The 57,671-nt window shown below is 33.0% G+C and carries 39 protein-coding genes (2 of these 39 running past the window's edge); 17 read left to right on the top strand and 22 right to left on the bottom strand.

What is annotated here, in order from left to right:
• The 4 genes in view from AC3IPI_RS17410 to AC3IPI_RS17395 are tightly spaced (at most 31 nt apart) and all read left to right on the top strand, a layout consistent with a single transcriptional unit that may run on beyond the window.
• Positions 1-1,361: the 3' portion of an IucA/IucC family protein gene (locus AC3IPI_RS17410; RefSeq protein ID WP_489154466.1), read on the top strand. 481 nt of this gene lie to the left of the window's left edge; only the last 1,361 of its 1,842 coding nucleotides appear in the window; its start codon lies off the left edge, out of view; its stop codon occupies positions 1,359-1,361.
• 31 nt (positions 1,362-1,392) lie between these two features.
• The gene (locus AC3IPI_RS17405; protein ID WP_489154464.1) at positions 1,393-3,201 is read left to right on the top strand and encodes an IucA/IucC family protein; all 1,809 of its coding nucleotides are present in this window, start codon (positions 1,393-1,395) and stop codon (positions 3,199-3,201) included.
• Between the two features lie 14 nt (positions 3,202-3,215).
• Complete coding sequence (locus tag AC3IPI_RS17400) at positions 3,216-5,609, top strand: TonB-dependent siderophore receptor (RefSeq protein ID WP_489154462.1); 2,394 nt, start codon at positions 3,216-3,218, stop codon at positions 5,607-5,609.
• A gap of 4 nt (positions 5,610-5,613) precedes the next feature.
• Positions 5,614-6,768, top strand: a complete 1,155-nt coding sequence (locus tag AC3IPI_RS17395) for an acetyltransferase domain-containing protein (protein ID WP_489154461.1) — start codon at positions 5,614-5,616, stop codon at positions 6,766-6,768.
• 355 nt (positions 6,769-7,123) lie between these two features.
• On the opposite strand, the gene AC3IPI_RS17390 is transcribed toward AC3IPI_RS17395, so the two are convergent.
• The 5 genes from AC3IPI_RS17390 to AC3IPI_RS17370 all read right to left on the bottom strand — a co-directional run bounded on the left by AC3IPI_RS17390 (position 7,124) and on the right by AC3IPI_RS17370 (position 14,594).
• Positions 7,124-7,723: a GNAT family N-acetyltransferase gene (locus tag AC3IPI_RS17390; RefSeq protein WP_489154460.1), complete on the bottom strand. Its 600-nt coding sequence runs from the start codon at positions 7,721-7,723 to the stop codon at positions 7,124-7,126.
• A 153-nt stretch (positions 7,724-7,876) separates the two neighbouring features.
• A complete protein-coding gene (locus AC3IPI_RS17385) occupies positions 7,877-9,208 on the bottom strand; it encodes a lysine N(6)-hydroxylase/L-ornithine N(5)-oxygenase family protein (protein WP_489154458.1) in 1,332 nt (443 codons plus the stop codon).
• A gap of 8 nt (positions 9,209-9,216) precedes the next feature.
• A complete protein-coding gene (locus AC3IPI_RS17380; RefSeq protein ID WP_489154456.1) occupies positions 9,217-10,635 on the bottom strand; it encodes a pyridoxal phosphate-dependent decarboxylase family protein in 1,419 nt (472 codons plus the stop codon).
• Positions 10,636-10,923: 288 nt separating this feature from the next.
• A complete protein-coding gene (locus AC3IPI_RS17375) occupies positions 10,924-11,550 on the bottom strand; it encodes a LuxR C-terminal-related transcriptional regulator (protein WP_489154454.1) in 627 nt (208 codons plus the stop codon).
• A 647-nt stretch (positions 11,551-12,197) separates the two neighbouring features.
• Positions 12,198-14,594 carry a TonB-dependent receptor gene (locus AC3IPI_RS17370; protein ID WP_489154452.1) on the bottom strand — a complete coding sequence of 799 codons (2,397 nt, stop codon included), beginning with the start codon at positions 14,592-14,594 and terminating at the stop codon, positions 12,198-12,200.
• A 357-nt stretch (positions 14,595-14,951) separates the two neighbouring features.
• Here AC3IPI_RS17370 and AC3IPI_RS17365 point away from each other — a divergent pair, with 357 nt between their 5' ends.
• Positions 14,952-15,374 (top strand): hypothetical protein, encoded by a 423-nt coding sequence (locus AC3IPI_RS17365; protein ID WP_039114680.1) that lies wholly within the window; start codon positions 14,952-14,954, stop codon positions 15,372-15,374.
• A 4-nt stretch (positions 15,375-15,378) separates the two neighbouring features.
• On the opposite strand, the gene AC3IPI_RS17360 is transcribed toward AC3IPI_RS17365, so the two are convergent.
• The 3 genes from AC3IPI_RS17360 to AC3IPI_RS17350 all read right to left on the bottom strand — a co-directional run bounded on the left by AC3IPI_RS17360 (position 15,379) and on the right by AC3IPI_RS17350 (position 17,866).
• The gene (locus tag AC3IPI_RS17360; protein WP_039118854.1) at positions 15,379-15,732 is read right to left on the bottom strand and encodes a DUF1622 domain-containing protein; all 354 of its coding nucleotides are present in this window, start codon (positions 15,730-15,732) and stop codon (positions 15,379-15,381) included.
• Positions 15,733-15,808: 76 nt separating this feature from the next.
• Positions 15,809-16,339, bottom strand: coding sequence for a hypothetical protein (locus tag AC3IPI_RS17355; RefSeq protein ID WP_489154449.1), 531 nt, complete (start codon positions 16,337-16,339; stop codon positions 15,809-15,811).
• 663 nt (positions 16,340-17,002) lie between these two features.
• The gene (locus AC3IPI_RS17350; protein WP_489154447.1) at positions 17,003-17,866 is read right to left on the bottom strand and encodes a helix-turn-helix domain-containing protein; all 864 of its coding nucleotides are present in this window, start codon (positions 17,864-17,866) and stop codon (positions 17,003-17,005) included.
• A 109-nt stretch (positions 17,867-17,975) separates the two neighbouring features.
• On the opposite strand from AC3IPI_RS17350, the gene AC3IPI_RS17345 reads away from it, so the two are divergent.
• Positions 17,976-19,001, top strand: a complete 1,026-nt coding sequence (locus AC3IPI_RS17345) for an LLM class flavin-dependent oxidoreductase (protein WP_489159242.1) — start codon at positions 17,976-17,978, stop codon at positions 18,999-19,001.
• Positions 19,002-19,352: 351 nt separating this feature from the next.
• Here the strand turns inward: AC3IPI_RS17345 and AC3IPI_RS17340 are convergent, their stop codons facing one another.
• From AC3IPI_RS17340 to AC3IPI_RS17330, 3 genes are all read right to left on the bottom strand, one after another.
• Positions 19,353-20,483, bottom strand: a complete 1,131-nt coding sequence (locus AC3IPI_RS17340) for an efflux RND transporter periplasmic adaptor subunit (RefSeq protein ID WP_489154445.1) — start codon at positions 20,481-20,483, stop codon at positions 19,353-19,355.
• Between the two features lie 4 nt (positions 20,484-20,487).
• Positions 20,488-24,867: a CusA/CzcA family heavy metal efflux RND transporter gene (locus AC3IPI_RS17335; RefSeq protein ID WP_489154443.1), complete on the bottom strand. Its 4,380-nt coding sequence runs from the start codon at positions 24,865-24,867 to the stop codon at positions 20,488-20,490.
• An 85-nt stretch (positions 24,868-24,952) separates the two neighbouring features.
• On the bottom strand, positions 24,953-25,330 hold the full coding sequence (locus AC3IPI_RS17330) for a hypothetical protein (protein ID WP_489154441.1): 378 nt from the start codon (positions 25,328-25,330) through the stop codon (positions 24,953-24,955).
• A 420-nt stretch (positions 25,331-25,750) separates the two neighbouring features.
• Between AC3IPI_RS17330 and AC3IPI_RS17325 the strand changes: the two genes are divergently transcribed.
• The 5 genes from AC3IPI_RS17325 (at position 25,751) to AC3IPI_RS17305 (ending at position 30,270) form a co-directional block, all read left to right on the top strand.
• Entirely contained in the window at positions 25,751-26,206 is a 456-nt protein-coding gene (locus AC3IPI_RS17325) for a hypothetical protein (protein WP_039114692.1), read from the top strand.
• A complete protein-coding gene (locus tag AC3IPI_RS17320; protein WP_489154439.1) occupies positions 26,196-28,082 on the top strand; it encodes a GMC family oxidoreductase in 1,887 nt (628 codons plus the stop codon). The genes AC3IPI_RS17325 and AC3IPI_RS17320 overlap by 11 nt, the downstream gene beginning before the upstream one ends.
• Before the next feature lie 7 nt (positions 28,083-28,089).
• Positions 28,090-29,319, top strand: coding sequence for a ferritin-like domain-containing protein (locus AC3IPI_RS17315; protein WP_489154437.1), 1,230 nt, complete (start codon positions 28,090-28,092; stop codon positions 29,317-29,319).
• A gap of 51 nt (positions 29,320-29,370) precedes the next feature.
• Positions 29,371-29,727, top strand: coding sequence for a putative quinol monooxygenase (locus AC3IPI_RS17310; protein WP_039114696.1), 357 nt, complete (start codon positions 29,371-29,373; stop codon positions 29,725-29,727).
• A 366-nt stretch (positions 29,728-30,093) separates the two neighbouring features.
• Positions 30,094-30,270 (top strand): histone H1, encoded by a 177-nt coding sequence (locus AC3IPI_RS17305; RefSeq protein WP_035625350.1) that lies wholly within the window; start codon positions 30,094-30,096, stop codon positions 30,268-30,270.
• Positions 30,271-30,360: 90 nt separating this feature from the next.
• On the opposite strand, the gene AC3IPI_RS17300 is transcribed toward AC3IPI_RS17305, so the two are convergent.
• The 6 genes from AC3IPI_RS17300 to AC3IPI_RS17275 all read right to left on the bottom strand — a co-directional run bounded on the left by AC3IPI_RS17300 (position 30,361) and on the right by AC3IPI_RS17275 (position 36,684).
• Positions 30,361-31,344, bottom strand: a complete 984-nt coding sequence (locus AC3IPI_RS17300) for an LLM class oxidoreductase (RefSeq protein ID WP_489154434.1) — start codon at positions 31,342-31,344, stop codon at positions 30,361-30,363.
• Between the two features lie 171 nt (positions 31,345-31,515).
• Entirely contained in the window at positions 31,516-31,815 is a 300-nt protein-coding gene (locus AC3IPI_RS17295) for an ArsR/SmtB family transcription factor (protein WP_489154432.1), read from the bottom strand.
• Between the two features lie 250 nt (positions 31,816-32,065).
• Entirely contained in the window at positions 32,066-32,437 is a 372-nt protein-coding gene (locus AC3IPI_RS17290; RefSeq protein WP_323490353.1) for a YegP family protein, read from the bottom strand.
• A 36-nt stretch (positions 32,438-32,473) separates the two neighbouring features.
• Positions 32,474-33,697, bottom strand: coding sequence for a sensor histidine kinase (locus AC3IPI_RS17285; protein ID WP_052259504.1), 1,224 nt, complete (start codon positions 33,695-33,697; stop codon positions 32,474-32,476).
• 529 nt (positions 33,698-34,226) lie between these two features.
• On the bottom strand, positions 34,227-34,874 hold the full coding sequence (locus AC3IPI_RS17280) for a response regulator (protein WP_039114701.1): 648 nt from the start codon (positions 34,872-34,874) through the stop codon (positions 34,227-34,229).
• A gap of 73 nt (positions 34,875-34,947) precedes the next feature.
• The gene (locus AC3IPI_RS17275) at positions 34,948-36,684 is read right to left on the bottom strand and encodes a sensor histidine kinase (RefSeq protein ID WP_489154429.1); all 1,737 of its coding nucleotides are present in this window, start codon (positions 36,682-36,684) and stop codon (positions 34,948-34,950) included.
• 719 nt (positions 36,685-37,403) lie between these two features.
• On the opposite strand from AC3IPI_RS17275, the gene AC3IPI_RS17270 reads away from it, so the two are divergent.
• The 6 genes from AC3IPI_RS17270 (at position 37,404) to AC3IPI_RS17245 (ending at position 47,886) form a co-directional block, all read left to right on the top strand.
• A complete protein-coding gene (locus AC3IPI_RS17270; protein WP_039114705.1) occupies positions 37,404-37,961 on the top strand; it encodes a GNAT family N-acetyltransferase in 558 nt (185 codons plus the stop codon).
• Between the two features lie 146 nt (positions 37,962-38,107).
• On the top strand, positions 38,108-39,670 hold the full coding sequence (locus AC3IPI_RS17265; RefSeq protein ID WP_489154427.1) for a sensor histidine kinase: 1,563 nt from the start codon (positions 38,108-38,110) through the stop codon (positions 39,668-39,670).
• A gap of 104 nt (positions 39,671-39,774) precedes the next feature.
• Positions 39,775-42,372, top strand: a complete 2,598-nt coding sequence (locus tag AC3IPI_RS17260; RefSeq protein WP_489154424.1) for a zinc-dependent metalloprotease — start codon at positions 39,775-39,777, stop codon at positions 42,370-42,372.
• Positions 42,373-42,399: 27 nt separating this feature from the next.
• Positions 42,400-45,738, top strand: a complete 3,339-nt coding sequence (locus AC3IPI_RS17255; protein ID WP_489154422.1) for a SusC/RagA family TonB-linked outer membrane protein — start codon at positions 42,400-42,402, stop codon at positions 45,736-45,738.
• 10 nt (positions 45,739-45,748) lie between these two features.
• Positions 45,749-47,068: a RagB/SusD family nutrient uptake outer membrane protein gene (locus AC3IPI_RS17250; protein ID WP_489154421.1), complete on the top strand. Its 1,320-nt coding sequence runs from the start codon at positions 45,749-45,751 to the stop codon at positions 47,066-47,068.
• A gap of 59 nt (positions 47,069-47,127) precedes the next feature.
• Positions 47,128-47,886 (top strand): LytR/AlgR family response regulator transcription factor, encoded by a 759-nt coding sequence (locus AC3IPI_RS17245; protein WP_039120466.1) that lies wholly within the window; start codon positions 47,128-47,130, stop codon positions 47,884-47,886.
• Between the two features lie 313 nt (positions 47,887-48,199).
• Here AC3IPI_RS17245 and AC3IPI_RS17240 read toward each other — a convergent pair whose 3' ends face one another.
• The 5 genes from AC3IPI_RS17240 to AC3IPI_RS17220 form a co-directional block, all read right to left on the bottom strand.
• The gene (locus AC3IPI_RS17240; RefSeq protein ID WP_489154418.1) at positions 48,200-50,599 is read right to left on the bottom strand and encodes a TonB-dependent receptor; all 2,400 of its coding nucleotides are present in this window, start codon (positions 50,597-50,599) and stop codon (positions 48,200-48,202) included.
• Positions 50,600-50,989: 390 nt separating this feature from the next.
• Positions 50,990-52,051 (bottom strand): helix-turn-helix domain-containing protein, encoded by a 1,062-nt coding sequence (locus AC3IPI_RS17235; protein ID WP_489154416.1) that lies wholly within the window; start codon positions 52,049-52,051, stop codon positions 50,990-50,992.
• A gap of 270 nt (positions 52,052-52,321) precedes the next feature.
• Positions 52,322-53,344 carry an NAD(P)-dependent alcohol dehydrogenase gene (locus tag AC3IPI_RS17230; RefSeq protein ID WP_489154414.1) on the bottom strand — a complete coding sequence of 341 codons (1,023 nt, stop codon included), beginning with the start codon at positions 53,342-53,344 and terminating at the stop codon, positions 52,322-52,324.
• A gap of 247 nt (positions 53,345-53,591) precedes the next feature.
• On the bottom strand, positions 53,592-54,530 hold the full coding sequence (locus AC3IPI_RS17225; protein WP_489154412.1) for a PorP/SprF family type IX secretion system membrane protein: 939 nt from the start codon (positions 54,528-54,530) through the stop codon (positions 53,592-53,594).
• 21 nt (positions 54,531-54,551) lie between these two features.
• Positions 54,552-57,671 carry the 3' portion of a T9SS type B sorting domain-containing protein gene (locus tag AC3IPI_RS17220; RefSeq protein ID WP_489154410.1) on the bottom strand. It continues 1,728 nt past the right edge of the window, so 3,120 of the gene's 4,848 nt are visible here — the last part of the coding sequence; its start codon lies off the right edge, out of view — the gene reads right to left on this strand; it ends in the stop codon at positions 54,552-54,554.

Raw genomic sequence — 57,671 nt, 5'->3', positions numbered from 1 at the left:
TAGAACATGCCATGACTGCAGGGCATCCTTGTTTTGTAGCTAACAGTGCCAGAATAGGCTTTGATGCAGTAGATTATCAGAATTACAGCCCTGAAGCAGCAACACCACTTTCATTGGTTTGGGTAGCAGGTCATAAAAATTACACCGAATTTACGAGTATTCCTCCTCTTAGTTACCAACAAGTAATGGAACAGGAATTAGATGCAGACTTAAAAGCTTCATTTGATTCGATTCTTACAGAAAAAGAACTTCAGCCAGAAGATTATATTTATTTCCCTATTCATCCATGGCAATGGCACAATAAGCTGATTTATTTATTTGCTCCGGATATTGCTGCATCAAAATTGGTTTGTTTAGGTGATAGTAAAGATTTATATATGCCCCAACAATCGGTACGCACATTTTTTAACGTAAGTGATGTTAAAAGATTTTATGTTAAATCGGCTCTTTCTATTCTTAATATGGGCTTTATGAGAGGGCTTTCGCCTTATTATATGCGAACAAACCCACCGATTAGCGAATGGGTTGCGAACCTTGTAGAAAATGATCCCTATCTTCAGAAAAAGGGTTTTACCACCTTAAAAGAAATCGCTACAGTTGGTTACACCAATGCGTACATCGAAGAAGCTATAAAAGTAGATTCTCCTTATAAAAAAATGTTGTCTACGTTATGGAGAGAAAGTCCGATGGACAAAATAGCAAATGGTGAACGTCTTATGACTATGGCGGCACTGCTTCACATAGATACAAATGGGAACTCATTGCTGGCGGAATTAATTAAATCTTCCCCTTTGGATGCAAAAGAATGGCTTCAAAGCTATTTGCAATCTTACCTTAGCCCGCTTTTACATTGTTTTTATTACCATGATATGCGTTTTATGCCACACGGCGAAAATTTAATTCTGGTATTCCGTGACAATGTTCCGGTTAGGGCAATTATGAAAGACATTGGTGAAGAAGTAGCTATTGTAAATCAGGAAAAAAAATTACCAGAAACAATCAAACGAATCATTATCAATGTTCCTGAAGATCTTAAGATCTTATCTATTTTTACTCAGATATTTGATTCTTTCTTCCGATACCTAAATCATGTACTGGTAGAACATGTAAATCTGCCTGAAGAAGATTTTTGGAGTCTTGTAGCAGAATGCGTGACAGAATATCAATCAGAATATCCTGAACTGGAGGATAAATTCAGAAAGTATGATTTATTTGATTCAGAGATCATTAAAACGTGTTCAAATAGATTGCAAATGCAAAACAGCACAAAAATGCTTGACGCCACCAATCCTTTCAAGAATCAACAATTTGCTGGTACTCTGAAAAATCCACTTTTCATTTATCAGACAAAATTAATCTAGCCCTTCTTTAAAACTATAATACGCTAAAACCATGAATATAGATACGCAAATCTCCCCAATACAAGCATCCAGCCATTTAGAAAAAACAGTTTGGGACAAAGTAACTCGTTTGCACCTTAGAAAAATACTTGCCGAATTTTCTCATGAACGACTAGTTATTCCAAAGCTAATCGGAAATAAAGACGGCTGGGAAATCTATCAACTGACGAGTGCAGACGGAAAGAACGTCTATCAGTTTAATGCTAAGATTCTAGCTTTAAACCATTGGTATATTGATACTCCATCCATTGAAAAATTTACTGAAGGCGAAACTGCTACATTAGATGCACTAAGTTTTATCATTGAATTTAAGGCTGAACTTGGAATTCCTGAGGAGTCATTACCTGTTTATCTGGAAGAGGTATGCAGCACGTTGGCTGGAAGTGCTTACCTTAATTATTATGGCAAACCCAATTCAAAAGAACTATTGGATGCTGGTTATCAGCAAACCGAATCTACCATGACAGGTCACCCTCGATTCATTGCTAATAATGGAAGAATTGGTTTTACTTCTAGCGATCACAGAGAATATGCTCCAGAAGCGGCTGCACCGTTTTCTTTGGTATGGCTTGCCGGTCATCGCTCGACTGCTGTGTTTACTGCCGTCCTGCCTTTAGATTATGAAAAAGTAATGCTACAGGAACTTGGTGAAGAAACGTTAAAAAACTTTAACGATCAGCTTCTTGAAAAAGGGTTAAATCCTAATGATTATTTTTATATGCCGGTACATCCATGGCAATGGTTTAATAAATTATCCAATATATTTTCAGCCGATATCGCAACTAACAGACTGGTTTGTATGGGATACAATGCCGATAAATACCAGCCGCAACAATCGATACGAACATTCTATAATATTACCCATCCTGAAAAATTCTATGTTAAAACGGCTTTATCTGTACTCAACATGGGTTATGTACGTGGGTTATCTCCTAAATTTATGTTGTCTAACCCACCAATCAATGAGTGGATTTACAATCTGGTAAAGGATGATAATTACTTACAATCGAAGGGATTTATCATTCTGAGAGAAATCGCCAGTTTGAGTTTTGCTCATCAATATTATGAAACAGCAGTTCCAGGTGATACCCCTTACAAGAAAATGTTCGCCTGTTTATGGAGAGAAAGTCCAGCCGATAAAGTTTCTGAAAATCAGCGTTTAATTACAATGGCAGCATTACTTCATATTGATAATGAAGGCAAAGCTTACCTTCCTGAATTAATACAGGCATCTGGTTTAACAACTTCAAATTGGTTAAGACAGTACTTTAGCTGTTATTTGAGTCCTTTACTTCATTGCTTTTACAAATGGGATATGGTTTTTATGCCTCATGGCGAAAACTTAATCCTGATTCTGGAAGATCATAAGGTTGTTAATGCCATTATGAAAGATATTGGTGAAGAGGTTTCATTACTTAACTGTAGTTTAGAGATTCCTGAAGAAGCTTTGAGACTCGCTGTTGACGTTCCTGACGATCGCAAAACGTTGCCTTTATTTACACAGGTATTCGATTCTATATTCCGATTTATTGCTGCAATACTTGTAGAACATGCTGATTTTCCTGAAGACGAGTTTTGGAAGCTTGTAGCAGAGTGCATCTTAGATTATCAATCTGCACACCCTGAATTCAGCGAATCTTTCCAAAAATTTGACCTGTTTGTTGATGAGTTCAGCCCTGATGCTCTAAACAAATTACAACTGAATAATAACAGACAGTTGAGAAATCGTGCCAATCCATTTCAAAACCTTCCTTATATCGGTATTGTAAAAAATCCGGTAACACCATTTTACATTAATTAATAAATAATAATTTCGTGAATTATTTTACATCATTAAACAAGTACATACCCTCGCTGCTTATTACTGCTGCATTCTTATTATTGTCTTTACAAACTCAGGCACAACAAACCCAATCGGGTGTCATCAAAGGTCAGGTTATGACAGAAGATGGAAAGAAGGTACTGTACGGCACTGTTAACCTAAATGGAAAATACAGTGTAAAAATAGACAAGGATGGTTGGTATATGTTTGATAAACTTACATCAAAAAATAATACGCTTACTGTCAATATCATGGGGTTAGCCCCACAGACAAAAACAGTTACCGTAGAAACAGGGGAGGAAATTTTATTGGATTTTAACCTTACCGCTAATGCCGAAATTCTTAATGAGGTTTTTATTGTAGGAAACAAATATAAAATTACTTCAAAAAAGAAAAGTGAGTATGTGTCGAGACTTCCAATTTCAAACCTTGAAAATTCACAAGTTTATAGTGTAGTTGACAAAGAACTAATCAAAGAGCAGATGGCTTTAACAGTCGAAGAATCTTTTAGAAATGTTCCGGGAGCTGCACCTGCAAAAACGGGGGCTGGAATGCCCTCTTTTTTCTCGAGAGGTTTTCAAACCAGTGAAAATTTCCGTAACGGAATGGCAACTTATCTGCGCACAGGTGTAGATCTTGCTGCTGTAGAACGTGTTGAGACGTATAAAGGTCCAAGTTCTACACTTTTCGGAGCGCAGATGACCTCATTTGGAGGAATTGTTAATTACATTACCAAAAAACCATACGATCATTTTGGAGGCGAAATAGGCTATACCATGGGAAGTTGGGATCTGAACCGTATGACATTAGACATTAATACCCCGGTTAAGGATGCCGATGGTTTACTGGTTCGGTTAAACGTGGCTCGTCAGACCGAAAATACCTTTCAGGATCAAGGTAACTCTACTACTTTACTTATTGCACCAAGTATTACTTATCAAGTATCAGACCGCTTGAAATTTACGCTGAATGCTGATTTTCAAAGTGTACAAGGAATTGCTCCGGGCGGATGGATTACTTCTCCTACGTTGGGTCTAAGTAGTTTTAAAGATCTTAATCTGGACTACCGCATATCACTTAACGACAACTCTCTCGTAAGTAAACAGGCTTCTACCAATGTATTGCTTGATGCTGAATACAAAATTTCTGACCAATGGACCTCTCAGTCCAGATATGCATACGGTGGTGGTACTTACGATGATCTTTATATTTTTGATTTCATCTGGCAAAATAAATCATCTGTTGATCGCGTATTAAGAGCATTTACGGATGAAAAAACAGTGCGAAAAAACTTCCAGCAAAATTTTACCGGAGATTTTAAAATCGGGAACCTCAGAAACAGACTTGTTGTAGGTTTTGATTATTTATCCAGTTACAGATCAACCCGATATGACGGATTAGGATATGGGGGTAAAGTATTTGAACCGGCAAACCTCGATAATCTAGGTGCAACACCAGTGATTCGAATAGAGGACGTTGAATCGGTTTTAGCAAAAAGAAACACGGGACAAAACCAGACAAAAGAATCTACCTATAGTGTTTATGCCTCAGATGTTCTAAATATAACAGATCAACTTTTAGTTATGGCCAGTTTACGTGTAGATCGTTATATTGGTGATGGTACAACAAATACAAAATCCCGCACAACTGTAGGTGACTACAATCAAACCGCACTCTCTCCTAAATTTGGTCTTGTATATCAAATTATTGAAGATAAAGTAGCGGTTTTCGGTAATTATATGAATGGATTTAAAAACATAGGCAGCAAACTTCAGCCAAATGGAGAAGTTTCTGTTTTTAAACCTCAGGAGGCTGCACAACTAGAAGGTGGTATTAAACTTGATTTATCAGACAAAATCAATGCAACTGTAAGCTATTACCAGATTGATGTAACAAACAGTTTAAGAAATGATGTGACAACTCAGGGAACCTTCGTTGTTCAAGACGGAACACAAAAAAGTAAAGGGCTTGAAATAGAAATTATCGGAAGACCTTTTTCAGGTTTCAACTATGTAGCCAGTTATGGATATAATGATAACGAGTTTACCAAGTCAGCCGAAAATGTAATGGGCAAAAGAGCCGCTGGTACTCCAAAAAATGTGGTTAATCTTTGGGCAAGTTACACTATTGTTAATGGTAAAGCTCAGGGATTGGGACTGGGAATTGGAAATTCTTATGTTTCTGATGCTTTTATTGACAATACAAATACGTTTACTCTTTCCTCTTATAATCTTCTTGATGCAACCCTGTTTTACAACCGTCCGAAATATCGAATTGGTATTAAAGCCAATAACATTCTGGACAAACAATATTGGGTGAGCGATGGTTATTATGCACGTCCACAAAAGCCAAGTAATTTTATGATCAACTTTACTTATAAATTTTAATTAGATGGAGCATATCGATCAGCGCGCTTTCAAATCTCAAAGAATACTATTGGGAGTAGTAATGACTTTTGCGATTCTGGATCATACCCGACTGTTTTTTCATTACTGGAACACCAATCCGGCAGATTTAGATCATACCACTTTCACTTTGTTCTTTACCCGATTTATATCACATTATTTTGCTCCCGCAGTTTTCTTTATAGCTGGTATTGAATTATTTCACTGGATGGGTAAGAGAACCAAAAACCAAAATGTATGGCAGTTATTCAAACTTGGCAGTGCACTGATCCTTATTGAAATTTTTGTAAACAATTTTTTGTATACGTTTGATCCCTATTATCGTACGATTGGTGTCTTTATCATTGGTTCATTAGGTTTATGCCTGTACTGTATGGCGGGGTTACAATACTTCAACAGAAAATTGATCTTATCGATCGCTTTAACTATTATAATAGCTCATCATTTACTGGATTCTTTGCAAATGAAAGGGGATTCTATAAATGCTATCTTCTGGTATTTGTTACATCAACAAAAATTTATACCTCATGGACAGAGTTTGTATATCGTAAATTATACACTACTCCCCTGGTTAGGTGTTCTTTTACTGGGTCATTTTTTTGGATTCTTTTGTAGGTCAGAAAGTTCACCAGTAATTCGAAAAAAAGTACTGCTGTACAGTGGTTTTACTCTTATTGGATTATTTTTCTTATTACGTGGCCTAAATGGTTACGGAGAATCTATCCCGTGGAAAGCAGGAAATTCAAACCTAATCAGCCTACTGTCGTTTTTCAATCTCACTAAATATCCAGCTTCATTGGATTTTCTGGCGATCACATTAGGTCCGATTTTCTTGTTCTTAGCTTATGCAGAAAACTGGAAAGGCAGAGTTGTCAGTTTCTTTTTTACTTTAGGACAGATTCCTTTGTTTACCTATCTGTTCAGTACTCTCATCATTCACTTAGCAGCTATGATTTGGTTATGCTTTAATGGAAAACCATTACAAACGATGGTAATAACGACTGCTTCTTATGGTAAAGATAGCCCATTACTTAATTATGGCTACTCTTTAGCAACGGTCTATATTTTGTGGATTGTATTCGTTCTGATCTGTTATTTCATGATAAAAAAAATAAAACCGATGCAACAAGATTTACTATAAAAATTGTTAATAGTACATTCCAGGAAATAAAAAATGCAGAGAACATATTGACTATGATCTCTGCATTTTTTTATTCTGGTTAAATTTACCAAGTCATAAAAAACAAAAACAAAGTACAATTTTTGACTCCTTGGTTTTATTAAGTATCTAAAATAAGGTACTAAAAGTATATTTAAGAGATTGTGCACTGAACAAATACGAATAAGAAACTTTCATTCTTAACTACAAAAAAATAAGCGGATCCACCCCTGAACCCGCTTATCATTCTATTTAACAAAAAAAAATATTTACTTTCACCTTAATCACTTTAAATTAAAGCTACAGTACTTTTTATTGGATAATTCCAATATTATATCTAAACCGATTGCAAAGCTTTATAATAATCCTCACGTGTACAAAACTCAAGATGTGCTTTTTTATGAGGCAAATCAATTTCGGTCTGGAATACAAATCCGGCTTTTCTATTCAATGCATGAATTTTATGATTGCGTGCATCAGGTTCAACAACAACACGTTGATTTTTGGCGTCACAAAAAATAAAATCCAGTATTACGGTAAAAATTGTCCAGGTAAACTTATTTACGGGTATTTCTAAGGGCGCTACTAAAATATGCATCCCTTTATCCCCTTTTTCTACCTCATAATACGCTCCAATACTATCTGTTTCGGGATTATAACATTCTAATAAAAAGGAAATGTCACCGTTAAAAATTCCCATGTAAACATCAGTTTTCTCCAGAATTTCGCGGTATGAATCGTACACTTCCTGCAAAGAAAATCCATTCATTCCCCAATAAACCGCGTAATCACGATTCACCCAGTCATGAAGCAAAGGCGTGTCAGTTTCTAAGTCTATTGGACGCAATTCAAAAACGCCCATGCCAGGAATTGTTTTGACAAAAACAATATCAGAAACGGCTTTATCTTCTATATCAATTATTTTATTATTCATCATCTCTTATCAAGTTAAGCTTATTATTATTTTAATGGGTGTGACATAATCTTATCTTACACTTTTCTTCAAAATGGTAAAACAACAACCAAGATTATCTCAGCCAATTACGGTCTTGTTATTGAATACCTTCTAGCCGTTGAACCGGAGCAGTGTTTACAGAATCTCTTCAAAAACATTTGATTCTACAACTTCAGCTACAGCAACTCCAAATTCCTGAAAAGCAATTTTTGTTTCAACTGCATAATGCTCAACACCCGTAATTTCTTTGATAATATAAGAATTTCGGTAACAAACCATTCCTAAGTCAGGCGTAACGAATCCGTGCGTGTGTAATTCTGCATTCTGAACAAAAACTTCTCCTCCATTTTTGTCAATACTGTAATTTCGATTGGCAGCAAAACGTCCTTTATCATCCCATTGGATTCTGTCCGTAATTCCTTCGAGGAAAGGCGGCAATTTATAACCGTAACCTGTTGCCAGGACTAATGCGTCGGTTACATGACGGTATTTTTTATCTTGTTCGACCTGATGTAATTCCAATTCAAAAGATTGTTTACTTTCGTCAAAATCTGCTTTTACACAAGCGGAATTTGTTCTTAAATTCACATCAATTTCACCAATCACTTTTTTGGCATAAATAGTGTCAAAAATAGTTTCAATCAGGTCTTTATTAATTCCTTTGTAAAGCAATTTCTGCTCTTTTAACAGATAATCTCTCTTCTCAGCGGGAAGACTGTAAAAGTAATCCACATATTCAGGAGAGGTCATTTCTAAAGTAAGTTTGCTGTAATCCATTGGAAAGAAACGGGACGAACGTGTAATCCAGTTTAACTGATATCCGTACACATCAATTTCCTGCAATAAATCATTAAAAACTTCGGCAGCACTTTGTCCGCTTCCCAAAACTGTAATCGCCTTTTGTTTTTGTAATGCTGCTTTATTCTGCACGTAGGCAGACGAATGAATTGCTTTACCTTTAAGAGTTTGACAGGATTTAGGGATATGTGGTGCAGTTCCCGTACCTAAAATGATCTTTTTAGTCTTATAAAAAGTAACTTTGCTTGTTTTGGTGCAAACTGTACTCACAATATAAACAGACTCATTATCATCATATTCAATCATCGAAACTTCTGTATTAAAAAATACATTTGGGAGTTTCTTGATTGCCCATTGACAGTATTGGTTATATTCGTTTCTTAACAATAAAAAGTTTTCACGAATGTAGAACGAGTACATTTTGCCCTGCTCTTTTATATAATTCAAAAAACTAAACGGGCTAGTTGGATCTGCAAGTGTTACTAAATCAGCCAAAAAAGGAATCTGAAGAGTGGTGTCCTGTAATAACATTCCGGGATGCCAGTTAAAAGATTCATTTTTATCAAAGAACAAACCATCCAGATTTTCAATTGGCGCAGTAAGACATGCCAGACTCAAATTAAAAGGTCCAACACCAACAGCTATAAAGTCGTATATTTTATTTTCCATAAGGGGTATTAATTTATCAATGTATATTCCTGACCGTGAAAAACGATTAAATTTATAATTTCTTCAATATCGGCCTGAGTTGTCAGAGGGTTAAGTAGTGTGAATTTCAGAAATACTTCATTATAGACTTTTGTACTCGTTATAATGGCTTTTCCTTCATTAAAAATGGCTTTACGGATGTAACTATTTAAGCTGCAAAAAGATCCTTCATCTGTTTTCCAGGGTTTATAGCGGAACACAATTGTGCTTATTTCAGGATTATGAATTACTTCAAAGTCATCTCTCCTTCTTAAGAAATCTGCGGTAAAGAGAGCATTATCAATCGCTTTGTCCATGTAGGTGCTTAGTCCCTTTGTTCCAATTATCCTTAGGGTAAACCATAATTTTAAGGCATCAAATCTGCGGGTGGTCTGTATTGATTTCTTCACCATGTTTGGAATCCCCTCGTCTTCCTGCTCTTTTGAGTTCAGGTAATCTGCATGGTATTTTATATAATCAACATACGATTTGTCTCTCATAAAAAAACCACTTGAACTTACCGGCTGATAAAAGGTTTTGTGATAATCTATAGTAACAGAATCTGAAAGTCCAATGCCTTCCAATTTACTGTTATGCTTCTCACTGATCAATAATCCACCGCCATAAGCCGCATCAACGTGAAACCATAATTTATTCTCTTTTGCTATTGCAGCAATTTGGGTTAAGGGATCAATTGAACCAAAATCTGTAGTCCCGGCTGTACCCACAATTGCTATTGGAATATTTCCTAAATCTTTCTGTTGCTGAATTACTTTTTTCAAAGCCTGAACATTCATTTTAAAATCAGTATCAACAGCCACAGGAACAACTGCATTTTGGCCTAATCCTAATAAACTTAAATTCTTCTTTAAGCTAAAATGACTTACTTCAGAACATAAAACTCTAAATTTTGATGCATCCGCAGGAAGCCCATCCATTTTAGGGTCCATATTGTAATTCTTTTTCACAAAATGATCTCGCGCTAAAAGTAATCCCATCAAATTCGACTGTGTTCCTCCGCTTGTAAAAATTCCATCTGCTCGTTCCGGATAACCCAATTTTTCAATCGTCCAGTCTATCAGCTTCAATTCGATAAAAGTGCCTCCAGTACTTTGATCCCAGGTATCCATTGACGAGTTTAAAGAAGAGATAAACGCTTCTGCAACAAGTGTAGGTATCAAAATTGGGCAGTTTAAATGAGCTATGTACTTTGGGTCATGAAAATGAATACAATCATTCAGGTAAATGTCTTTAAGCTCGTCTAAAACATATTCTAAACTGTTTCCCTGATTCTTTTCTTCAAGTACTATTGCATCAATTTTTTCTTTAATCGAAGAAATACTTGCGCCTGTAAAAAGAGTATCTCTGCTTTCTAAATGATTTGCAATTAGTTTAATTGTTTTTTTCATACTCTTCTTGTAAAGAGAAATGGCTTTTTTATTATTAGAAAAAATGTGCTTGACATGTTTTTTTTCTAAAACCTCTTTTAATTCAATTGTGCTTATCTGTTCACGTGCTTCCATTGACTTATTTTATTTAGATTCATTCTAAAGAATAGTTTTTAACAAAAGTATATCCCATAAAAACTAAAGTCAATACTACACGAATAGTAAATAAAATTATACAAAAGAGGTACAAGCAATACTACATATGTAGTATAAAATAGACAAAAAAAATACTATTTACCTTGTCTCGAATTATATTATTTTTCTGTCAATTGCATATAAAATAAGCTCTGGGGTGGTATGTCTGCCAGTTTTTTTCATAATATTTTTCCGATGAGTTCTAAATGTATGAATACTTATAAAAAGGTCAGAAGCAATGCTTTTCCCATCATTACCTTTAGCAATCTGCTTTAAAATTTCTGACTCTCTAAAAGTTAGTTTCTCTTTTAAATCAGATGCCGGTGAAATAAGCACATCTACAAGAAGATTTAGTATTTTCGGACACAAGTAACGTTCACCGTTTTCGATTTTATACAAAGCATCAAAAATAGTTTGCTCCTGACAGTCCTTTGAAATAAATCCGTCAATATTTTCTTTCAGAAAACTGCTGATCGTTTGTTTATTCTTAAAGTATGATAAAATGATAATTTTACAATTTGGAGAATTCAGCCGTAGCTGCTTAAAGTCATCATCATAAAATAAAAAAATATTATTCGGATCGATAATTAAATACTCAACTATATTTTTCTCCATATGAGTAATCAACTCATCTTTAGAACCTACCACGGTTAAATTTGATTTCTTCACAAACTTTTTCAGGGTCTGTTTCAATCCTATTATATGCAAGTTTTCAGAATCTGCAATCAGGAAATTTTTCATTATTTAGGTTGTTTAGATTTGGTCTAAACAAAAATAACAAATAAATCTCACATTATTGTATTAATTTTTCGCACTTATGCAAATACAAAGAAAGAAACTAAGTACAAAAAAAGAAACCTTAATGACAAGTTTGAGGAATTGTACGCGGATGACGCGGATTCGCTAAAGCGAAAACACAATCTCGAAGCGTCGGGATTGATTTCAGATGTGTTATAGTACGCGGATAAAACGGATTCGCTAGAGCGAAAACACTGATAAAACGGATTTCTCGATATTGCTTTTAAAAATCTGCTTTTATCTGTGTCTTTACTTTTGTAAATCCGTGTCATCGGCGTTCTATTTGTAGCCAATTCTAGAACAGACGAATTAAATTCTATCTAACTCTTTGTGTATAGTACGCAGATAAAACAGATTCGCTAAAGCGAAAACACGATCCCGAAGCGTCGGGACGGATTTCTCAATATTGCTTTTAAAAATCAGCTTTTATCTGCGTCTTTACTTTTGTAAATCCGCGTCATCTGCGTTCCCTTTTAGACAATTTTTGTGAAGTTTCTTAGAGCCTTAGAACCTTTGTCGCTCAGAATCTTAAAAAAAAAGTTCCTGATAAAAATACCAGGAACCTTTTTTAAATTACTTAATAGATTGTCTTAGAAACTGTAACCAACAGCTAGATTAAATCTTGATCCATTTCCTCTTGTATAATTGGCATTTGTACCGTAAAATTGAGAAGTTGTAGTATAATAATCTGTATTAAGTAGGTTTTCAATACCTAATTTCACTCTAATTTGATCGGTTACTTTATAAGCTGTAGCCAGATTCCATAAGTTGAATGAATGAATCGGACCTTCACCAATTGCATAAGCTCCTTTTGCATTTGGTTTAAAATAATCACGATCTCCAACATACATCCAATATATTTCTACGTTTAATCTTTCGTTTCCAAATTTTGCGTAACCAGTCATTTTAACTGGAGGTATTCTGTTTGATTTTAAATAAATATCATTCTCTCCATAAAAATGACCATCACCATCTTTATCGCCTCTACCTTGTACATAGGCGTAATTTCCTCCTACAGTAAGTTGTTTTAATACTTGATAATCTGCCTGAATCTCATAACCCCATACACGCTCTGGTAAACGTTCTGCAAGTAAGAAACCATCAACTTGGATTAAGTTTGTTCCTAGTTTAGAAGTACTGTAATAATAAGCTGCACTAAGATTAAACTTCCCTAATTGGCTGCTAAAACCACCTTCATAATTATTTACGATAATTGGTTCAGTTTCTAATTTTGAAATAGCATCTTGTTTTGCAGCAGTAAGAACTCTACCTAAATCAAATACAGAGAAAGCTTGAGAGAAACTGATAAAAGGGTTGAAAAACTTAAACTTAGAATATCTTATACCTGTATTAAAAACAAATGCATCATAATTAAGTTCTCCACCTTTTACGGCAACACTTCCCGCACCATTTGCTCCTGTAGCAAGAGTGTTATAATCATCAATATTTATTTTGATATTTTCGATACGTAAACCAGCTTTTACTGTCCAATCCTCAAATAATTGAGTCGATAATTGTGCGTAAGGAGCCAGATTAACCATATCAATGTTTGGAACCCATACTCTACCGTCGACTAATTTTTGATTTGTTTTATCGTTTAGTAAATCAAAACCATAAGTAACATCTCCCGTAAAGTCTGACGAAACTGTAAATGGTGTGTTCAAATAAACTCTTAATCCTTTTTTAGTAGATGCTGTTTGTGATTGTCCAGATCCGTAGAAAAAGGCAGAATTAGAGAAAATAGTCAAGAAATCCTGAAAATATAAATTAGCCGTTAAACTAGTATTACCAAAAATCTCTTTGTTTGAATATTGAAGATTTGCATTGTGATTGTAACGTGTACCTTCATCAGCACCAGGTCTGTTTCCTAATACACCAATTGCAGGGCTAACACCATAAACTCCATTTTTAAGTACAAAATCAGAATCTTGATTAGAACTAAAGTAATTGTACATTAATTCAATTCTTTGTTTTTCTGTAAGATCATATCCTAATTTGGTAAACACATTATATGTTTTGGTTTCACCTAATCCATATTCTGGAGATATAACTTCTCCTTCTCCATCACGAAAAACACCAGTCTTTTCATATACACCACCTATGATATAATTGAAATTTTTAATTTTTCCATAAAACTGTTGTAAAAGTCTATATCCTACAACGCTATCCCCTTTAATGTTTCCAGTAGTACCAGCTTCACTATATCCTGCAAATTTCTTTTGTGTCTTGCCCGATTTTGTAATATAGTTAATCAAACCTCCATCGGCTCCATTACCATAAATAGCTGTTGCTCCTTTTATAACTTCAATACGCTCGATTACCGAAGGATCAATAGAGCGTAATTCTCTACCAGCCGATTTTAATGGTGTCGATTGCGGAATCCCATCGATAAGAACCAAAGGATTTCTTCCTCTAAGAGTTTGTCCGTAATTCCCAGTATTATTAGTCGCAGAACCTAAACCTGGAACTGCAAAAGCAAGAACATTAGCAATATTTGGACTTACAATTGATAAGTTTTCGATACTCTTAGCATTAATTACCGTTACAGATGATGGCGTTTTAGATAAAGTTTCTACTTTTCTGCTAGCCGAAACAATTATTTCATCCAGCTCTGATCCATTATCTCCAAAATTTGCACCTAATGCCTGATCTTTATTTGATACTTTTAATATTAAATTAAGTGTTGTGGTTTGATTTTTAGAGACACTAATCTCTTGTTCTATTGTTTCGTAACCTTTTAAGGATGCCTGTAAAGTATAGATATTGGCGATTATTTTGTCAAATTTAAAGCTACCATCACTACCCGTCGAAGTGCTATATTTTGATGCTTTAAGAATAATACTTACTCCTGTTAAAGGTTTGCCATTTGAAGTTGTTATTTGTCCTTTAATTTTTCCTGGGCTTTGTTGCGCGAAAGATGTTAAGACCGAAAATAAAAAACAAATTATAAATATAAACCGTGATATTCTTAAGTTGAGATACTTCATTAATTTTAAATTTGATTGGTTATCTGTTTTTAATAGTTCTAAATAAAAACAGCGCAAATGTAAATATTAATAATCCTTTAACAAAAATTATTTAGATTAATTCTACATAATTTTTGTTAAAAAATCACCTCAATTAGCTTCAATATCAAATGCCTAAATATTTATAGAATGCATTAGAAATATTAATATTTAGAAAGAATAGAAATCCTGGTACCACTCACCTATCACAGTCATTAATATCAATTTGGTTTTAAATATTCATTTTTGTAATTTCATTTTTTATAACTTTAAATATGCATCTACAAGTATTGTATTTCTTTTTAGAAGAGAACAAAATTTGTTATCGGAATTAATTAAATGAAAACACCTTATCAAATTTCAGATTTTATAGAACAAGCAGACGAAAATGGTTACGTAGCACTTAAAGTTTTTTGTAATAAAGTTTTTAGACTAAATGACGATGCGATTTCTGGATTTTTTGATTCAGAATATAGATTTTATGACTCCCCTAGATCTCAGGCGGCTCGAAAAGATATTCGAAATAACATCTCTTTTATCGAGATTATTAAGAAAAGAAGAGCTACTGGAGAAACTTATACCGTAAGAAAAGTTAATGGTGGAATATATAAAGACGATTTGGAATATTTTATTGCACAAGCCAAAATTGCAATACTGGAAAATGATCAACTATTTGACAAGGTCTACGAGCAATATGCTTTACAAAGAAATGAAAAAGTAAGAATAAATCTGGAAAAATACGGATCTCAAAAAGAGGAATGATTCATTACTCCTCTATCTCTTTGCTTTTCTGCCATGGAAATTTCCCTTCGATTTCTACCTCGAGTGATAAACTCAAAAAAGTTCTAATCAATACGATAACTCCTAACGAAAGGACACGATCCATCGTTGGTTCGGTTACAACTGTGCCGATAATATCTCCTGCAACAAGGATTTCTAGACCTAACAAGATTCCTTTGCCAAGTTCTTGTCTTAATATTTTGTAGGAACGTGGAGTTGTTCCCTGAAGTGAAAAAATGAACTTACCCATCGCTAGCACAATCCCTATAATTATGGTGATAATACCAGTTATTTCAATTCCTTTCGCTACATATTCTATGTATATTTTCACTACTTCCATTTTATCTTATTTTCAATAAATTAGCATAGACTAATGTAAGTAAATTAACCCACATTAATCTATATTAATATATCTTTTATAAAATAGGATTGGAATGAACTAGCATTGCTTTTCTAAAATAAACTTGCTCTTGAATACTATTTTTACTGTCATCTTTTTCATAATCGAATACTTGATATTCAAGAGATTCCAATAATTCAATCAAAATAACATCATCTTTAAAAGCTTTAATCCATATTAAATCATATTTTCTTTGATTAGCAACTTCTTCAGCACGCTTGAGTAATACCATTAAATCATCTTTTCCAAAATAAACAATATGGTCAATACCAACAGGTTTATTCGCTCCAAGATTTTGATTAGAAAGTCTGGATGAATTAAGCTTCATAAAACCTAAAGGTGTTTCGTTATCATAAACCATCATCATTTCGACCGAAAAATCATTTTGTATTTTAAAGAGTTTAGGAATAGAAAGATTTTCTTCTACATATTTCTCTCCTAATACTTGCGATTGATCAAATAAATTGGAATAGAATTTAATTGCCTGATTTTCTATCCATCCCGCATTATCATTTATTATAACTACAAATTTTGCAACTTTTGACATAATTTATTTTTTATTTACACATTGTCAGTAAAATTATCATGGTACAAAGTTGCGTTGATTTGTTTCATCAATAAAGAGCCAAATGTCCTATATGTTGGTCGTAAAGTCGTATCAAGAAAACTTAACCGTAAAGAAATTAACCGCAAAGAACGCAAGGGAAAATCGCAAAGTTCACAAAGGTTTATAATCTGTAGATTAAAAAAGATTAACCATTAAGACATTAAGATTCATTAAGGATTTAGCTTAATTTTTCTTTTTTTCTTAATGGTAAAAATTATTTTTAATGGTTGTGGTTAGTTTAACTACAGAGAACACAAAGTTTTATAATCCGTAGGTTAAAAAAGTTTAACCATTAAGACATTAAGATTCATTAAGGATTTAGCTTAATTTTTCTTTTTTTCTTAATGGTAAAAAATATTTTTAATGGTTGTGATAAGTTTAACTGCACAGAACACAAAGTTTTTAATCTGTAGGTTAAAAAAGTTTAACCATTAAGACATTAAGATTCATTAAGGATTTAGCTTAATTTTTCTTTTTTTCTTAATGGTGAAAAATATTTTTAATGGTTGTGGTTAGTTTAACTGCAGAGTACGCAGGGTGTTATTGATTAAGCTTTGCGAACTTTGCGTAAATCTTTGTGTTCTCTGCGGTTAAATCAACAAGTTATTGTCCATTATTTTTACGATACTCCAAAGGAGAGAAACCAGTATAATTCTTAAAAAATTTTCCGAAAACAGACTGATTGGAAAAGTTCAGCATTTCGCTTATCTGATTAATGGTTAGTGCTTTGTTTTGCAGTAATACTTTAGCTTCAAGCACTATAAAATCATCAATCCAATCTCCTGCAGTTTTCCCACTATTCTTTTTAATGACTTCAGATAAATACTTGCGTGTAACATTTAAACTATCTGCATAATACCCTACAGAACGTTCTCTTAAAAATTCTTTAGCAAGGATTTCTTTGAATTTTTCAAATAATGGATTTTGATCGTAGTTATCGGTAATAGTTTGTTTTATAGCATCAAGTTCGAACACTAATATATAGAGATAATTTCTTAAAATTGAAGATTGATTGTTGTTATTGCTATTAAGTGTATCACTAATTAAATCAAATATTTTTCCGAATTTAATCTTAGCATCTTTCTCAAGGCTAAATACATGCATCTGACTATTATCGAAAAAATCATATTGATTCAGGAAGAAAACATTTGCCTGATTTTTAAGGAAGAATTGCGGTTTAAAAAAGATGATATCCATTAAAATCTCATCGCTGTTTTTGGTAAAACTTCTTATTACCGAAGGGCCTAATGTGATTATTGCTGGTGCGTGAATTACAATTTTTGTAAGCCTTGTTTGCATTATAATACTTCCTTTTTTAAGAAATTCTATCGCATAACTTTCTGCTCGATAAGGTTCGTCGATGTAAGGATGATCATTTATTTGTACATAAAAATAATCGTTTTTGTTTTCCTCAGTTGTAAACAAGCTCGTATGATGCTCAAGTGAGTATGTTATAATTTTGTTCATTAATGAGAAATTGGAAGCTAATTTATAGCCAAATATAATTAATGCTGGACGAATACTTAAATGTAGCTACAATAAAAAGAAAACAAAATTTATTATCTTTACTACTATGATGGAAATAGGTATAGATAGTTTTGCCTCTGCAATGTACGGGAACAATAATACGCTTAGTAGCGTAGATGCAATGGAGCAATTATTACAAAGAATTGAACTAGCTGATCAGGTAGGTCTTGACATATTTGGTATTGGCGAGCATCACAAAAAAGAATTCTTAGATTCTGCTACAGCAGTAATTTTGGCAGCAGCTGCTGCAAAAACAAGCAATATTCGGTTATCAAGTGCCGTGAGTGTTTTAAGTGCTGCTGATCCTGTGCGTGTATATCAAAGTTTTGCTACTTTGGATTTAATCTCCAAAGGACGAGCAGAAATTGTCGTTGGGCGTGGATCATCAATAGAAGCTTATCCCTTATTTGGGTTTAATCTTAATGATTATGACCAACTTTTTAAAGAGAAACTAGAACTTTTGCTGCAAATACGAGATAATGAATTTGTTACTTGGTCAGGAAAATTTCGTCCTGCTCTAAATAACCTTCCTGTTTATCCACGTGCATTACAAGAAAAATTACCTATTTGGCTAGGCGTTGGCGGAACTCCAGAATCTTTTGTAAGAGCAGGAACTCTGGGATTACCATTAATGGTTGCTGTTATTGGAGGCCAAACACATCGTTTTCGTCCGTTAATTGATTTATATAGAGAAGCTGGTAAAGCAGCAGGATTTACTGCCAAAGAATTAAAAGTAGGCTTGCATTCGCCAGGTTATGTAGGTAGTACAAATGAAAAAGCAATTGCCGATTATTATCCGGGTTATGCCGAACTTTGGACTAAACTAGGAAAAGAACGTGGCTGGCCACCTGTTACAAAAGCACAGTTTGATAGTCTTATCGACGAAAAAGGGGTTTTGGTTGTAGGTAATCCCGAACAAGTAGCTGAGAAGATTTTAAGACATAGTGAATCTCTTGGCGGTGTTTCAAGATTTACATTCCAAATGGATAATGCAGGACTTACACATTCCCAATTAATGAATGCAATAGAATTAATTGGAACAAAAGTTATCCCATTAATTAGAAAGTCTGAGTAAATTTTATTTTGTATCTGAATAAAATTAATACATAGAAAAATAAATTTTTTTAGTTACCAATAAAGCGTTTCACTTAGTTAAAACACACATAGTTAGCTATGTGAAAAGTTATGATTTTCTATGAGATGCTTTAGATATTCATTTTAAATCTATGTTTCTATGTGTTAAAAATCATTTTGCGATATATATTGGGTTAGACGCACTGGGGTGCGTCTCTACCTAGATATTGTTGAATATCGTTTTGCGATATGTATTGTGTTAGACGCACTGCGGTGCGTCTCTACCTAGATACATTAAACAGGAAAGGTAGCCTAGTGACTACCTTTTTCTGTTTAACAAATGTTTGGGCTTTTACTCTCCACTATTCATAAACGTCATTAAAAGTGTGTACGCATTCTTAGTCACAACTTTGGATGATGCATTTATTAGAGAAGATTTAATTTGGCGAAAGCCTTCATTGGTCGTTCCTGGTTCTACCGGAATCATTTTATAATTATTATTTCCTGTAGAAGAAAAAACAAAGAATTTGCCTTGCCATCTTACAACAGCATCTTCTGGAACGGTAAGTGCTTTTTCGTTTTCAAATTCTGCTTCAGCATTAATAAAAAGACCAGGAAGTAATGAGCTATCGTATTTATTTACTTTACAGATTACTTCGGCTGCACGATCTCCGTTAAGACTTTGGTTTATGTAAGCGATTTTAGCCGTATATTTCTTTGAAGGATTACTATTGGTAAAAGCTGTAACCGATTGTCCTACAGAAAGTAAGTGTACATCTTTCTCAAAAGCATTCATAACAAGAACGATATCACTGGTTTCCATTAATTCAAACAACATATCCGTTGGAGATATATATTTACCCACGTTTACATTAACCTTAGTTACCAGACCATTTATAGGCGAAACAATAGATACCGTTTTACTGATATTTGAGGCTGTAAGTGTTCTTACATTAATCCCCAATAAAGTTAGTTTCTGTGCCAATGATGCCATATTTATACGCTGGGTTTGCATTTCGGTAGCAGTTTGTTCGTATAATTTATCGCTACTTGCTTTCTTGGCATTAAGTTCTTTTTGTCTGTTATATTCGCTTTGCGATAATTGAAACTTTTCTTTTGCAGTAAGATAATCCTGTTGCAGTTGTATGTATTGCATATCTTCTACTACTGCTAATAATTGCCCTTTTTTAACGTGCATTCCAGACATTAAACCTGTTTGTTTAATATATCCTCCTAACGGAATACTGATGCTTACAACACTTTTAGGCGGTACAGTAACTGTTCCCTGAAGCGTTAATATTTCTTTTACATTTTTTTCTTGTGGACTCCCTACAATCAATCCAGCATTTTTTACCTGATCATTAGTTAATTGAATGCTGTTTTCTTGCTTATTGACTTCGGCATTATTTTGTTCTTCTTTTTTGTCGCTTTTGCAGGATACTATAAGCAACATGCCTAAAATTGCGGTTATATATGTTCTCATTATATTATAAATTATTAATGGTTTGCAGATTAATTATGGCTTTATTATAATCATTAATCCTGTCTAGATATTCACTTTTTATTGTAATTGCTTGGTTTACCACCAATACCCATTGTAGATAATCAATATCTCCATTTTCTAACTGACTATTGGCAGCATCAATTATAGTCGATGCATTTTTAAGCCCATCATTCTCATAATAATTAAGACTTTCTTTATACTTCTCTACCTCACTTATAGCATTCGAAATATCCGTTTTCACTTCAATTTTTGCTGCTTCTGCCATTGTTTTATACGTTTCGTATTCTGTTTTAGCAGCTTTATTTCGTGCTGATTGACTTGTATAAAACAACGGAATAGATAATCCCAGATTTACATAACTAAATCTATGACTGCTATCATAATATACTTCTTGCCCAGCATCATTGGTTTGAGCACCTATTATACTCAAATTATTATATCCCAATGTAATATCTGGTAGCATCTTAGCTTGTTCTGTTTTCCATTTCCATTTTGCAGTTTCGGCAATATGATTGGCCAGTTTTATTTGTGGCAACTCTGCCGAATTTGATTTTTCGTTTAACGAAACATTAAATTCATTCTTGATATTAGTTGCTGTTGGAACATGAATTATACTATCCTGAAGAACAGCATTAAAAGATCGTATTGTTATATCTATATCTCTGTTTACCATTGTAAGCTGGTTGGTATAGAATTGTCTTGCCGATTGAGATGCGCTTTTTTCAAGCACATTTGTTTCTCCGGCTCTATAACGCAAATCCGATTTTTGCTCCATTAATCTGTAAATAGAATCGGCGTAAGCCAATAGTTCTTTTTTACTATTTAGCCAGATATAAGAATAAAAGAGATTCCTCACATTCGATTTTATTTGTTGTGCCGTTAACTGAGATTCAGCCTTGGCAGCATTATACCCTTCTTTTAAAGCCTTTTTCTGATTGCTATAAACGGTTGGGAAAGCAAATGTTTGGCTAATGCCGAAACGAGTGTCGTTAAGACCACTGTTAAACTGCCCATAATCTGCATCCAAAGCTGTTTTCGGGATATCAAAAGCCGATTTTTGGAGTTGTTCTTTTGATTTTTCGTTCAGTTGTGCCGATTTCACTCTTTTGTTATTCTGAATCGCAATAGACAATGATTCATCAAGAGATATCGGTCGTTGTTGTGCCTGAACCGAAGCTGTAATTAATAAAGCAACAAGTAATAATGTCAATTTATCGATTTTATGTTTCTTCATTTTTTTGGTAAATACTTTGGTATGATATGTCATTAAATAAATAGACGGAAGCACGAACAACGTAAGTAAAGTTGCCGTTATTAATCCTCCTATAACTACTGTTGCAAGTGGACGTTGAACCTCTGCACCTGCACCATTACTTAAAGCCATTGGCAAGAAGCCTAAAGATGCTACAGCGGCTGTCATTAATACGGGACGCAACCTGTTTTTTGTTCCTGTAATGATAATTTGAAACGGATCAGTGATTTCGCCTAGCTTCTGTATTCGGTTAAACTCCGATATTAAAACAATTCCGTTAAGTACGGCTACTCCAAATAATGCAATGAAACCAACTCCTGCAGATATACTAAAAGGCATATCACGCAATGCAAGTCCAAATACTCCACCAATTGCCGATAAAGGAATTGCTGTAAAAATTATAATTCCTTCTTTAAGAGATCTAAATGCAAAATATAGCAATGCCAGAATCATAAATAATGCAGCTGGTACAGCTACACCAAGGCGAGATTTTGCTTGTTGTAAGTTTTCAAATGTTCCTCCGTAAGTAATGTAATACCCTGGATCAAATTTTATTTGCGCATTTACCTTTTTCTGTAATTCTTCTACAATCGATTCTACATCCCGACCTCTAACATTAAAACCAACAATGATTCTTCTTTTAGCGTCTTCTCGTTGTATTTGGTTTGGACCTTCAACTTCTTTCACCGATGCAACTTGATAAAGCGGAATTTGCATTCCTGATGGTGTTGCGATTAAAAGATTACGTACATCAGATATATCTTTTCGTCCGCTAGCTTCTACCCTAACAACCATATCAAATCGTTTTTCACCTTCATAAATACTACCAGCTACTGCACCTGCAAAAGCTGCATTTACGGTTTGGTTAATGTCAGAAACATAGATTCCGTATTTAGCCATTTCAGCCCAATCATAATCTATAACGATTTGTGGCATTCCTGTCACTTTCTCAACATATAGATCTGTCGCCCCTTCTACAGTTTTACCAATATTGCCTAATTTCTCGGCATATTCAGCAAGTTTATCAAGATCTTCTCCATAAATTTTACATACAACATCTTGTTTTGCACCAGTCATAAGTTCGTTAAAACGCATTTGAACTGGAAATTGAAAACCAGTCGTAACTCCGGGAGCAACTTGTTTTACTGTTTCGGTCATTTTATCTGCCAGTTCTGGGAAAGATGAAGCACTTGTCCACTCCGATTTATCTTTTAAAACAATAATCATATCCCCACCTTCTATAGGCATTGGATCCGTAGGAATCTCGGCACTACCAATTCTCGATACTACTTTTTCAACTTCGGGATAGTTGCTTTTAAGAGCAGCCGAAATTTTCTGAATTGTTTCTGTAGTTGTCGATAAATTTGTTCCTAGTAGTAAACGTGTTTCTACAGCAAAATCTCCTTCTTCTAGTTGTGGTATAAACTCACCACCCATTCGTGTAAACAAAAACATTGCGATACCAAATAAAACAAATGCCGAGATAACGATAGATTTTCTTACTCGTAAAGCTTTAGTTAGCCAGTTTTCATAATACGATTCTAACCTTGCCATAATTCGGTCGGAAAGATTAGGTTTATGGTTTACTTTTTTACTTATAAATAAAGAACTAACCATTGGCACATAGGTAAGCGATAAGATAAATGCTCCTAAAATGGCAAAAGCAACGGTTTGTGCCATTGGTTTAAACATTTTACCTTCTATTCCCTCTAATGATAATATAGGAAGATATACTATAAGTATAATTATTTGTCCAAATACTGCCGCATTCATCATACGCCCTGCCGAACTAGCAACTTCTTTGTCCATTTCTGGTTGCGAGACACTATCGACATTTTTATACTTTTTAGTGCTGTGCATATGGTGTAATATGGCCTCGACTATAATTACAGCACCATCGACTATTAAACCAAAATCAAGAGCGCCAAGACTCATTAAATTTCCGCTTACGCCAAAGGTATTCATCATGATAATAGCAAATAACATTGCTAATGGTATCACCGATGCTACAATAAATCCTGCACGCAGATTACCTAAAAACAGCACCAATACCAAAACAACAATCAATGCGCCTTCAATAAGATTTTTTTGAACTGTACCAATAGCGTTATCAACCATTTTGGTACGGTCTAGAAAAGGTTCTATTTTTAAACCTTCTGGCAAAATCTTTTCAATTTCGGCAACACGTTTTTTTACATCTACAATAACATTATTTGCGTTTTCGCCTTTAAGCATCATAACAATTCCACCTACAGATTCTCCCAGATCATCTGTGGTTAAAGCTCCATAACGTATCGCCGAAGACATTTTTACATCGGCAATATCTTTTATAAGAATTGGTGTTCCTGCTTGGGTATTTTTTACAATAATATTCTGGATATCACTTATATTCTTGGTAAGACCAACGCTACGGATATATAGTACTGTTGGACCTTTCTCGATATAAGCTCCTCCTGTATTCTCATTATTACTACTTAAGGCTGTAAAAACCTCTTTAATAGTAAGACTTTGGGCTTTTAATCGTGCAGGGTTTACGGCAATTTCATATTGTTTTAATTTTCCTCCAAAAGTAGCTACATCGGCAATTCCGGGAGTTCCTAAAAGTTGTCTTCGAATTGTCCAATCTTGGATTGTTCGCAAATCCTCAAGAGAATACTTGGCTTCGTAACCTGGTTGTGGTTTTACAACATATTGGTATATTTCGCCCAATCCTGTTGTTGCAGGAGCCATTTCGGGTTTACTGGCATTTTTGTCTATTTCTACTTTTTGCAAACGTTCGGCAACCTGCTGACGCGCCCAATACACATCTGTATCATCATCAAAAACAATTGTTATTAATGAAAGTCCAAAACGCGAAATACTACGACTTTCTTTAAGCTGCGGAATATTACTTATCGCCTGTTCTATCGGGAATGTTATAAGACGTTCTACATCTTCGGCTCCTAAGGATGGAGCGGTTGTAATAATTTGTACCTGATTGTTTGTGATGTCTGGTACAGCATCTATTGGTAAACGACTAACTTCATACACGCCATAAATAATCCATAGCAATGTAAAGACGCCAATTACCAGTTTATTCTTAACTGAGAATTGTATTATCTTATTAAGCATAATTTGATTTAATTTTTAGATATAATAATGCTATAGCTGAGACCTATAAATGTCTTAACTACAATAAAAAATTTGAAAAATTAAATTATGCTATAGGAGGTCTAAATACCGAAAATAAGGCAGGGTTAGAATACAGGTTGGATGTATAAGGAATAATAGCAGACTCTTTTAGTCCGGTATTAAAAGGTATATAAATGGTGTGTTTATCTGTAGGTATAAATACAAGCTGTAATGAATAACCACTTATATTTTTAAAAGGAAGTTGCATATCGCGATCACCATCATTATCATTTAGATCATCGCCCCAATAATGCATGGCCAAAAAATCAATAAAACTTACATTTCCTATTTGCTGATGTTCCTTAAAGTGCTCAAGTAATACAGGCAATTTATAAAATTGCTGAAAGAAGCCAATGTTAGTCGCTATTAAGAAGATGAATATGTAAGGAATAACTTTTCGCACTTCACAAATTTACTTTTTATGGCAAAACAATCCCAATTTTAAATTGGGTCTAAGCCATTTTTATTGATTTAAAGAGAGAAGCAAAATGCAATTTATTTTATTTCATTAATACGAGCAAAACATTAAACTATTTTCAATTAATAAGCACTTTTCGTTTATTATAAATAAATATAAGATAAAACCTAGCAACCTGTTAATAAGACAACTCTTAAAGCTAATTATTGCTGTATCAATAAAGTAGCTATTTAAAAAAAACAGGTAAAAACACGTATTGCTACACTATCTCCTTTATATACTTTAGCTAGACAAACGTATTGATTATCAGTTAATTATAATCATTCTACGTAAGTAAAAATCAAAAAAATAATGTAATAGAAACCTAAATTATTAATTAACACCTAAATCCCCCAAACCAATCTTATGGAACCTATCCCCTATTCTAAACTTTTTTTAGAAGCTTCGGCATTACTTACCGGTTTTAGTAAAACAGAACTTAAGTCTACTGGAATGCAGGAAAGTTATTATAATACCATTCTTAAAAATATAAATAAAGAAGACGTTGATTACTTCTTTATCGATTTTAACAAACTACTCATCGATTCTAAACAGAACCCAAAAGTTATCGAACATGCACTGGCTACACAGTTTATGCCTACATCTTCTTATGGCAATCTAGCTCAAAGTATAATTGTTCTTTGGTATACAGGAAATTGGAACGGGAATGTAGTATCATCAGCTTCATACATACAAGGCTTAATGTGGGATGCGATACATGCACACCCGCCTGGAGCCAAACAACCTGGGTATGGTTCATGGTCAGATCTTCCTCTTTCAGTTAAACAATCAACTGCTAAAAAAGTTTCAAATGGAAAATAATACTTATGATGTGGTAATTGTTGGATCTGGAATAGCTGGATCAATAGTGGCAAAATTGCTCACCAATGCAGGAAAAAAAGTATTGATGCTCGAAGCTGGATTAACAGCAGGTATAGCTATGGATCAGGAAGCTAATTACAAAAATTATCAAGACTATCTTACTACTTTTTATACTGCTTCCGCAAAAGTACCAAACTCACCTTATCCCGATGTAAAAGATGCACAATCTATAAATGTACTCGACTTACAGGTGATGCAAAAAAACAAGCCGTCTACTAATGGGTATTTAGTACAAATGGGACCATTACCTTTTGCAAGCGATTGTACCCGTGCTCCTGGTGGTACGACCTTACACTGGTTAGGTACAACACTCCGAATGTTACCGAATGATTTTAAAATGAAATCAAAATATGGTGTTGCTGTAGATTGGCCTATTAAATATGAAGATATGAACCGTTACTACGAAATGGCCGAAAATGAAATTGGTGTTTCTGGAGATGTAAAGGATCAAAACTATCCTATTGAGCAAAAAAGTATCTATAATAAGGATTACGTACTTCCTATGAAAGGTATCCCGATAAGTTATCTCGATAAAGTAATGACTGATGTAATAGACAAAAACAGTAAAATTATACTTAATGATAAAGCATACAAACTGTATTGCATTAGTACGCCACAAGGTCGGAATTCTATTCCTAATACAGATTATGATATTGATGGAGTAGCTTGGAATCCGGGTACAAAGAAACTGGATATAATCCGAACTAAATCAAAAGTAGATTATAATCCTGTGGGGTCAAACTGGGATCCTTATACTGGGCAGCGTTGCGAAGGTAATGCAAGCTGCGTTCCTATTTGTCCTGTACAAGCTAAGTATAACGCATTAAAAACGCTTAGAAAGTGTGATATGGGAAATCTCTCCATAAAAACACAGGCTGTAGCATCCCGATTATTAATAAACGAAACTTCTAACTGGATAAACGGTGTAGAATATAAAAAATATGTAAACGGTAACTCAAGTAAATACGAAACATTTACTGCTAAAGGAACAATATATGTAATGGCTGCTAGTGCTATAGAAAACGCCAAATTACTACTTGCTTCTGGTGCTGCCAATAGTAGTGATCAGGTAGGTCGTAACTTAATGGATCACATGACGGTATTAAGATGGGGACTTGCCAAAGAACCTATTTATCCGTATCGTGGTCCAGGTTCTACTACCAATATTCCAACATTTCGTGATGGAGAATTTCGTAAAGACCATGCTGCATGGATATTACCATTGGATAACTGGGGTTGGGCATGGCCTACATTTTCTCCGGGATCAGATGTAAGTGAGGCTGTTAGCGAAGGTGTATTTGGTAAAAAACTACGTGATAGAATCGAAGATCGTGTTACACGACAATTCTTTACTCACTTTGAATGCGAGCAAGCTCCCGACCCAAACAATCGTGTAACTATTGATCCTGCATACAAGGATAATATCGATAATTACAGGCCTGTTATTCATTATAACGCAACGGAGTATATGCTAAAAGCTTTTGAGGCATCAGGAATTGTTTCTGAGCAATTGTTTGATCAATGTGGTATTAAAGATTTTACAGAGTACAAACCCGGAGAAGACCCTGATTATGTAACCTATAAAGGCAAAGGATACAGTTTTGCAGGTGCAGGACATATTGTAGGAACACACCGCATGGGATTTACTAAGCAAGACTCTGTAGTAGATACAGATATGCGTACCTGGGATCATGAAAACCTTTTTCTTGTGGGCTGTGGCAATATGCCTACTCTAGGCACCTCCAACCCTACTCTAACAATGTCTGCCCTGACTTTTAAAGCCGCAGAAGCTATTCTTAAACAACTTGAACAATAATTAAATCATGGAAAATAATTTCTTTCAAAAAAATAATCCGAAGCGTCAGAAACTAATCAAGCCTCTCACCCATTTAGACACGCCACAAGAAATCGCAAACTCGATTGCTCTGCAAGGCGACGCTTTGCAAATTAAAGATCTTCCTGTTCAGCTAAAAATGTCTCAGGATGATGTCATGAACTATATCAAGGATATAAAACATCTTCAGCGATGCCTTAGGACTGCATTACAACTAGAACTTTCGACAATACCACCTTATCTATGTGGACTTTATACCATAAAAGAGGGTAGCAATGTCGAGGCTGCTGCGCTAATAAGAAGCGTAGTTGTAGAGGAAATGTTGCACATGATATTAGTATCTAATATTCTTAATGCAATCACTGATCCTAAAAGTATAAAAAAAGGTGAAAAACTTTTTAATGTAAAAGATATCATCCCTTCCTACCCTACTTTTTTGCCCGGAGATATTCGACCAGTTGTTCCCGAAGGAGCGCCAGCGTTTAAAGTACACTTGCTTAAATTTTCTAAAGAAGCATTAGAAGAATTTTCTACAATCGAAAGACCATCGGATCCTAATGCGCCAATTACAAAGAATTTTGATAGTATAGGACAATTTTATGAAGCCATACGATATGGTTTAGAACACCTGAACCGAGAATCGGAAGGCAAAATATTTAAAGGTGATCCTAAACGCCAGATAACTCCTGAGCATTATTATGGTAGTGGTGGTAAGATTACAAAAGTTACAAACTATGAAGAGGCTGAAGAAGCCATTGATGAAATCGTTGGTCAAGGCGAAGGTATAGACGGAACTATTGCTACAGATCATGTAATGTTTGGAGAAGATATTGAATATGCACATTACTTTAAGTTTCAGGAAATAAGTTATGGGCGTATGTATAGTGCCAATGATACTAATTTTCAGATGCCAGTAAGAAGCGTACCTACAGGCCGCCCGTTTACCGTAAGTTGGTCATCGGTTTATAATATGAAAGCAAATCCTAAAATGAAAGATTATAAGGACAATCCCGAACTATTACAAAAAGCCATAGATTTTAATAAAGTATATGTAACGCTGCTCAATAATATAAACGATGCTGTAAGCGGTCATCCCGACTTACTAATTAAAGGTATTGCTGTAATGTATGACCTTAAATATAAAGCGCTGGAATTATTAAATATTCCATTAGCAAATGGAGAATGTGCAGGACCAACATTTGAATACGTAGAAGTATAATCTCTTTAAACTAATATTTTAATTCATCTATAAACTAAATACAAACCAATTATGTATTATCCCCTAATCGCAAAATGGACCATTTTACCTGGAAATGAAGTTAAAGCAACTGCAGCTTTAAAAAAACTTGCTCAGGATGTAAATGAAAAAGAACCCGAAACATTATTGTATATGGTACATATTCCTAATTTTAATGAAAAAAGTTTACCCACGCCTCCTGCTGGCGAAGTTGTATTCTGGGAAATCTACGAAAATCAAGATGCTTTTTTTAAACATGTAGAAGGACCAATATTTAAAGAATTTGTAAAGACATACGGCGGCTTATTCTTAAATGATTTTAATGAACGAGTATTTATGATTACAGAAGTCTTGACCCAGATTGAGGGATTTAGCCGAAAAGCTTTTTAAACTCATAATCTACCAATGAGATTAATCCCTTTTGAGTATGCTGTAGAGGTGCCGTAAAGTCTGGAATTGTTGCAGGAATAGAAATGAACGTGAAAAAATCATTTAGCAAAAAACATTCAAATGTGCTGTACAGCCTATTGGCTGACATAATTAGATGATTCCTGACCTTTTTTTGTAAAAAAAATCACCCTATTAATTGAAAAAAACCTTCGTTTTTAGTGTAATTTTAAGCTATTATTATGTTTTAAAGTCCCTAAAACATTAGGATTGTGTGCTTTGAAAAAAAATAATGATTTTAACAGCAAATTATTTAGTACTTACGAACAAAATTTTACTTTTGCGCCTTAATTAAATAAAAGCATTATCATGAACGACTTATTCGCCAAAATCACGACAGAATTCGAAACATTCAAAAATGAATATGAGTCTTTAATGGACAAAGGTGTGAAAGCAGCTGGACCAAGAGCTCGTAAATCAACTTTAGAATTAGAGAAATTATTAAAAGAATTTAGAAAAGTTTCTGTAGAAGAATCTAAAAAATAAATTTATTCTCAAGTTAAAAAGCCCTCCTGAATTTGATTCTGGAGGGCTTTCTTTTTTTACTACAACACTGTAATTATATTCTATTAATATTTAACTATTTTGTGATGGAAAGTGAGGCAGAACTTCCTCTGCCAGTTCATCAATAATTTCTGGTATTGGTCGTTTACTGAACTGAATACCTAATGCTGCATGATTTACACCAGCTTCTTGCCATTCTGATAATAAATCGATAAGTCCTAATCTTCCTGTTTTTAGTACAAATCCTCCTCTTAGTGGTGTTCTGGGGAAATATGGATCTTCATCCAACTCAATCCATTCGTTAGTCATATGTGGTTTGAATTGCTGGTTCGGAATAAGGTCTCTCCAAGCATTTATTTTTTCGCCCAAGCGAATCGTATCATTTTTATGAGCTGTAGCTCCTGGATATGTAATCCAGCCATCGCTATTATTTGCTATCCATTCTAATGATTGCTGACTTGATCCAGTAACAAGAGCCGGAATGGATTTTGCCACAGGTTTAGGAAGCAGATCTACCCCATTTAGATAAGTTAATTCAGAATTTATTTTAGGGAATGATTCTTGGCTTATTTGACGGAATTCTTGTGATATTTGCCTAAAACGTTCCCCACGTTTTTCAAAAGGCAGTCCGAATGCAGGAAATTCGGCAGCACGATCACCAGAACCAACTCCGAGGATTAACCTGTTATTTGATAATTGATCCAAAGATGCAGTAATTTTAGCTAAAGCGATTGGATGCCAAAAAGGCAATACGATACTTCCTGTACCTAAAGCTACATTTTTGGTTTGTCCCGCAAGGTATGAGAGATAAGTAAATGCATCATATACCTGACCAGCATCGCCAAAACTAGGATCAAACAATGGAATATCTCGTACCCAGATAGCGCCAAAATTCTTTTCGTCAATTTGTTTGATATAGCTAGTGTGATTATTAAAGATTGTAAGATCTCCTGTATAAAGATCTAGTGGCAAAAAAAGACCTATTGTTAATTTGTTTGGAGCATAAATACGGTTGAATGCTTTGTGATTTTCGAAAGTTCTTATTGAATTTTCCATATTAATGTAATTTTAATGTTTGTGAGCTTTTGCAAAGTTATTTTCAATATTCTTATATTATTAGATATCTAGAATTATAGATATTCTATAGTTTAAAAAAAAGAACTTATAAGTTCTTTCCTCTGTTATTTTATATCAACATCTTAAATATTCTTTTAGTTATTATAAAAATTATAAGGCTTGTTTAATGTAATCTCCTAATTCCTGGATTTTTTCTTCATTACGTTTGTAGTAAGTCCATTGCCCTTCTCTCACTGATTTTAGTAAGCCAGCACTAACCATTGACGATAGATACGATGATGTTGTAGATTGAGAAATACCTGCTTTTTTTTGTATAACACTCATACATACCCCATAATCCTTTACCTCTGGTTCTATATCCTCAATTTCAAAATGGGCATGCGGATCCTTTAACCATGATAAAATGAGTATACGATGCTCATTAGACAACATTTTAAACAATTCAATCATATCTAGATATCTATAATTATCGATACAAAGGAACAAATAAATACTTTCACTATCAAAAAAATTAACCCAAAATCTATATCATATTTTATTCCTGTAACAATTTAGAGTCCCTTTTATCTGTTTTGCTAACTTTTTATTAGTCATTAAATCAAAGCGAGATTTGCAATATTATAAACCAAAAGCCCTCAAAAATTAAATTCTGGAGGACTTTCTTTTTTACTACAAGTAACTATGTTTATTCTATTTTAAATCAGCATGCTATCGATTCAGAATTCACATTTTTTTCTGATAATTTTGATTGATCTTCTGTAATTGCATGAAGTGCTTTTTCTTTTAAAAATTCAATTCCCTGATCACGCGAAATTCTATTTTCGTACATTTTACTCATTCCGATAATTTTTCCGTTAAAGGCCTTTAAGTTGAAATAAACCTTATTATCTGAAATTGTTTTTTTGTAAAACTTTGTGCTGTCTTGTGAATTTGTTTTTACAGATTCAATTCCTTTCTCGCACATAAATTTTCTTGTGTATCCGCTGCTTCTTAAAAGTATCTCTCCTTCTTTATTTATAAATTCAAACTGAAACTCATCATTTGTATTTTTTGTAATTACAAATTTCTCCATTTTTAAAACTATTATCTATTATATATTCTATTCTTTTTAATCATTGAATGTCACTGTAAACGTACTTCCCACCCCAACTTCACTTGCGACGTTTACAGCTCCATTCATTGATTCAATCTGGTTTTTTGTTATATACAAACCTATTCCGTGTGCATCTTCATGTTTATGGAATGTTTTATACATGTCAAACAACAAATCCCCGTGTTTTTTTAAATCTATTCCCAAACCATTATCAGTTATAGTAAATGTTTTTTTGCCATTTTCTATAAAGAAATTAAACTCAATTATTAAAGCTCTTTCCGGATCAGCATACTTAATAGCATTGGTGCAAAAATTCAATAAGACGCTTTCCAGATAAGCCGGATTAAAATTAATTGTAGCTTCTTCTGGGATGTTATTTATAATTGTACCAAAATTTTTGTATTTGTATGCACTTACAATATCTAGCACTTTTTTTAAATATGAATTTAAGTTTAATGGCTTTACAATAATATTTTGGTTATTCTGAATATTTACAATTTGAGATAAATCGGCAATTGTATTATTCAAATCATTCGATACGGTTCTTAAATAACTAAATGCTTCACTGTTTTCCATGCCTTTATTTTCGGCATCGATCATATCCAAAAGCAATTTTAAATTCCCTGCATGCGAGTTTAAATTGTGTGCCACTATATGAGAAAAGTTCAATAACTGGCTATTCTTTTCACTGTATAGCTTCATTGTTTTTACCAACTCCAATTCTTTTTCTTTCTGAGTAGTAATATCAGTATGAGTACCTATTACTCTTAATGGCTTTCCTTTATAATCACGCTCTATAACTTCTCCTCTATCTAAAATCCATTTGTATTTTCCGCTAGAGGTTAATACTCTATGAAAATTTTCATAAAACGGAGTCTTATTATCAAAATGCTCATTTATAGTAGCGTAATATTCTTCCAGATCATCTGGATGTACAATTTCATCCCAACGTTCTGGATTATCAAAAATATCAGTAGAATTTATTTCCAGGATTTTAAAAGATTGTGACGAATAATAAACAGTATTCGTTTTTAAATCCCAATCCCAAACACCCGTGTTTGAAGCTTCCAGAGCAAATTGAAATCTTTCTTCCAGTACTTTGAATTTCAATTCCTGAGCTCTCAACTCTTTTATATTCGAAACCTTACTATAAAACATACGGTTTCCGTCCTCACGAAATTTTGAAGGGAAGCTATTCATAGCTCTATAACCATCCTTATTGTAAATATCAAACATCATATCTCTTCGCTACTAAATTCATCGACAATAAAACAAAAAAGAAATTATCTCTTAATGTCCTTCACAAAGATACTAGCAATGAAATCAATAGTTTATAGTACATCGTACCACTTTATATAGAACTTGTACTACATGATTATGGGCATTAAACACAAAGGCTCGCAAAACTATTGATGAAGCTTTGCGAGCCTTTCTCTAATTGCGGTTAATTCAGCATACTAAAAAACAGATTATAGATGCAGATTACGCAGACGCACTGCGGTGCGTCTCTACACCAATTGAAACACATACAAAATACAATCCATCCATTTACACACGATACTTTGCGCTCTTTGCGGTTAACTCTAAGCTAGATCATAGTTTTTTTTACCGCAAAACACACAAATTTTTTATAAGTAAGATTCTATAAAATCGCGGAGTTCGCTAAGCTTTGTATTCTTTATTTTTTAAGACAAAAAAAGCGGAGCTTAAATGGCTCCGCTTTTTAAAATATTTGTACTTAATAAGAGAATAGTACTTATGCTTCTATTTATTTCTCATCATAATAGAGATGAAAAAGCTTTATTAGTTCGGCTAGATTATCTACCTCCAGTTTTTCGAAAATCCTATTTTTATAAGTACTCACAGTAGTTTTCTTTATTTTTAAAATTTCCAGAATTTCCAGATTACCGTAGCCTTTAACAAATAAACGCGCTACTTCCATTTCTCTATTCGATAATACTTCTAATGGATTTGTTGGTTTCTTAGTAATATAAGAATCCAGAATTCTGTCTTTAATATTCTGGGTCATGTATTTCCCTGAAGAAATCATTGTATTTATCGCCAATTTCATTTCGTCTTCAGAACTTTCTTTGGTTAAATATCCCGATGCCCCAGCATTTAAATATCGCATGGCATAAATATTCTCCTCTAGAGCCGAGAATATTAATATTTTGACCTCTGGCTGAATTGCCTTAATTTCTGCCAATATATTCAAGCTATTACCATCTGGGAAGTTTACATCCAAAATCAATAAATCTATTTTAACCTCTTTTAATATTTTAAAAGTATCGTTAAAAGTAGCTGCCTTATAAACCATAGCGTTCAAGAATAGTTCTTTAACAATTAAAGTCACCCCTTGACGTACTACGACATGGTCGTCGGCAATTAAAAAACTATAACTATTTGATGAATTCATTGTTTATAAATTAAATTATTATAAACCCGTTTATACTTCTAAAATACGAAAACTGTATTTATTCTGTTTTATTTTAAACTGGGCTTAATATCAAATTAAATACAACTTTTGTGCCTTTTCCTTCTTCGCTTTCAATTTTGATTTCTCCATCAAACAATTCGACTATTTCTTTGCATAAATTAAGACCTAAACCTACTCCTAAATCATTGATTTTGTTAGATACAGCTCCTTGGTAATATAATTCGAAAATATTTTTTAAATCATGCTCTGGAATCCCTGCTCCATTATCCTGAATTTCTATTTTTAAATTATACTCATAATCCGAACTATTATCAAGATCAATCCCTATAGATATGAGTCCGTTTTCAGTAAACTTATTTGCATTACCTACGATGTTGTAAAAAAGCTGATGAATTTTTGTAGCATCAGAGTACACTTCGTAATCGGAATTTAAATTAGAATTTAACTTAATCTTATTTCCTTTGCTTTCTACCAGTGAAGACAAAGAATCGATAATTTGATTTATTTCTGATTTTAAATGAAAGTTTTTATTCTTTAGCTTAAGCTCATGATTTTCTTCTTTTGAATATTCTAAAATCTGATTCGATAATAAAATCAAAGAATTAGTCGTAAACTGAATCGATTTGAACGTGTTCTTTATTTCAACATCTTTTATAGAAGAACTGATCTTCTTACTATACATAGAAATTATACTTAAAGGTGATCTTATCTCATGGCTAATCATTCCCATGATTCTATTCTTAAAGTTTAAACTCTGGCGTATTTGATTCTGTGCGATTGTTAATCTTTTTTCATACTCAAAAGCCATTCTGGTAAAACTAAAAAGTATGATTGAAACGATAAGCATCACAATTATTAATATCAATAATGTATAATTCCTAACCGTTATATTTGATTTGTACTGATCCTGCAATTTTTTCTGAGAATCGGCCTGTAGCGTATTAATAGGATTTGTATAGTTAGGTAATATTGTAGCGCTTAAATTTAATAATTTGCTATTAAGCTCAGTCAATTTTAAATCTTGATCTCTTAAACTTGAAAATGATTTCTTTAAATTATTAAACTGGTTTTCATAGTATTTATTGGTCGTTACAAATACATTTTTTATTTGATCCTCGATACTACCAGAAATAAGTTTATCATTGTATTTCATAGTTACAACAATCTTTAATTGCTCTTTCTGAATATCCATTTTGCCAGCGAGCGCATCTCCTAATCTCGAGAAAAGACCTTTTTTGGATACGCTATCAATTTTCATATAAGAATCCGTTTTAATACTATCCAGGATTTTCTTGTATTCAAACTTTTTAAAGTCTAATAAACTAGCTGCTTCTTTGTTATTTGGATTCGTTTGAAGCGCAATAATGGAGTCAATGGTAGATCGCAAAGCCAGAACATCCGATTCGGACTTGCTTTTCTCCATTAACAATTGTTTAAATTCCTGATTATTTGCAGTAACAGCGCTTAGTTTATCAACCAATTCACCAGTCTTATTTATTGATTCAGCGTATTCTTTTAAAGAGGCTTCGTCTTTATTACTTATATAATTATTATAGTGTTTTTGGGAATTAATAAACGAATCATTAACCTCGTTCGTAAGTTGTTTTACACTACCTAAATAGTTTATCGAATCAAAAATCTTAGATACTTTGGCTTCATTAGTCGATTCGTTATACCATATTATAACTGCCATGATTTGTAAAAGGATTACAAATGCCAGCAAAGTATAATGAATTACTTTTCTATGTTCGAATTTTAGTTTTGTAAAACCAAATGTATTTTTTGTCAAGTTCTCTTTAGTCAAAATTTATACTGTATTAAGGTTAAAAAATGAACTAATAAAAATATTAACTCATAATAACTGCTTTGATATAGGTTATGAAGTAGTATATGTACTACATTTTTTAAATAGTTATTGTTTTTAAAATATTAAAATCTGTGTTACCAATTAAAGATAAAATAGGTTTAATTGGTGTCAATGTTTTTTTTGAAAAAAAATTAATACTAAACTAAAACAAGAACACGCATTTAAAAGAGATTTGGGGAAGTCTTTTAACTAAATATAAAAACCAATATGTTCATACAATTTACATATTTTAATTATTTTTTAGAAATATATTTTCTTTTTTTATGAAAGAATATTTTGCAAAAATAACTTGCTAGAATTTATCAATATGTAGAACATCGGATAGTCATACTCTAGAACTTGTTCTACAAGTTAGCGCTTTTTATTATACAAATATAAGTTTTAATATAAATGTGAATCGCAAAAATCGAGTTTGTTGTCTTTATATAATCAAACTTAAAGATTCTTAAATCACTTACAGAGTTGTAAAAACGACTATTAGTTTAGATTATTTGTGCAATTCTGTTGATTGAATTTTATTACATAATCACCAATAAAAGTCGATTTAGATGAAAAATCCAAAATAAAACTTAATATATGTGTCTGATTTTGGTATATATGCAAGATTAAGGTATTTTTGCAAAAACGAAAATGAAAAGGTGATGATTATAAGAAAAGCAACAATAAAGGATTCCGAAAGTATTGCAACCTATTTACTATTAGCAATGGAGGATATCGTTTATAAATTTATTGGTGAAGAAAACTACAATAAAGCAAAAGACTTTTTGCTACACTTTATAGCAAAGGAAAATAATCAATACTCTTATCAAAATTGTTTTGTTGCTGTAGATGACAACGAGATTGTTGCTGCTGTAAATATATATGATGGTGCAAAATTAAACCTATTAAGAGAACCTATCGTACAATACGTTAGAACTCATTACAACAAAAATTTTAATCCTGAAGACGAAACTCAAAAAGGAGAATATTATATTGACACGTTAGGAGTTGATCCTAAGTGCCAGGGAAAAGGTATTGGGTCTAAAATTTTACAGTTTTTGATTGATGAATATGTAAATAAAAATCAACAAACTTTAGGATTACTTGTAGACGAAGCAAATCCTCATGCTAAAAAATTATACTTAAAACTAGGTTTTAAACCTGTTGGAAACAAAACCCTGATTGGAAAGAAAATGGAGCACCTCCAGATAAAAGGCTAAACAATAGATAGATTTAGCTGATATATTGATAAATACGTTTTATAAACCCCTAATAAGACGAAGAAGAAAAGAATTATCTTTGCGAAAAATTAATAATACCACATTATAATAAGGACTTTTATATTCCTTGTTTTTAAAGAATACCATTGAATTTTAAATTAAAAAATAGCCTTTCTGGGCGTAACTTCTTTATTTTAGGAATTGTTTTCGTAGTCGTTACATTGCTTTCTATTTATATACTAAGTAGTTTAATAACACAAATATCCGAAAAATCAAATTCTACCAACGCGCTACGTAGCTTTATAAAAAAGCAAGAAGTTCTAGCGCTGGAGTTTTCACGTTTTCTTGAAATCGAGAAAGAAATAAAGCAGATTATTAAAATTAGCACTCCTAATAATTTATCAAATAATTTAAACGTTTTAAGTACTATACATGCCAATCAGAATCTTGTAAAAAACAATTGGTTCCAGATAAACAATGGAAAAATAGAATTTAGAACCTCTAATAAGAACGCTGATTTAAGAGCGGATATCAGTGATTTCATTGCTAAAAACGGTGATAAAGATAAATTTAATTGTATCCTTAAAGATGGACAAAACATTTTTTGGCGTATTTATTTTAAAGCTAATGCAGCAAATGGCGAAGTAGTACGCTATGGTTATGATATTGATTTAAAAGCATTGCGATTCTATTTTTCAACCGTAGATCAATTGGCAGAAAATTATGCTTTTGTATTTGATAAAGAAGGAACTATACTTTATCACCCCGAAATTAAATTTATAAAGCAGAATGTTTTTAAAATAACCGATGTAGTACCATCAGATACAATCTTTATTCCTAAGATAGATTTCACAAAAAAAATAGGCCTTTCCGAATATTTAAAATTAGACATTGTTAGATACACAAAACGTTTAAATGTAGCAGGTACAAATTGGTACGTTTGTGTCAATTTCCCAGAAAACATTGCAAATGAAGATGTAGATGCTATAAAAAAATATGCGTCATTAATTTACTTTATAACTACAGCAATCTTACTTATATTCTTTTATTTATTTGCGCTTTTTACCCGCAAAAGCTTTCAGGAAAAAGAAGACCTAGCCAAAGAAAAAAATAAATTAAGTTTAGAAAATGAAAAGATAAAGAAAGAAAAAGCATTGATTCAGTTGCACCAATTAAAGGAGCAAATTAATCCTCATTTTTTATTTAATTCCCTGAATTCCCTTTATATGCTTATTGAAAGTAATACTGGCGTAGCGCGCAAGTTTACTTTAAATCTTTCTAAAATTTATCGGTATTTAATAAATCCACCTGAGCAAAATATTGTTACACTAAAAGAAGAACTTCTATTTATAGAAAAGTATATCTTTTTGCAACAAACCAGATATAAAGACGAATTTAACTTTACAATAACAATCGAAGACAATAGTGTTTTATCAAAAAAAGTACCCTACTTAGCTTTTCAGATTGCGATAGAAAACGCTATCAAACACAACATTGCTTCAGATGAAAATCCGTTAAATATAACAATTACCATCCAGGAAAATAAGGTGGTCATTACCAATAATCTAAACGAAAAACAAAACTTCGGGAAGGAGTCTAAGTTTGGTCATAAGTACTTACAAAGTATTTACAACTACTATTCTAAAACCGATTTTGAGACGTTTAAAAGAGACGGTTTTTTTGTCTGTATTTTACCCTTAATTGAATAAAAAAAGCATTCACTCCCGAAAAAAAGCCACTCACTCCATTTTGTTTTTTTTAACGTAATGGATGCAATATTTTAGGCGAAAAATTAACCTAAACTTAACTTCAAATGAGGGAAAAGGCATTATTGAAATATTTAAAAAACACATTTATTCTACTATTATTAATTAATAGTACTACAATTATTGCGCAGAAAAAAGATAAAAAAAGTAAAGAAAACAAAACTGAACAAGCAAAGGATTCTACAAGCAACAAAAAAGGAAAAAAATATGATGATCTTTTAAAAGGCGCAACCGTTAAAAAAGGATTATTTAACATTATACAAGCTAAAACTGATCTTTATCTAGAAATAAATGATTCTCTTTTTCAGAGAGAATTTCTTGTGGTAAATAAGATTTCTAATGTCCCAATGCAAGTTAATGAGGCTGGGTTAAATAAAGGAATGAATTATGAAAACAAGATAATTACTTTTCATAAAGATCTTGTTGCCAAAAAGGTATGGGTAAAATCATCTGTTCCTAATGTTTCATCTCCTGTAGGTGATGCAATAACGGCATCTGTAAATAATAACTTCTCTGAGTCTATTATAGAAGTTTTTGATATCGAGACAAAAAACAATGATTCGACTTCGATTGTAATCAAAGCAAATAAAGTTTTTGACGGAAAACAAAAAAGTTTCAATGATGTTTTAAGCAACATTGGCTTTGGTGGATCTGTAAAATCGGAACTATCATATATAGAATACGCAAAATCGTTCCCAAAAAATATAGTTGTTAAGTCACAACTTACTACTTCTGTGAGCGAAGGTGGTGGTCCTGCCCTATCGGTTACAATTGGGGTAACTAGTAACATTATATTATTAGACAAAGTTCCTATGCAACCTCGTTTTTCGGATAGACGTGTAGGATATTTTACCGAAAAGCACTGGTATTTTAGCGATGATCAGCATGCAATGCGTGAGAAAGAATTAATAACACGATGGAGATTAGAGCCTAAAAAAGAAGATATTGAGAAGTACCGTAAAGGAGAATTGGTTGAACCAAAAAAACAAATCGTTTACTATATCGACCCTTCAACACCTAAACAATGGCGTTCTTATATTATAGAAGGTGTTCGTGACTGGCAAGTAGCTTTTGAAAAAGCAGGTTTTAAAAATGCAGTTATTGCAAAAGAACCTACTGCCGAAGATACCGATTTTGATATCGACGATGTACGTTACTCTGTTATTACTTATGTAGCTTCTCCAAAATCGAATGCGATGGGACCTGCAGTTGTAGATCCTAGAAGTGGTGAAATAATCGAATCAGACATTATATGGTGGCATAACGTTATGACATCTTTACACAGCTGGATGCGTATACAAACAGGTATTATTGATCCTAAAGCCAGAGGAAACAAATTTAGCGACGAACATATGGGTGAAGCTATCCGTTTTGTATCATCTCATGAAGTAGGACATACTTTTGGATTAAAACACAATATGGGTTCTTCATTTGCTTATGATGTAGAATCGTTACGCTCTAAAGATTTTACAGCAAAAATGGGTGGAACTGCTCCATCAATCATGGATTATGCTCGTTACAATTATATTGCTCAACCAGAAGATCACGTTGAGGCTATTACACCAAAAATTGGTGAGTATGATAAATACGCTATCGAATGGGGATACAGATGGTATGGTGACGAAAAAGAAGAGCACACGGCTTTAAATGGTCTTATCTCTAAACATCAAAATGATCCTCTTTATTTTTATGGAGAACAACAAGACGAAATAATTGACCCACGTTCTCAATCAGAAGATTTAGGAAATGATGCAATGAAAGCGAGTGAGTACGGACTTAAAAACTTAAAACGTGTTGTAAATAATATCCTTGACTGGACGTATGATAAAGATGAGTCTTACTACGAGACTGGTAAACTTTATATTGGTACTATTGGTCAATGGCAACTTTATAACAGACACGTATTAAGCAATCTTGGAGGAATTTACCTTAACACAACTGTACACGGAGATAACAAAGCTAGTTATGTAGCTGTTCCTGCTGCAATCCAGAAAAGAGCTGTAGCATATTTGTTAAAAAACAGTATTGCAATTCCTGAATGGTTGTTTTTTAACCCAATTCTGGATAAAACGAATGCATTAAAAGATTCTCCACTTGGTCCTTATGAGTATACACCTTATACCCTGGCGAGAGAATTACAATACAGTACTTTATATAGTATGCTTAGTGATGATCGCTTGTTACGAATTACCGAAAATGAATTGTATCAGCGTAATGAAGCTAAAGAAAACGTATTTACTGTAACGCAATTATTTAAAACATTACGTCAGAATATTTTTGCTTCAACGATCCAAAATAAATCATTGACGATTATGGAACGTATGACACAAAAGAATTATATCGATGTGCTTATTGTTTCTACAAACAAACTTTTTGAGAAAACAGACGGCAAAAAGATAATCGAAATACAAGATAATTTAAACATGCCTCACTTATGTAATCAATTAGATGAATCAAGAATGGCACGTAATATCAATCAATCTTCTCTTAAAAGAGTTTCGGAAGTTACATCTGATAAAAAAGGAGAATTAAAACAAATTTTACAATTATTAAGGACTAAGAAAAATATTGGAAATCAGGAAACACAAAACCATTATTTTGATTTGATTCAACGAATAGAGAAAGCTTTAAATACCACACTATAAATCTTTTATCCTAATTAAAAACCAGAAATGAAAAAATTATTTTACATCTTGACCTTATTCCTGACGGTTGTTGGGTATTCGCAAGAAACTCGAACAATTACAGGAAAGGTAATTGATTACCAAGACAAATTACCAATTCCGGGTGCAACAGTATATGTTGAAAATAGCTCGGTATCTAATAGTACAAATCAAAAAAGTGTTATCGAAAGCGCTAGTATCGGTACTATCACAGATTTTGACGGTAATTTTGAATTAAAAATATCAAGCAACACCACAAGTGTACGTGTAACCTTTATGGGATACCAATCGTATACTATTAATGTTACAGCTCAAAAAAGCTATAATATTTCTTTAAAACCAGACTTAAGCGAACTTAAAGAGGTTGTAGTAACTGGATACCAAAAAATTGAAAAAAGAAAATTGACTTCGGCTGTAGCCAAAGTTAATATGGCTGATATTCAACAAGCGGGTGTTGCAAGTTTAGATCAATTATTAGTAGGTCAGGTTGCGGGTGTAGCAGTTACTCAAGCTACTGGTGCTCCTGGTGCTATTGCAAAAATTAGAGTTCGTGGTACAGCATCACTTTCTGGCTCACAAGATCCATTATGGGTATTAGATGGTTTACCATTAGAAAGCAATGATGTTCCTAAAAACTTTGATAAAGACAATATCGACGAATTAAATAACTTTTCAATCGCTGGATTAAACCCTGACGATATTAAAGATATTACCATATTAAAAGATGCCGCTGCTACCGCAATTTACGGAGCAAGAGCTGCAAATGGAGTAATTGTTGTTACTACCAAAAAAGGTAAAAAAGGGAGCATGAAAGTAAATTTCATAGCAAATACCTTTGTTACTATGAAACCTGATTTCGCAAAATTAAACCTTTTAGATGCTTCACAAAAAGTAGATTTTGAACTAGGATTAGCTAGCAGATCAGACTTAACTTATAGAGACTCTGGCGGAGAAATTTCTCGTATACTAAATCAGTCTAATGAATTAGGGGCTTATAGAACGGGAGGTTTTTCGGCGTTGTCTTCAGCTACGCAAAACTCTATTAACAAATTAAGAAACAGTAATACAAACTGGGGGGATTTATTATACCAAAGTGCTGTAAATACACAATATGGTTTAAGTTTCTCTGGTGGAGGCGAAAAATCTGATTATTACTTCTCTTTAGGAGCTTATAACGAGCAAGGTGCTACAGTAGGAACTGGTTACGACAGATATAATCTTACTTTAAAGAACAACTTTGAGGTTACTGATAAATTAAACATTGGCGTTGGGTTATTTGGTTCTGAAAGTAAAACAAAATCATACATAACAGATACAGATGGTTTTACAAATCCATCTAATTACTCAAGAACAGTAAATCCGTATTTAACACCATATAATGCAGATGGATCTTATAAATATGACAAAGATATTAGTGGTTATTCTGATGTTTACGTACCCTTTAACTTTATTGAAGAAAGAGAAAACTCTTCTTACGAGTTAAAGAACAGAGCGATTAAAGCTATTCTTGATATAGATTACAGAATTACAAAAGGCTTAAAAGCAAGCACTCAGGTTGGTTTACAATTTGACAATACATCTAGTGAGAAATTTGCTGATAAAAACACCTACTTTACTAGAAAAGAAAGAGAGAAAACGTTAAGATTTAATAATGGTAAGCCAGCTTACTTTCTTCCTGAAGGTGGAATTATCCAAAATACAAATACTGACTTTTTCCAATACAACTGGAAAACGATGTTAAACTACTCTACTGTTTTCAATGAAAAACATGAGTTGGAAGTTATGGTAGGAAGCGAATTGAGAAGAAATTACAACACTAGTATTGCAACCAAAGCATTTGGATACGATCCTAAAACATTAACTTCAATTCAGATAATTTTCCCTACCGCCGATCTAGCAGACGAACCTGTTTATAGAGGTTATAAAAAGTCTAAGAATGAAAATGCATTTGCATCCTTTTTTGCAACAGCGTCTTATACCTATGACAGAAAATATACTTTCTTCGGAAGTGTTCGTTATGATGGTTCTGACTTATTTGGTGTAGATCCAAAATACAAATACTTACCACTTTGGGCAGCTTCTGCTTCTTGGTTAGTATCTGAAGAAGAATTCTTAAAAGGTAATGAGACTTTATCTAACTTAAGATTACGTGCTTCTTACGGATTGCAAGGAAATATAGACAAAGGAACATCTCCATTTGTAGTAGGAGAATATAAAACTGAAACTATTTTGCCAGGACAAACTGAGCCAAGTATTGCGATATTAAGTCCTCCGAATGATAAATTAAGATGGGAAAAAACGGAAAATACCAATTTAGGTATGGATCTGGGTTTATTCAATAACCGTATTAGTATAGTTACCGATGTATATGGAAGAAAAAGTAGTGATTTAATTGGAGTTCAATCACTTGCTGTTGAAAACGGATTTGAGTACACTACCTTAAACTGGGCACAAGTAACTAATAAAGGATTTGAGATTGCATTGGCTACAAAAAATATTGATCGTCCTAATTTTAAATGGACCACTAATATTAATTTCTCGCACAATAAGAGCAATGTTGATCGTATGCAAATAAGAGAAAACACTTATACTCCATCAATAGAAGGATACCCGGTAAGAGCTGTATTTGCTTTAAAAACAAATGGAATGGATGAGAATGGATACCCATTATTTGTAAATAAAAATGGTGAAACGGTTAATACTCAAACATTCTTTCAGTTAAGCGATGCTTTAGCTGATGTTATACCTGGGTTGTTCGTACAAACTAAACTTAATGCTACAGAAATAAGAGATTTATTTACTTATGCTGGAGATTTAGATCCGAAGTATACTGGTGGTTTGACCAATACTTTCAAAATTCATGATTTTGATATTACAATTGCTACTACTTTTAATATTAAGCAAACAGTTGTAGAAACACCTGCATACAATGGAGCAACGGTTGATCGTGGACGAAACTTCACTACTGATATTCTAAATGCATGGTCTCCTACTAATACTGGATCAAACTTGCCAGGAATTGTAGGGAATGATACTGGTACTGGTGACTCTTGGATGGCTTATAAATGGTATGCTGAAGGTAATCCGATAAATACCAATAAATATTTAGACACTTGGGTACATGAAATGAGTTATATGCGATTAAGCAGTTTACGTTTTGGATATACTTTGCCTAAAAAAGCAATAGAAAAAATGTTTTTTGATAGTCTAAGATTCAGTATTGAAGGACGAAACTTATTTGTTATCAGCTCTGATTATAAAGGATATTTTGATCCAGAGACTTTTGGAAACATCTATGCTCAGCCTATTCCTAAATCAATAACATTAGGATGTAACATAACTTTTTAATTAATTTAAGATGAAAAACATATCAAAATACCTATTCCTTTTTGTAGCTGCGATAGTAGCTACAAGCTGCGATGATTACCTGGATGTAAAACCATCAGGAAAAGTAATTCCTGAAACACTTGCTGATTTTAGAGCTGTTCTTACTAAAGGATACGCTGTTTTCCCTACGCATAAATCACTAACTGCTTTAAGGGGAGACGAAATGCTTCTTGATGAAGGAACCAATGATTTAGTATTCTACAAAGATAACTATATATGGAATGATGCAAATCCGGATCCTATTGCTACAAGATTTCAATATGCTGGATTATACAATTGTATTTTTTATACCAATGTAATTATTAACGAAGCTAGTACTAAACTTGATGGATCGGCAGAAAAAAATCAGTTGGTTGGAGAAGCATACGCCTTAAGAGCTCTTGCTTACTTTGATTTAGTTAACCTATTTGCAAAACAATATGATGCAACAACTGCAAGTTCTGAAAGAGGTGTTCCATTGGCATTAGAAATAGATTTAGAACAAGCCTATATACCACAAAGTGTAGAAGTTATTTACGGTCAAATCATATCGGATAAAGAAGAGGCTAAAAAATTGCTTAACTTAGATACACAGGCTAAAGGACTAAACTATCGTTTTTCTAAAGCTGCATTATACACAATGGAATCTCGTGTTTACTTGTTCCAAAAACAATGGGCTCAAGCTATACAAGCAGCAGACAAAGCAATGGCTATTAACAATTCGTTAGTTGACTTAAACGTTACTCCTATTTTGCCAAACAATTATGATACAAAGGAATCGATAATGGCTCTTGAAAATACGTTTGAGAATAAATTAAAAAGATCTGCTTATCCATCTCCAACCTTAATAAATGCATATGACAAAGTAAACGACTTGCGTTATAAATTGTACTTTAAAGTAAGTGGAAGCGGATTTATATTTTTAAAAGGTGGCGAGATATACCAAAAAAATACATTTAGAACTTCTGAATTATATTTAACAAAAGCAGAAGCTTCTGTACAATTAAATGATCTTGCAACGGCAAGAACAACCATATTAAATTTCATTAAGAACCGATATAATACCACAGGTTACGCTCAATTGAGCACAAAGATTAGTGCGATGAACCAAACAGAGCTTCTTGATTTTGTATATCAGGAAAGACAACGTGAGTTTGCCATTGAAGGGCACCGTTGGTTTGATTTAAGAAGAACTACTCAAAAACAAATCGAACATACACTGAGTAACAAGACCTATACTTTGATCAAAAATGATCCGAGATATACGTTGCCTTTCCCATTAGATGCACGATTAAACAATCCAGAATTGTAATTTAAATTAGCTCCGTTTTTAACGGAGCTTTTTTTTTAACTTTGCAAAAAAAAGGAGAAATGAAAATAGTCATTATTGAAGACGAATATCTTGCTTCAAGCTATCTGAAATCTATTCTGGAACAGCAAAGTATTATTACTATAAGTGAAATAACTTTATTGAAATCAGTAAAAGATGCCGTAGCTTTTTTTGAGAAAAATACCGTTGATCTTGCTTTTATGGATATTCATTTAGGAGACGGAAAAAGTCTTGATATCTTTGAAAAAACTACTATTTCATGTCCTGTTATTTTTATAACAGCTTACGATTCTTATGCTGTTAAAGTTTTTAAACATTTTACTATAGATTACCTTCTTAAGCCATACGAAGAAGAAGAATTATTAGAAGCGCTATCGAAATATAAAAACATAAAGGAAACATTTAATCCCAACCCTATTGTTGAATCGCTTGTTACAATTGAAAACCAAACTAACATTCAGCACCACTTTTTGGTAAATCACAGAGATAAACTTATATCTATAAACGATAGAACAATCTCCTATTTTTACGCCACAGGAAAACATCTTTTTATTTATACAAATTCAGGCAATAGCTATTTTTATAATAGCAATCTTAAGGATCTTATAAACAAACTAGACCCTACTCTTTTCTTTAAAGTAAATCGAAAATATATTTTTAATCGAAATCATATTCAGGAAATCGTTAAGCATTCTAGTCAGAAAATAGAGTTGTTATTAAACATTTCTATTCCCGATACCGATCCGATTATTTTGAGCAAAAAAGAAATTAGTAATTTCAAAAACTGGCTTGATTCGTGATTTTTTTTTAAGTTGCTAAGCTTCTGAGAAACTAAGGTTCTAAGACTGTGTACTTATGTTGAATAGTTTTTTTTGCAACGAATTTACACAAATAAAAAATCTGCTAAATCTGCAGAATCTACGTGCTTCTTTTTTTTGCCACAGATTAAAAGAATTAAAATGATTCCAAAACTTTGCGACCTTTGCGTAATCCTTTGCGAACTCTACGGTTAATTTTTTGCCACAGATTAAAGAATTAAAATGATTTCAAAACTTTGTGCCCTTTGCGTAATCCTTTGCGAACTCTGCGGTTAATTTTCGCAAAAGACAATCACTACCTTGCTCTGCTGTTTTCCGTTTGTTCCAGTTCTTTTTTCTTGTAATCCGTTTTTTTGGAGTTTCCAAAACTATACGTTGCAACAAGCTTATAGTAATTTGTCGTGTATGTTCTATGATAATAAATCTCAGTTTGTCCTACAGTATAATTTCCAGAAGCATAAAATCCTTTAAAAATATCATTGGCAGAAAAGTTCAATTTTAAGGCATTATTTAAAAAATTTCTTTCGATTCCCAATGTTACTATCGAGCGACTATTTTCATCTCCCAATCCGTAGCTTTTATCACCCAGATACCAGGCAAGCAATTGAATTTTAAACACATCAGGAATAGTAAATGTATTATTTGTATAGAGATAAATTTGAGGTTTTGTTGCGCCTAATGTAAATGAATAAGTGTTGTCTACAGATTTTGTGTAACTCATACTCACGGTATTGGTCGAACTCCACCATTTGCTTGTAAATGATCTTGAAATCGATGCAAAATAACTATTTTCTTTATCTAAATTCAATGATCTTAAAATATAACTATTGGGATTAATACCGCGTAAAGCTGCTCCAGAAATAGGATCGACTTTGTACGTGTATCCTATTTTAAAATCATACTTTTTATACATCGCTCCTATTTCAAAAGCATAAATTTTTTCTGGTTTAAGATTAGGGTTTCCTTCGATAGTTGTAAATGGATCCTGGTAAACAACATACGGATTAAGCGCCTGATATCTTGGTCTTGTTATTCTTGAAACATAAGAAGCATGCAACTTCAGATCATCAGAAAGAGGCATATTCAATAATACATTAGGAAAAATATCGGCATAACTTTTCCTAAATTTCTGATTACCGCCTGCAGTTGTATTTAATTCATAATTGGTCCATTCGCCTCGAGCGCCCAAAGAATAATTAAACTTTTTTCCTAGAGAACTACTGTAATTTATATACGCAGCTCCAATTTTTTCTTCATATTTAAAATCACTCGAAAGGTCTTCATCAAATACAAATTCAGGATTTTTATCATCAGCAATCAAAAAATCAGAACTTGTTTTGATTGTTGCGTAACTTACTTTTGCACCAGCTTCTAACTTTGTACTTTCATTTATTTTTTTTGCGTAATCTGCCTGAGTATTTAAAATATTGATGGTATTATCGGCATTGTTTTTTAAATATCTCTCTGTATTTAGGCTGTTAACCAAACCATTTTCATCAATAAGATCTCTTGTAAAACCGTTGTAATTAGAAAATTGTGTACCAACAAACAACGATGATCCTTTATCATCTGTAATTGTATTATAATTTAAGTTTACAAACTGATTGAGTCTAACATCATTTCTGTCAACATCTGTAGCATAAAAACTATTGCTATTGTTGGTTGCAATCGAATTTCGATTGGCTACTACTCCACCCAAATCATTAATATTCCCACTATATTCCAACGAAATATAATTCGATTCAGAAAAAGTATATTGTAGTCCGAATCCAAAGTTGGAATAGTTATTAAATCTACGTCTCCAATCTGTGGTAAGTTCAGATTTCATAAATTCGGTAGGATCAGGTCTTGTTCTGGTTGTATATAACAGTTCTCTGTTTTTACCTAATTGCAGTCCATAATTACCAATAATAGAAACTTTTCCTTTATTGTAATTAAAATCTAGCAGTGTATTTGTACTTGTTCCTCCAAATTCCGAAACTGTAATCTGTTGGCTTGCCGTTCCCATAACTCCACTCTCAAAGTTTTTCTTAGTAATGATATTGATTACTGCTTTTCCTTCAGCATCATACTTAGATGATGGATTAGAAATAACTTCAATCTTGGCAATTTGCGAAACAGGAATTGCTGCAAAACGTTCGTTACTAATTAAAATTCCGTTTAAATAAATAATAGCTTCTCCTTTTCCTAACACACTAATTTGTCCTTCGGAAACAATTACATTTGGAACTCTGCCTAATAATTCATTTACCGAACTACTGGTAGAAAGCAAAGTATTAGCTACGCTAACCTCAAGTGTTCCATTAGATCCATATTTTAGCAATGAAGCTTGATTTTTTATAACAACTTCATTTAACTGATTGTTGTTTCCATTAACGAGTATTGTACCCAAATTTATATTTTCTTTTCCATTGAAAGTAATATGCTGGAATTTGTCGGCAAATTCTACAGAAGTAAGTTTTATCAATACTTCTTTTTGATTGATATCAGATAATTGAAAAGTACCATCTAAAAAATCCTGCTGTTTAATTAAAATAGAATCACGAACAGACAACAATGAAATATTTCCCATCATGGGTTCGTTGCTATGATTAGTAACTTTTCCTGACAGAAATTTTATCGATTGTGCTTTTACAGTTATAGATGATATAAATAAACAATAGATGTAAATGAAAACTAAGATTAGAATTCTCATAAAATTTAACGATTAAGATTTGACTTTTTATTAGTACAAAAGTCTATCGTAAATCGCAGTATGAGGTCATTCAAAGAGAAATCAGGAGTACGGATTTATAAATCTACACTCTGTTTATTGAACCTAACTTGGTTAATATTGCTGTAATCCTGCACTTTCGATATTAAAATCATACTTATAAGGTTTATCCCGAAGCGCAATGTCATTAAGTTAAGCTCTTTTGATCTAATTGTGGTTAATTATTTTCGCGCAAAGACGCAAAAGCGCAAAGGTTTTAGGCGTAAACTTGGCGGCTTGGCGGCTTTGCGTGAGATTTATTCGATACAGTATTGTAGCCGTTTTTCTTAACTTAATGGCATTACCTGAAGCGTCAAACTAAAAGGAAAAAAATTAAACTAATGAAGCTTGTAACTGATAATTTAAAGGTGTCGTTCCTGTATGCTTTTTAAACGCCACAAAGAAGGTTGATTTAGAATTAAATCCTACATCGTAACCAACAGATTCTAAGGTTAGTTTATTGTTAGAAGTTATGATTTTGCAAGCTTCGTTTATCCTAAATTCATTAACGTAACTGGTAAAATTCTTTCCAACGTTGTTATTTAAAAACTGAGATAATTGGTGGCTTGAAATAGTAACTTCTTTGGATAAATCTTGTAATGTAAGATTTGGGTTTTTATATAGTTCTTTTTCTACCATTACATTCTCTAGTTTTTGCAACAAGATTGTTTCTTCGGCTGAATCAATTTTCTTTCCTGAATACTTTGGAGAATTAAGCAAGAATAAATCGTCTGTCTTTTTTCGGTATAAAAGAATAGAAATTATCATATACAAAATAAAAGAAAAAATTATAGATCCACTTAAATAAGAAACAAATGGTGCATTAATCAATGCCAGAAAATAGAAGGCAAAAAGTAAGGTATTACCAAGGTAAATCATACCAAACCACATTTCGGCTGGATTTGCTTTTTGTTTTCTGCTTACAATCTTTTTTAATACTTCTTTAATTGTAAAACCTGCAAAAACTAAATATACAAACCACTGAATATAAATAAGTTCTACAAAATAATCTCTCCAAAGTTGAGGGTAAACACTATACGGAAACAGTATCCCAACAGTAATAATAAATATTGCCCAAAAAATAAGGGTCAGTTTCCAGGATTTGGGCATTACATGAATTTCCTTAACCGAAGCTTTCATGAAATAATATAAAAACGGACCTATAAAAAAACAAGCTGAAAGACCAATTTGAAGATAGGTTTTAGGTAACGTTGGATCAAAATATATAAATACAGATTTAGCAATTCTAATACTTAACGCTAGTAAGAGTGCGCCTAGAAAATAATTTCCGAAGTATCTTTTCTTTGTAAAAAAGAAGAAATAAATACCCAGAATAATTCCGTTGAAAGCCCCCAAAGCACTAAAAAAGAATAAAAGTTCTTTGCTAGTATCCATAATATATTTTCGTTTTATAAATAGTTATTCTGCAAACAAAGCTAAAAAAAAGATTGATGTATGCTTCAAATAAATTGTTTAAAAAATACTGTAATTCTTAATTAAGCAAAACTTACTTTTATAGTATAGTTAAATCTTTTATGTAAAGTTCATAAAAAAGCCCAATTCTAGAATCGGGCTACTTCTTTCTTTTAAACTGTAGGAGTAATTATTTTAACACATAGTCCTGAAGCTTCAGGCAATGTAATTAATGTGTTAATTCAAATCTATTTAAGGAACTAAAACAGCTCTTCCTTTTATTTTTCCTTGTCTTAATTTATCATACACTTCGAGAGCTTGATCTAAACTATATTTTTCTACCTCAATATGTATTTTCTTTTGTATTGCGAGTCCAATTACTTCCATTAATTCTGTTCTTGAACCCCAATAAGGATTGGATATGCTTACGCCAACTGGTAAACCGGTATTGTATTCATACTTTCCTCCTCCTAACCCAACAATGGTTAAGTCGCTATCTAAACCTATAATTTTTGTACCTAAATCTATTGTAGATGTAGCACCAACAAAATCAAGAACGACTTTTGCTTTTTTTATTCCAGTGATTTTCTTGATTTGTTCGGCAGCATCTTTATCTGTAGAGTTAACTACGTGAGCTGCGCCAAGTTGTTTTGCAAATTCAAGTCTTTCAGGAGTTATATCGCAAGCTATAATTGTTGACCCGCACATTTCGGATAAAATCTGTAATGCAACATGTCCTAACCCTCCTACTCCAATAACCACAACATATTCGTCTGGCATAAGTTTATGCAATGATCTTTTTATTGCTGAATATGGTGTTAATGCTGCATCTGTAAGCGGAGCAGCAATTACAGGATCTAAATCATAAATTGGGACTAATAATCGAGAGGAAGGTACAAGCATATAATCTGCCATACCACCATTTAATCCTAGTCCACCACCATAAGCTTGCTCAGAGTGATGATCACAATAGTTTTCTTGCGAATGCTGGCATGGTTTGCAATGTCCGCATCCCCAAGGTCCGTATACCAAAACCGCATCTCCTTTTTTAAATCCCTTTACATCTTTTCCAACTTCTTCTACCCATCCTGCATTTTCGTGCCCTAAAGTAAATATTGCACCAGAAACTAATCCTCCATCAATTACATGTAAATCTGAATGACATACTCCTGCTCCACCGATTTTTAATAATACTTCATCTCCTGTAGGAGAAGGTTTTTCTAGATCGTTTATAATTCTAACATCTTTGTGTCCATAATATCGTACTGCTTTCATAAGATTTTATTTATAATTTCTATACTATAAATTTAATCAAACCTGATGTAATACGTACGTTAATGAATTATAAATAAAACCTTTAATACGTTAAAAAACAAAGCAAAATACTTTAAACTTTAACTCGCAACATAACCTAATTTCTATTTTTTATTCGTAAACTAAAACTTATAAAATAATTAAAACACAATAATCTTAATCATAGATTGTGTGGATATTTATCTTTTAAGCTAAGAGAATAAAATAATCAAAACCCGAGATTATTAACAGGATCTGTAAAGCTACAACCACATTCCCGACGCATATTTTTAGACTGTTTAAATGTATATTTTAAATAAAATTGATGCGATGACGGTGCATATTTGCCTAATCCGTTTATGTTATGATCATAAGCGTATCCGGCTTGAAAATCCTGAAGCAAATTAACTCCTATTATTCCAGTTATAGCCGAATCCCAACGGTAGGATGCTCCAAATCTGAACTTTTCTTTAAACTCAAAATTAAGAGCAAAATCTATTGCCAATGGTGATCCCTGAACCTCTTTTGCTAGTATGGATGGTTTAAATAACAATTCATGTGTTAGCGCAGTTTGATATCCTGTTGTAAAATAAATTTGAGGTTTTGTTACCGATAATCCTGCAACAGTTGGATCATAACTTTCTTTAATAAAATTGGGCGTAGATAATCCTATATACCAATTTGGTGTATTGAATAAAAATCCAACTCCTATTCTTGGAGATATTCTGTTTTCTATATTATTTTCAAAACTTAGATCATTTGTATTCTGTACATCAAGGCGTGTATAATCTACATTAAGGACATTAAAACCTGCTTTTAGACCAAACGAAAGCATATTTATTTCGTCTGTAAAAATGGTATAGGAATAATCTCCTGTCACAATTAATTCTTCGGTTACACCTAATTTTTCACTTGAAACATTCATTCCTGCTCCCATATTCATTGTAAGCGGAATATTGACATTTAAGTTCAGACTTTCGGGCGCACCATCAAATCCTGCAAATTGTGTTCGGTGTATCAGTAATACGCTTCCGTCAAAAAAACCTGCAAAAGCGGGATTAAAACTCGACATATTTAGTTTATAATCGGAGAATTGGGCGTCTTGTTGTGCTCTGGCAGAAAATAGTGTAAATGTAAATGCCAGTACTAGTATATAATTAAATTTCATTTGTTTTTTTGATTTTGTGAATTAAGGATTTAGATGCAAAAAGCCTGTTTTTGTAATACGCTTATTATCATGATTTGTAAAGCTAAACACATAATAATACGTTCCGTACGGAAGTAAACCAGTACCGTTTCCTAATCCTTTATTACCAAATCCTTTAAATAGATTATCGTCTTGTCCGTAACGACTAGCTTCGTAAACTAAACTTCCCCAACTATTAAAAATTTCTAGTTTATTATCAGGGAAAGTTGTGGCTCCTTCTACAAAAAAGGAATCATTCTTTCCGTCACCGTTGGCAGAAATTCCGTTATAGACCACAACATCACAATACCTAATAATAATCTCTACTTCTAGCCTTTTAGAGCTTTCGCATTCTGCTCCTATGTAAGATGCGTAATATTTATGTTTATCTTCTAAGATTGTAGTCGATGCCACAGGAAAACCTCCTGTTGCGGTTTCGTACCACAAGACTTCTTGTTCATTTGTAATAAGATCTGTAATTGTTGCTTCTTTTTCTTTACATATATACTGCACATCATTGCCTGTGGGAGCTAATGCATCATTAATAATGATTGTAACAGGAATACGATTACTATAACAATTACCATAATTTGTAGCTGCATAATAGGTTCCGCTAATTATACTTGTATTTAATGAAAGACTTTGGGCTGATGTAGCATCGATAAACCATTTTAAATTAGTACTATCATTTACAGCTATATCCCTTATTACAGGCGCATCTATTAAACAAAATTCTTGTGTAAGACTCGGGAATGTTGGCTCTGGAATAGGAAGAATTGTTACAATCGCTGTTGCTGAACCTCTGTTTCCTGATTGATCTATTACGGTAAGTGTTACTGTATTGACTCCTATATTACTACAATCAAAAGTGGTTTTATCGAGTAACATTTTATCGATAGTACAATTATCTGTAGAGCCATTATTTATCTCATTAACAGTAATACTCACAGTTCCTGTTACATTGAGCTGTACTGTAATATCCTGCGTTATTACATTTGGAATTATTTTGTCCTCTACAGTAACTACAGCAGTTCCAGACGCTGAATTTCTATTAAAATCTGTAACGGTAAGTGTTACGGTATTTGTTCCAATATCACTACAAGTAAAAGCTGTTTTATCGAGTACCAACATATCGATACCACAAGCATCATTAGAACCATTATTAATCAGCGCTGGAATTATTGCTGCATTTCCTGTAGCATCTAGCTGGACAGTTATATTTTGAGTTATAACATTTGGGGCAATCAAATCCTTTACAGTAACAACAGCAGTTCCAGTCGCTGAATTTCCATTTTTATCAGTAATAGTAAGTGTCACATTATTTATTCCAACATTCGTACAATCGTAAGTTGTCTTATCAAGAATCATCGTATCAATACCGCAATTATCTGTAGAACCGTTATCTATTTGCGTAGCATTAATAGTTGCATTTCCCGTAGCATCAAGCTGAACTACTATATTCTGTGTGACAACAATTGGAACTATTTTATCTTCGATAGTTACTATTGCTGTTTCTGAGGCTGAATTTCCATTAATATCAGTAACGGTTAGTGCTACCGTGTTTGCTCCAATATTAGTACAATCAAAAGTGGTTTTATCTAATATCATGCTATCAATTCCACAATTATCTGTAGAACCATTATTGATATCGGCTGCGGTTATAATAGCGTTTCCTGTGGCATCAAGCTGAAGAGTTAAGCTTTTTGTTATAACAGTTGGAGCTATTTTATCTTCGATAGTTACTGTAGCCGTTTCTGATGCTGAATTTCCATTAACATCGGTAACGGTTAGTCTCACTGTGTTTGCTCCAATATTAGTACAATCAAAAAAGGCTTTATCGAGTATCATCATGCTACCACCACAAACATCATTAGATCCATTGTCTATATCCGTAGCGTTAATACTTGCTTTTCCTGCACCATCAAGCTGAACTGTTATGTTTTTGGTTACAACATTTGGTTTTATTTTATCTTCGATAGTAACTATTGCAGTTTCTGATGCTGAATTTCCATTAATATCGGTAACGGTTAGTGTTACCGTGTTTGCTCCAATATTAGTACAATCAAAAGTAGTTTTATCAAGGATTATTGTGTCAATACCACAATTATCACTTGAGCCATTATTTATTTGAGCCGTAGTTATAGTTGCACTTCCTGTAGCATCAAGTTGAACTACTATATTCTGAGTTACAACAATTGGTACTATTTTATCTTCGATAGTTACTATTGCTGTTTCTGAGGCTGAATTTCCATTAACATCGGTAACAGTTAGTGTCACTGTATTTACTCCAACATTTATACAGTCAAAAGTGGTTTTATCTAATATCATGCTATCAATTCCACAATTATCTGTAGAACCATTATTGATATCGGCTGCGGTTATAATAGCGTTTCCTGTGGCATCAAGCTGAAGAGTTAAGTTTTTTGTTATAACAGTTGGAGCTATTTTATCTTCGATAGTTACTATTGCAGTTTCTGATGCTGAATTTCCATTAACATCGATAACGGTTAGTCTCACTGTGTTTACTCCAATATTAGTACAATCAAAAAAGGCTTTATCGAGTATCATCATACTACCACCACAAACATCATTAGATCCATTGTCTATATCTGTAGCGTTAATACTTGCTTTTCCTGCAGCATCAAGCTGAACTGTTATGTTTTTGGTTACAACATTTGGTTTTATTTTATCTTCGACAGTTACTGTTGCAATTCCGGTTGCCGAATTTCCATGTCTATCAGTTACTGTAAGCGTTACCGTATTTGCTCCAACATTCCTACAATGAAAAACAGTTTTATCGAGTGTCATACTGTCAATACCACAAGCATCGTTCGAACCATTATCAATATGAATGGGTGTAATAGTTGCACTTCCTGTTGCATCAAGCTGAACGGTTATATTTTGGGTTACAACAGTTGGGGCTATTTTATCTTCGACAGTTACTGTTCGTAATGTTGAAGTTAAATTTCCGCTTTTATCTTTTATCGTAAATATTACCGTATTGGGTCCAATATTGCTACAATTAAAAGTTGTTTTATCAAGTAGCAGCTCAACAATACCACAATTATCATAAGAACCATTGTCTATTTGCGTAGCATTAATTGTTACATTTCCACTAGCATC

This window comes from Flavobacterium sp. GL_143, from assembly GCF_057834355.1.
Note: the sequence above shows the minus strand (reverse complement) of the source record. Positions and strands in the feature narration are given on the sequence as shown.

Coding starts and splice junctions, on each gene's coding strand:
- AC3IPI_RS17405 (WP_489154464.1), top strand. CDS start 1,393: ATGAATATAGATACGCAAATCTCCCCAATACAAGCATCCAGCCATTTA.
- AC3IPI_RS17395 (WP_489154461.1), top strand. CDS start 5,614: ATGGAGCATATCGATCAGCGCGCTTTCAAATCTCAAAGAATACTATTG.
- AC3IPI_RS17390 (WP_489154460.1), bottom strand. CDS start 7,723: ATGATGAATAATAAAATAATTGATATAGAAGATAAAGCCGTTTCTGAT.
- AC3IPI_RS17385 (WP_489154458.1), bottom strand. CDS start 9,208: ATGGAAAATAAAATATACGACTTTATAGCTGTTGGTGTTGGACCTTTT.
- AC3IPI_RS17380 (WP_489154456.1), bottom strand. CDS start 10,635: ATGAAAAAAACAATTAAACTAATTGCAAATCATTTAGAAAGCAGAGAT.
- AC3IPI_RS17375 (WP_489154454.1), bottom strand. CDS start 11,550: ATGAAAAATTTCCTGATTGCAGATTCTGAAAACTTGCATATAATAGGA.
- AC3IPI_RS17370 (WP_489154452.1), bottom strand. CDS start 14,594: ATGAAGTATCTCAACTTAAGAATATCACGGTTTATATTTATAATTTGT.
- AC3IPI_RS17365 (WP_039114680.1), top strand. CDS start 14,952: ATGAAAACACCTTATCAAATTTCAGATTTTATAGAACAAGCAGACGAA.
- AC3IPI_RS17360 (WP_039118854.1), bottom strand. CDS start 15,732: ATGGAAGTAGTGAAAATATACATAGAATATGTAGCGAAAGGAATTGAA.
- AC3IPI_RS17355 (WP_489154449.1), bottom strand. CDS start 16,339: ATGTCAAAAGTTGCAAAATTTGTAGTTATAATAAATGATAATGCGGGA.
- AC3IPI_RS17350 (WP_489154447.1), bottom strand. CDS start 17,866: ATGAACAAAATTATAACATACTCACTTGAGCATCATACGAGCTTGTTT.
- AC3IPI_RS17345 (WP_489159242.1), top strand. CDS start 17,976: ATGGAAATAGGTATAGATAGTTTTGCCTCTGCAATGTACGGGAACAAT.
- AC3IPI_RS17340 (WP_489154445.1), bottom strand. CDS start 20,483: ATGAGAACATATATAACCGCAATTTTAGGCATGTTGCTTATAGTATCC.
- AC3IPI_RS17335 (WP_489154443.1), bottom strand. CDS start 24,867: ATGCTTAATAAGATAATACAATTCTCAGTTAAGAATAAACTGGTAATT.
- AC3IPI_RS17325 (WP_039114692.1), top strand. CDS start 25,751: ATGGAACCTATCCCCTATTCTAAACTTTTTTTAGAAGCTTCGGCATTA.
- AC3IPI_RS17320 (WP_489154439.1), top strand. CDS start 26,196: ATGGAAAATAATACTTATGATGTGGTAATTGTTGGATCTGGAATAGCT.
- AC3IPI_RS17315 (WP_489154437.1), top strand. CDS start 28,090: ATGGAAAATAATTTCTTTCAAAAAAATAATCCGAAGCGTCAGAAACTA.
- AC3IPI_RS17310 (WP_039114696.1), top strand. CDS start 29,371: ATGTATTATCCCCTAATCGCAAAATGGACCATTTTACCTGGAAATGAA.
- AC3IPI_RS17305 (WP_035625350.1), top strand. CDS start 30,094: ATGAACGACTTATTCGCCAAAATCACGACAGAATTCGAAACATTCAAA.
- AC3IPI_RS17300 (WP_489154434.1), bottom strand. CDS start 31,344: ATGGAAAATTCAATAAGAACTTTCGAAAATCACAAAGCATTCAACCGT.
- AC3IPI_RS17295 (WP_489154432.1), bottom strand. CDS start 31,815: ATGATTGAATTGTTTAAAATGTTGTCTAATGAGCATCGTATACTCATT.
- AC3IPI_RS17290 (WP_323490353.1), bottom strand. CDS start 32,437: ATGGAGAAATTTGTAATTACAAAAAATACAAATGATGAGTTTCAGTTT.
- AC3IPI_RS17285 (WP_052259504.1), bottom strand. CDS start 33,697: ATGATGTTTGATATTTACAATAAGGATGGTTATAGAGCTATGAATAGC.
- AC3IPI_RS17280 (WP_039114701.1), bottom strand. CDS start 34,874: ATGAATTCATCAAATAGTTATAGTTTTTTAATTGCCGACGACCATGTC.
- AC3IPI_RS17270 (WP_039114705.1), top strand. CDS start 37,404: ATGATTATAAGAAAAGCAACAATAAAGGATTCCGAAAGTATTGCAACC.
- AC3IPI_RS17260 (WP_489154424.1), top strand. CDS start 39,775: ATGAGGGAAAAGGCATTATTGAAATATTTAAAAAACACATTTATTCTA.
- AC3IPI_RS17255 (WP_489154422.1), top strand. CDS start 42,400: ATGAAAAAATTATTTTACATCTTGACCTTATTCCTGACGGTTGTTGGG.
- AC3IPI_RS17250 (WP_489154421.1), top strand. CDS start 45,749: ATGAAAAACATATCAAAATACCTATTCCTTTTTGTAGCTGCGATAGTA.
- AC3IPI_RS17245 (WP_039120466.1), top strand. CDS start 47,128: ATGAAAATAGTCATTATTGAAGACGAATATCTTGCTTCAAGCTATCTG.
- AC3IPI_RS17240 (WP_489154418.1), bottom strand. CDS start 50,599: ATGAGAATTCTAATCTTAGTTTTCATTTACATCTATTGTTTATTTATA.
- AC3IPI_RS17235 (WP_489154416.1), bottom strand. CDS start 52,051: ATGGATACTAGCAAAGAACTTTTATTCTTTTTTAGTGCTTTGGGGGCT.
- AC3IPI_RS17230 (WP_489154414.1), bottom strand. CDS start 53,344: ATGAAAGCAGTACGATATTATGGACACAAAGATGTTAGAATTATAAAC.
- AC3IPI_RS17225 (WP_489154412.1), bottom strand. CDS start 54,530: ATGAAATTTAATTATATACTAGTACTGGCATTTACATTTACACTATTT.